We start from the raw sequence: 53,010 nt of genomic DNA on the forward strand, positions 1-53,010 counted from the left end.
CGAGACCGCGGTCACCACCGGGATCCCCGCCATCCACGCCTTCTGCACCAGCTCGAAGGAGGCCCGGCCCGACAGCGCCAGCACCGTTCCGCGCAACGGGAGAGCGCCCGTGCGCTGGGCCCAGCCGAGCACCTTGTCGACGGCGTTGTGCCGTCCGACGTCCTCGCGCACCACGAGGGCCCGCCCCTCGGTGTCGAAGAGCCCGGCCGCGTGCAGTCCGCCGGTGCGGTCGAAGACCCGCTGGGACTCGCGGAGCCGGTCGGGCAGGGAGGACAGCAGCGACGGCTCCACCTCGATGGGGTCGCCGTCCACCGGCCACTGCGCACGCGTGCGCACCGCGTCCAGGCTGGCCTTGCCGCACAGCCCGCACGAGGACGTGGTGTAGAAGTTGCGCTCCAGCGAGGTGTCCGGTGCGGGCACGTGCGCGGCCAGGGTCACGTCCACGACGTTGAAGGTGTTGCGGCCGTCCTCGTCGGTGCCGGCGCAGTAGCGCGTGGCCAGCACGTCCTCGGTCGCGGTGATCACGCCCTCGCTCACCAGGAACCCGGCGGCCATGTCGAAGTCGTGGCCCGGGGTGCGCATGGTGACCGTCAGCGGGGACCCGTCGAGCCGGATCTCCAGGGGCTCCTCCACCGCCAGGGTGTCGGGCCGTTCGTCGACCGCGCCGTCCCTGATGCGCAGGACCTTCTGCCGCACCGTGACCCGTCCCACCGAAACCACCGTCCCGTGTGCAGCGTGCTCCGTTCTGGGGACCCACGTTATCCCGGAGGAGAAGCCCGTCGGAACGCCGGGGACGTGCGGGGACCCGGCCACACGAGGGCCGGTGGGCCCTGCCCGGGCGGGCGGGGTCAGGCGCGGTCGAGGATCGCCTCGACCACCCGGCCCACACCGTCCTCTGCGTGCGACGGCGCCCGCAGGAGTCCGGCCGCCGGGTCGGTCAGGGCGGGGTGGGCGTTGGCCATCGCGTAACCCGAACCCGCCCAGGTCAGCGACGACATGTCGTTGGGCATGTCCCCGAAGGCGACGACGTCCTCGGCGGCCACCCCCCATTCCTCGCAGAGCAGCGCCAGCGTGCTGCCCTTGTTCACGCCGGTGGCGCTCAGGTGCAGCAGTGCGTCCTGCCCGGCGAAGGTGATCTCTGCGAGGTCGCCGGCCGCCTCCACCGCGGTGCGGTACATGTCGTCCACCGTGACCTGTGTGGAGCGTGCGAAGAGTTTGGCCACGGGGTCGGCGTGCGCGAGCAGGGCGCCGGGGTCGTCCAGAACGCCCCGCACGAACGCGGGGTCCATCCACGGCTCCAGCTCGTAGGCGCGCTCGCGGAAGAAGTCGCTGCCGGTCTCCACACCGAACCCGACCGAGGGCAGGGCCGCGCTCAGCCGCTCCACGATCTCCGTCCCGGTGGCGCGGTCCAGGGCACGCACCAGCGGGTCGGGGCGGCCCTCGACCCGGGTGTAGGAACCGTTGCCGCACACCACGGCCGAGCAGGGGAACTCACCCGCGTAGCCGATCGCGGTGCGCAGCGGGCGTGCGGTCACCACGACCACACGTACCCCGGCGTTCGCCGCGGTGTGCAGCGCGTGGCGGTTGCGGGCGCTGATGCGGCCCTCGGTGTCGAGGAGGGTGCCGTCCAGGTCTGTGGCGATGACACGGGGAAGGGGCATGTGTCGGATTATGTCGCCTGCCTCTGCCGTGGGGAAGGCCCGGGTGCGGGCGAAACACCGGTGGCGGAGCGCGGCGGCCGGGGGCGTCGGTGTGACAGTTGTTCCATGGCTACGCACAGTGAGCTCCGGGACTTCTGGGAACGCCGCCTCGAGGGTGACTGGACCGCGAGCGGGGTCGGGTACCGGGCGCTCGGGCGGTCCTTCAACACGTGGATGTACCGGGTGCGCCAGGAGGTCTTCCTGCGTGAGCTGTCCCAGATCGCCACCCGCGGGTGCTCGGTGCTCGACGTGGGCAGCGGGACCGGGTTCTACGTGCGCCAGTGGGAACGCCTCGGCGCCTCCGCCGTCACCGGGTGCGACGTCACCGACGCCGCGGTGCAGCGGCTGGCCGACCGGTTTCCCGAGCACCGGTTCGTGCGCCGGGACGCCGCCGACCTCGGCGGGATCGACGCCGACACCTTCGACGCCGTCTCGTGCATGGACATGCTGTTCCACATCACCGACGACGAGCGTTACGGGCGGGCCCTCGCCGAGTTCGCGCGGGTCCTGCGCCCGGGAGGCCTGCTCGTGGTCTCGGAGAACTGCCTCCAGCGCCCCGAGCGGCGCGGTGAGCACCAGGCCGACCGGACCCTGGAGTGGATCACCGCGGCCGCCGACAAGGCCGGGTTCGACGTGCTGCGCCGCGTCCCGATGCTCATGCTCATGAACGCCCAGGTGGACGCGCCGATGCTCTGGCGCAAGGTGTGGGGCGGCGCGCTGCGGGCCGCGACCGTCACCGAATCGACCGGGTGGCTGGCCGGTGCCGCCCTCTACCCGCTGGAACGCCGCCTGGTGAAGGGGCGGCGCGAGAGCCCCACGACCGAGCTCCTCCTGTGCCGGCTGCGGGCCTGAAGCACCCTCATCGCAACGGCTCTGCTCGGCCAACACGAGGAAAAACACGAGGGGCGCCGACCGTGGTCACGGTACGGTTGTCGTTCGAGTTGCCCCGGAAGTCAGGGTTGTGGGGGCCTGTCCCTTCCGGGCGGCGGACGTCTGGAGGGACCTTGCCACCACGCTCGAGGCGACAACGCTCGACCGCCGTCAGGGTCGCCAAGTGGGCCCTGGCCGGTGTACTGGCCACACAGGTGGCCGTGGCGGCCACGCTCATGGGCATCAACCGCTGGCGCCGGCGCGTACGGCCGCAGCGGGGCGTCTTCCCGCGCACGCCCGCCGAAGGGCTGCCGGTCGGCGACAACGAGGCGATGGTCTACACGTACGGCGTCGACCTCTACGACGACATGCTCGCGGCGATCCGGGGCGCGCGACACCGGGTGCTCTTCGAGTCCTACATCATCAAGGACGACCGGGTCGGCCACGAGTTCAAGCGCGCACTCATCGACGCAGCCGAACGCGGGGTCGAGGTCTACGTCATCTACGACGGCTTCGCCAACCTCGTCGTGCCGCGCTCCTTCTTCGACTTCCCCGCCAGCGTGCACGTGCTGCGCTACCCCGCGTTCCGGCCCGGTGTGCTGCTGTTCAACATCCGCAAGTCCGGGCGCGACCACCGCAAGATCCTCACCGTCGACGGCGAGGTCGGTTTCGTCGGGGGATACAACGTCGGGCTCATGTACGCGACCGAGTGGCGCGACACCCACCTCAAGGTCACCGGTCCGGCCGTGTGGGAGCTCGAGAACGCCTTCGTCGACTTCTGGAACATGAACCGCGCCGCCGAACGCCCCGAGCTCGACAACCTCGGCGACGCCGAGTGGGACGCCCGGTTCCGGGTGCACCGCAACGTTCCCGAGCTGATCATCTACCCGATCAGGGCGATGTTCCTCGAGGCGATCGACCGCGCCAAGGAACGCATCCTCATCACGCAGGCCTACTTCATCCCCGACCGGGAGCTCGTCAACGCCCTGGTCACCGCCGCCCAGCGCGGGGTGGACGTCAATGTGCTGGTCCCGGAGCGCTCCAACCACATCATCGCCGACTGGCTGGCCCGCGGGCAGTACTCGCACCTGCTGGACGGGGGTGTGCGCCTGTGGCTGTACCAGGACGCCATGGTGCACGCCAAGACCGCGACCGTCGACGGGCGCTGGAGCACGATCGGCACCGCGAACATGGACCGCCTGAGCCTCACCGGCAACTACGAGATCAACGCGGAGATCTTCGACGAGGGTGTGGCCAAGCACCTCGAGACCGTCTTCGACAACGATCTGTCCAACGCGCGTGAGCTCACCGTGTCCGAGTGGGCGGGGCGGCCGGTCGCGGCGAAGTTCAGCGAGATCGTGCTCGCCCCGTGGCGGGGGATCCTCTGAGGGAGGACGCGTGCCCCGCGCGTGGGCTCAGCGGCCCGGGTCGAGGCGGGGCCTGCGGGCGCCCGGCGGCGGGGTCAGCTTCGAGGAGAACAGCGGCTCGCGCGGGGTCTTGTGCGGGCGCGGGCCGCCCCAGTGCTGCGGTCCGGGGTGCGGGGTCCGGTGGAGCGCCCCGGCGATCGCGGACGGCGACGCCCCGCCCTTGGACCGCGCACGGTTGCCCTCGTCGGTCCCGTCCTCGTGCCGGTTGTCGTCCGCCATGGTCTCCCCCTCCTGCTTGACCTGCGCTTTCCCATGATCCTGCGCAGGCGGGGGCGTTGTCACAGCGACACGGCGCCGAGCGGGGTGGGACAACGCACCCCGAGGGGGTGGCGGCTCAGGGGCTCAGCCCTGCGGGCTGTCGCGGCTCAGGGGGCCGAAGCGGGCGGAGACCGCGCCGAGCACGAAGTGCGCGGCCTGGTGTTCGTCGAGGGGGACCACGCCCGCCGGCAGGGTTACCCGGTAGGGGTGTTCGTCCTCGTGGCGGATCTCGAAGTCGTCGATGACGCCCTGACTCAACAGCAGTGTGAGGCCCTCGCGCACCCGCGCGCCCCTGGTGTCCGATGCCCACATGACCATGGCTGCACAGTAGCCCGCCCGCACCGGTCGGCGCGGACGAACCGTTCACACCGCGTTCTGTCGCGGTGGTGAGGACGGGCCGATGCCCTGGGCGGCGGCCTGGTCGATGAGGAAGTGCATCAGTCCGGGAAACCGGGTCTCCAGGTCGTCGCACCGGAGCTGGTTGAAGCAGCGCACGCCCTCGGAACGCACGCTGATCGCGCCGGCCTCGCGGAGGACTTTCAGGTGGTGGCTCACCGTCGACTTCGCGTGCTCTCCGCGGAGTTCGTTGAGGGTGCGCTCCACCCCGTCGGAGAGGGTGACCACGATGCTGAGGCGGGTTGCGTCGCTCAGTGCGAACAAGAGTCCGGGGAGGGTGATATCGCCCGTTTCCGGGTGAATGTACTCGTGCACCGCTTCATTGTCGCACAGCATCGAATGTTCACCCGGAGCTCGTTGTCCGTCCATCGTCACGTACAGTAAGTTCGATTGGACTAAGTCCATCGAACAAAGGAAGATGCAGTGCGTTCGATACTCCTCCTGGGTCTGGGGGCCTTCGCCTTGGGCCTGGACGCGTACGTGATCGCGGGCCTGCTGCCGATCGTGGCAGCCGACTTCGACACCTCGGTCGCTGTCGCGGGGCAGATGGTCACCGCCTTCACGCTCTCCTACGGGATCGCATCACCGGTGGTCGCGACCCTGGTACCGGCTGAGCGGCAGCGCGCGGCGCTCTTCGGCGCCCTCCTGGTCTTCTCCGTGGGCAACGCAGGGACCGCCATGGCCACCTCGTTGCCGATGCTCCTGGGGATGCGTGCTCTGGCGGGGGCGAGCGCGGGTCTCTACCTCGCCCTTGCCGTCGCCGCCGCTTCCACTCTGGTCTCGAAGGAGCGGCGGGGCCAGGCACTCACGCTCGTCATTGCGGGCATGAGCAGCGGCACCGTCCTCGGTGTGCCCATCGGTGTCCTGATCGCGCAGGAGTCGGGGTGGCGGGTGACCATGTGGGTCGTCACGGGGCTCGGCGTGGTTGCATTCGTCGGGCTGCTCGCCACGCTCCCCGCGCTCCCGGCGAATTCCTCGCCGACCCTGGGGCAGCGGGCGGCGGTGCTCAAGGATCCGAGGGTCGCCTCCATCGTCGGGGTCTCGTTCCTCGCCGCGGTCGCCAGCCTGGGCCTCTACACCTACATGGCCCCGATGATGGGTAGCGCCGCCATGGGCGGGGTCGACAACATCACCCCCTACTTGTGGGTCTGGGGTGTCGGCGGAGTTCTCGGCAGTCTCATGGTCGGCCCCCTGGTGGACCGCTCGGGCCTTCGCCCCTTCACCATCGTCGTGATCATCATGGCGACCCTCTCGGCCGCACTCCTGCTGCTGCCGGGCCTCGCCTCGGTCGATCCTGTCCTGGCGCTCGCGCCGATCCTCGTCTGGGGTGCGGTCGGCTGGGCCCTCCAGGTGCCGCAGCAGCACGACCTGCTCTCGATGCGCGGGGAGAAGGGCGGGTCGGTCGCCGTGGCCCTCAACGAGTCGGCCCTGTACCTCGGGAGTGCCGTGGGGTCGACCTTGGGCGGGATCGCGCTCGCGGTCGGGTTCGGGATGTCCTCCCTCCCGCTGGCCGCCGGGGCGGTGGCCCTGCTGGGTCTGCTCCTGCAGATCACGGGTGTCCGGATCTTCATGCGCCGCGGCCCGAAGGGCTCGGAGCCGGCACCCGCGCGCGGCGTATCGGACCGCTGAAGCTCTCCCGGTAGCCGTTGACCCGCCCGCCCGCCGTGCCGGCGGGCGGGCGTTCCGGTCCGTTGCCCGGAACCGCGTTCGGTTGCAGGCCGGGCGACTCGGTTCTTCTGGTATGTCCGTAAGGGCGGGATCGAGTTCCGGGAGAAACCGCCGCGAGAATTCTCGAAAGCGACATTCCCCTCCATTTCTGTTGCCGCTCGACTTTGCGCCCCGTCGGCTCGTCATGCTCTGTCATGGTTCAGGTGGATCACGCGTTCTGCCGTGTGTGTCCGGGTCGGCCATGTGGCGCGTGTGGCGCCGCGATGCGCGGGTACGCCTGCACGAATATCCAGAACCGCGCCGCTTTCAGGGAAAATCCATTTTCGTTGCGGGTCTCCGATGCCTGTGGTCTCTTTGGTGAGGGCCGGAGTTCGGGGGGCTTATGTGTCCTTCGTCCTTTTCGGTTCCGTTGTACCCATGCACGAATCGCATTGGAAAATGGTGGTGTTCCCGGTGACGGAGACGGTCGAGTCCAACCCTGCGCAGCAGGATGCCCAGCAGCAGATGAGCCTGGACACGTCTGCGGCGCGCAACCTCGCGACCACGACGAAGTCCTCGCCCCAGATGCAGGGGATCACGTCGCGCTGGCTGCTGCGGATGGTGCCGTGGGTCCAGGCGCGCGGCGGCACCTACCGGGTGAACCGGCGCCTGGTCTACACGGTGGGCGACGGCCGTGTGACATGCGTGAACACCGGCGCGGACGTGAGCGTGGTGCCCGCCGAACTGCGCGAACTGCCCACCCTGCGCGACTTCGCGGACGACTCCGTGCTGGAGGCGCTGGCGTCGCGGTTCGAGCAGCGCGAGTTCGAACCCGGCGAGGTCATCGTCGAGGCCGGGCGCGCCCGCGACGGCGTTCACATCATCGCGCACGGCAAGGTCAACCGGATCGGGCGCGGCAAGTACGGCGACCCCGTGGTCCTCGACGTGCTCGCCGGCGGCGCCCACTTCGGCGACGAGGTCCTGTCCGGCTCCGACGAACCCTGGGACTTCACCGCCAAGGCCGTCACCCGCTGCACCGTGCTCACCCTCCCGTACCGGGCGCTGGGCGAGCTCAACGGACAGGGGGACGCGCTGCGCGAGCACGCCCGCAACGTCCGCGGGCGCCTGCACGACCCCGACGGCGGCACCGGTGAGTCCGCCATCGACCTGTCCTCCGGGCACTCGGGCGAGCCCACCCTTCCGGGCACCTTCGTCGACTACGAGCGCGCACCCCGCGAGTACGAACTGAGTGTGGCCCAGACGGTCCTGCGGGTGCACAGCCGTGTGGCCGACCTCTACAACGAGCCGATGAACCAGGTCGAGCAGCAGCTCCGGCTCACCATCGAGGCCCTGCGCGAGCGCCAGGAGCACGAGATGGTCAACAACCGCGACTTCGGGCTGCTGCACAACGCCTCCCTCGACCAGCGCATCCAGCCCCGCAGCGGTCCTCCCACCCCCGACGACCTCGATCAGCTCCTGGCCACCGTGTGGAAGGACCCCGGGTTCCTCCTGGCCCACCCCCGCACCATCGCCGCGTTCGGACGCGAGTGCAGCCGCCGCGGTATCTACCCGCAGAGCGTCGACGTGTCCGGGCACCAGGTCCCCTCGTGGCGGGGCGTGCCGATGCTGCCCTGCAACAAGATCCCCGTCACCAAGGCGCGCACCAGCTCGATCCTGCTCATGCGCACCGGCGAGGAGAACCGGGGTGTGATCGGCCTGCACCAGACCGGGATCCCCGACGAGTACCAGCCGGGCCTCTCGGTGCGGTTCATGGGCATCAACGAGCAGGCGATCATCTCCTACCTGGTCAGCACCTACTACTCCGCGGCCGTCCTCGTCCCCGACGCACTCGGGGTGCTCGAGGACGTCGAACTCGGCCGAGAGGACTGAGTAGGACCGTCGGACGATCGGCGGGGCCGGGAACGCCGCGGCGGCCCGGCCCCGCGACCCCGGGCCGAGACCCGGGACCGCCCCTCGGCCCGCACGCACAGCACGATTGGTGGCTCCAGCCATGACAGTGACCGACACCGGGACCCCGTCGACCGGCACTCAGAACCCGCCCGCCCCGCTCAGCCTCGGGACCGAGGCCGCCCGGAACCTGGCCACGACGACCAAGTCCGCCCCGCAGATGCAGGCGATCAGTCCCCGCTGGCTGCTGCGGATGCTGCCGTGGGTCGAGGCGCGCGGCGGCACCTACCGGGTGAACCGGCGCCTGGTCTGCACCATCGGCGACGGCCGGGTCACGTGTGTGAACACCGGCGCCGACGTGAGCGTGGTGCCCGCGGAACTGCACGAACTCCCGGCCCTACGGGGTTTCGGTGACGACTCCGTGCTCGAGGCGCTGGCGTCGCGGTTCGAGCAGCGTGAGTTCGAACCCGGCGAGACCATCGTCGAGGCGGGCCGCGACCGGGACGGCCTGCACGTGCTCGCCCACGGCAAGGCCGACAGCGTCGGGCGCGGCAAGTACGGCGACCCCGTGGTCCTCGACGTCCTGGCCGACGGGCAGTTCGTCGGCTCCGGCGTCTTCGGTGAGAACCCCGGGACCTGGGACTCCACACTCCGGGCCCGCACACCCTGCATCGTCATGACCCTGCCGCGGGAGGCCGCCGAACGCGCCGTCCGCGACTCCCCGGAACTCGGCGCGCACGTACGGAGTCGGCTCGCCGACCCCGCCCCGCACAACAAACACGGCGAGGCCGACATCGGGCTGGCCTCCGGGCACACCGGCGAACCCGCGCTCGAGGGCACGTTCGTCGACTACGAACGCGACCCCCGTCAGTACGAACTGGGTGTCGCCCAGACCGTGCTCCGTGTGCACACCCGGGTCGCCGACCTCTACAACGAGCCGATGGACCAGGTCGAGCAGCAGCTGAAGTTGACCGTGGAGGCCTTGCGCGAGCGCCAGGAGCACGAGATGGTCAACAACCGCGACTTCGGACTGCTCCACAACGCCGACCTGAGCCAGCGCCTCCACAGCCGCACCGGAGCGCCCGGCCCCGACGAACTCGACGAACTCCTGTCCCGGAGGCGCAAGACCCAGCTCCTGCTCGCCCACCCCCAGGCCATCGCCGCTTTCGGACGCGAGTGCAACCGCCGCGGCCTCTACCCCGAACCCGTCGAGGTGGAGGGGCGCCCGGTCACCGCGTGGCGGGGTGTGCCGCTGCTGCCCTGCGACAAGATCCCCGTCACCCCGCAACGCACCACGTCCGTCCTCGCCCTGCGCACCGGCGAGGAGGCCCACGGTGTGGTCGGGCTGCACCAGACCGGTATCCCCGACGAGTACGAGCCCGGCCTCAACGTCCGCTTCATGGGCACCAGCGCCCGGGCCGCCACCTCCTACCTGGTCAGCACCTATTTCGCTGCCGCCGTCCTCGTGCCCGACGCGCTGGGGGTCCTCGAGAACGTCGACATCACGCGCTGAGGAGGAGTCCCATGTCCGTCACCGAGGACACCGCACACGACCGCGGCACCGACGCGGTCCTGGCCCGCAACCGAGCCCTCTTCGAACCCGCCCTGCGCGCAGCCGTCGACAGCCTGTCGCCGGCCGTGCGCCCCGTCGCGGCCTACCACTTCGGATGGGTCGACCAGGACGGCAACCCCTCGCACGCCGACTCCGGCAAGGCGATCCGGCCGACGCTCGCCCTGCTGTCCGCCGAGGCCGTGGGGGCCCCGCCCGCCTCGGCCGTGCCCGCGGCGGTCGCCGTCGAGCTGGTGCACAACTTCTCCCTGCTCCACGACGACGTCATGGACGGCGACACCACCCGGCGCCACCGGCCCACCGCGTGGACGGTGTTCGGGAGCAACACCGCGATCCTCGCCGGAGACGCCCTGCTCACCCTCGCCCTGGACGTGCTCGCCGCGAGCCGGGGGGAGGCCGCCCAGGACGGGCTCCGGATGCTCAGCGCCGCGGTGCTCGACCTCATCAACGGCCAACGCGCCGACCTCGATTTCGAGGAACGCCGCGACGTCGGCCTGGAGGAGTGCGTGCGCATGGCCGAGGGCAAGACCAGCGCCCTGCTCGGGTGCGCCTGCGCGATCGGCGCCGCCTACGGGGGCGGGGGCGAGCGGGTGGAGGCGTTGCGCGAGTTCGGCAGTTCCTTCGGTACCGCGTTCCAGCACGTCGACGACCTGCTCGGGATCTGGGGCCGCCCCGAGACCACCGGCAAACCGGTCCACTCCGACCTGCGCAGCCGCAAGAAGACCCTGCCCGTGGTGGCGGCGCTGAGATCCGGAACGCCCGCCGGGAACGAACTGGCCGACCTCTACCTCGGGGAACGGGAGCTCTCCGACGCCGAGGTCGCCCGCGCCGCCGACCTGGTCGAGACCGCGGGCGGACGCCGGTGGAGCGCGGAGCAGGCCGACACCCTCCTCGACCGTGCCCTGGGCGCCCTGCGCTCGGGCGACCTGGCCCCGCGGCCCGTCGAGGAGCTCGGCGCCCTGGCCCGGTTCGCCGTCCACCGCACCCACTGACCCGGAGGGCCCATGAGCACCACGTCCCACACCGACACCGCACATACCTGCGGCCCCCTCGACCCCGGGACCGTGCGGGTGGCCGACACCCTCCTGCACGGCGACGGGATCCGGATCGCCTGCCCCGCCGCCGTCCTCGTCGAGGGCGAGGCACGGCGGCACGGCGCCATCACAGACCGCGGGACCCTCATGGCGGGCACCCCGGGGCCGGAGGCCGTCACGCCCGGCACCGGGCACGCCGCCCTCGTACCCGCCACAGGGGGAGGGGCCGGGATCGCGGCGGCCGCCACCGACGAACACGGAAGGGCCGTGGCCCGCGCGGCCGTCGACGCCTGGACCGCGGCCGCCGGGCCCCGCACGGTGCTGCTCGCCGCCCCGCGTTCGTTCTGCGCCGGGGTGGAGCGCGCCGTCGAGATCGTCGAACGCGCCCTGGCCCAGCGGGGCGCCCCCGTCCACGTACGCAAACAGATCGTGCACAACAGCCACGTGGTCGCCGAGCTCGAGGAACGGGGCGCGGTCTTCGTCGACGAGCTCGACGCCGTGCCCGACGGGGCCACCCTCGTCTTCTCCGCGCATGGGGTCTCGCCGGCGGTGCGCGAGGAGGCCGACCGCCGCGGGCTCGACGTCATCGACGCGACCTGCCCGCTGGTCACCAAGGTCCACACCGAGGCCCGACGGTTCGCCGACCGGGGCGACACCGTCGTGCTCGTGGGCCATGCCGGGCACGAGGAGGTCGAGGGCACCCTCGGCGAGGCCCCGGGGCGCACCGTGCTGGTGGAGACACCGGAGGAGGCCGCGCGGCTCGAGGTGCAGGACCCCGACCGGGTCTCCTACCTCACCCAGACCACCCTGGCCGTGGACGAGACCGAGGAGGTCGTCGACGCCCTGCGCGCCCGCTTCCCGAAGCTGCGCGGCCCCGGGTCCGACGACATCTGTTACGCCACGACCAACCGACAGGACGCGGTCCGGGCCATCGGCGAGAGCTCCGACCTCGTGCTCGTCGTGGGGTCGGCCAACTCCTCCAACTCGCTGCGCCTGGTGGAGCTCGCCGAGCGGTGCGGTACCCCCGCGCGCCTGATCGACGACGCCCGCGACATCCGCCCCGACTGGGTGCGCGGCGCCGGCACGATCGGCCTCACCGCGGGCGCCTCGGCCCCGCCCCACCTGGTCGAGGAGGTGATCGACGCGCTCGCGGGGTTGGGCCCGGTCACCGTCACCGAACGGGAGACCGCCCGCGAGACCGTCCACTTCAGCCTGCCCGTGCCGGTCCGCAGCCCCTGACGCCCGCGCGCACGCGTCCGCCACAGCCGCACACACGAACCGCCGCCCGACCAGAACAGGCGTCCCGATGGAAGCGTTCACTCTGCCCGTCTTCTACCTGCCGCATCCGTCCAGGCTCAACCCGCACCTGGAACGCACCCGCGAGCACAGCAGCGGCTGGGCCCGCCGGATGGGCATGCTCGACACCCCGGCCCCCGGCGGAGGTCTTGTCTGGGACGAGGCCGCGCTCGCCGGGATGGACTACGCGCTCATGTGCGCCTACACCCACCCCGACTGCGACGGACCCACCCTCGACCTGATCACCGACTGGTACGTGTGGGTGTTCTTCTTCGACGACCACTTCCTGGAGCAGTACAAGTACTCCCGCGACTTCGCCGGGGCGCAGACCTTCCTCGACCGCCTCGAGGAGTTCATGACCGCCGACGGCAGCCTCCCGCGCGAACCGGAGAACCCGGCCGAGGCGGGCCTGGCCGACCTGTGGCGGCGCACCGTCCCGTCGATGTCGGCCGACTGGCGGCGGCGTTTCACCACCAGCACCCACAACCTCATGGTCGAGTCGATGTGGGAGCTGGACAACATCGAGCTCGACCGGGTCGCCAACCCCATCGAGTACATCCAGATGCGGCGCCGGGTGGGCGGAGCCCCCTGGTCGGCCAACCTGGTCGAGGTCGCCGTCGGCGCGGAACTGCCCGAGGGCCTGGCGGAGTCGCGGCCGCTGCGGGTGCTGGCCGACACGTTCTCCGACGCGGTGCACTTGCGCAACGACCTGTTCTCGTACCAGCGCGAGGTGCAGGAGGAGGGCGAGAACTCCAACGCCGTCCTGGTCTTCGAGCGGTTCTTCGACCGGCCCACCCAGGAGGCGGCCGAGCTCGTCAACGACCTGCTGACCTCCCGGCTCGTGCAGTTCGAGGACACCGCCCTGACCGAGGTGCCCGCCCTTCTCGCCGAGCACGGCCTGGCCCCGCACGAGCACTCCGGCGTGGCCGCCTACGTCAAGGGGCTGCAGGACTGGCAGGCCGGCGGGCACGAGTGGCACGCACGCTCCAACCGGTACATGAACGAGGGCGCCGCCCAGCGCCCCGCCGGGGAGCTCGCCGGACCCACCGGGCTGGGGACCGCGTCGGCGCGCCCGGCCTTCACCCCGCTCGCGCCCGGGGTGCGCCGGCGGGCGCAGCAGCGCGCACACACCCTGTTCCGGCAGGTCGGCCACCTGGACCTGCCCGACCTGTACATGCCGTTCTCGATCCGCACCAACCCCCTCATCGACGACGCCCGCAGCTACGCCGTGGGCTGGGCGCGGCGCATGGGTTTCTTCGACTCCGTGCCCGGGGTGGAGGCCGGGGGCGTCTGGGACGAGCGCCAGTTCATCGGCCTCGACCTCGCCCACTGCGCGGCCATGATCCACGCCGACGCCGGCTTCGACGAGCTGTGCATCTCCTCGGACTGGCTGGCGTGGGGCACCTACGGCGACGACTACTTCCCCGTGGTCTTCGGGACCACCCGGAACGCCGCCGCGGCCAAGCTGTGCAACGAACGGTTCCCGGCCTTCATGCCGCTCGACCTCGGTCCGACCCCGGAGCCGACCAACCCGATGGAGCGCAGCCTCGCCGACCTGTGGCGCCGCACCGCCGCCCCCATGGACCCGGCGGCGCGCGCCGAGTTCCGCAGGGCCGTGGAGGACATGACCACGAGCTGGCTGTGGGAGCTCGACAACCAGACCCACCACCGGGTGCCCGACCCCGTCGACTACATGGAGATGCGGCGGCAGACCTTCGGTTCCGACATGACCCGGAGCCTGGCCAAGCTCACCCGCTCGGCCGACGTCCCGCGCGAGGTCTTCCACACCCGCACCATGCGGGAGCTGGAGACGGCGGCGCAGGACTACGCCTGTTTCCTCAACGACCTGTTCTCGTACCAGAAGGAGGTCGAGTTCGAGGGGGAGGTGCACAACCTCGTCCTCGTGGTGGAGAACTTCCTGGGCCTGGACCGCCACGCCGCACGCGACGTCGTCGCCGACCTCATGCGGGCCCGCATGGAGCAGTTCGAGCACATCCTCGCCGACGACCTGCCCCGCCTGTTCGAGGACTTCGACCTGGACGATGCGGCCCGCGAGGCCCTGCTCCGCGACGCCGACGGAATGAAGGAGTGGATGGCCGGGATCCTGGAGTGGCACCGCAAGTGCGTGCGCTACACGGACGCGGAACAGCGCCGCCTGCGCACGCCCGAGCCCCCGGGCGAGGGCGTGCCGGCCGACCACGCCTGGGGGCCCACGGGCCTCGGCACCTCCGCGGCCCGCCTGGCGTCGGCGCTCCGGGGGCGCGCCCCCGCCTGACCTGGGCAGGCACCGGCCGACCGGGGCACCTCGGGGAATTGTATGCAATGAGGATACAATCTTGGGTGTCCGTGGAACCGGGGTTCCGTCCCCGGTCGGCCGCAACCGAATGAGGTGCCATGCCTGCGAACGCCGCCGAGAACCCGTCCGTCCGCTACGACGTCGTCGTGGTGGGCGGGGGCAACGCCGCCTTCTCCGCCGCACACGCCGCACGCGAGCGCGGGGCCTCCGTGCTCGTCCTGGAGAAGGGCGAGGAGAAGGAGGCCGGCGGGAACTCCTACTACACCGCCGGCGCCTTCCGCCTCGCACACGGTGGCCTCGACGACCTGCGCTCCCTCCTGCAGGACCCCGACGACCCCCGCCTGGACCGCACCCGGCTGCCCGCCTACACCGCCGACGACTTCGCCGCCGACATGGACCGGGTCACCGGCGGTAACAACGACCCGCGGATGACCCGCGTGCTCGTCGACGACAGCGCCGACACCATCCGGTGGCTCACCTCGAAGGGGCTGCGGTGGGAGCTCCTCTACCAGCGCCAGACCTACCTCGACGAGGGCGAGTGGGTCTTCTTCGGCGGTCTCGCGCTCGGCAGCGAGGGCGGGGGCAAGGGGCTGGTCGCCCAGCACACCGATGCCGCCCGCGCCTCCGGCACCGAGATCCGCTACGGGGCGGAGGTCGTGGACCTGCGTCGCGACGGCAGTGCCGTGACCGGGGTGGTGGTGCGCGACAGTGATGGCACGGTCGAGCACATCGGCGCCGGTGCCGTGGTCCTGGCCGCGGGCGGGTTCGAGTCCAGTGAACGCATGCGCCGACTCCACCTGGGGGAGGGGTGGGAGCGCGCGATCGTGCGCGGCACCCCGCTGAACACCGGAGAGGTCCTCGAGCTCGCCATCGGCCACGGCGCCGCGGCCCACGGGGACTGGTCCTCCTGCCACAGCGTGCAGTGGGACGCCGGTGCCCCGGCCCGGGGCGGAGACCGCGAGCTCACCAACCAGCTGACCCGCCAGAGCTACCCGGTCGGGATCGTCGTCAACCGGGAGGGCGCGCGCTTCGTGGACGAGGGCGCCGACTTCCGCAACTTCACCTATGCCAAGTACGGGCGCGAGGTCCTGCGACAGCCGGGCGGCGTGGCCTTCCAGCTCTTCGACGCCACCACCCGGCCGCTCCTGCGCACCCTGGAGTACGACAGCACCCCGATCACCGGAGAGCAGGCCGACACGCTCGACGAGCTGGCGGAGCGGTTGGGCATCGACCCCGACGGCCTGTCCCGCACGGTCGCGGAGTTCAACGGTTCCATCTCCGGCGGGGACTTCAACCCGGCGGTCAAGGACGGTCGTGCGGCCCGGGTCGTCCCGCCCAAGTCCCACTGGGCCTCGGCCCTGGAACAGCCGCCCTTCTACGGGTACGCCGTGGCCTGCGGCATCACCTTCACCTTCGGCGGGCTGCGCATCGACCCCGCCACCGCCGCGGTCCTGGACGGCGACGGTGTCCCCGTGCCGGGTCTCCACGCGGCGGGAGAGATCGTCGGCGGCCTGTTCTCCGGCAACTACCCCGGCGGGTCGGGGCTGATCGCGGGGTCGGTCTTCGGTCGCAGGGCGGGCGCAGTGGCCGCCGGCTGACCTTGGCCGCGCCCGCGTGTGCGAGGGGCCGGCCCCGGTTCGACCGGTGGATCCGTCCGATGCCTGAAACATGGGGTTTACATCACATCCAGTTGTGTGCAAGATGTATGCAATGTGAATCCACCCAGCTCGGAAGGGCGGAACCATGGTCGGACTCAGCCGGCGCCGGGCCCTCGGCGCGCTCTCCGTCTCCCTGCTCGCGGCGTCCGGGTGCAGCACCCCGAACCCGCACCGGGCCGAGCAGACCGCCAGCGAAGGTGATCCGCTCCCCGAACACGTACGCATGGTCATCCCCTACGCGGAAGGCGGCGGGACCGACGTGTGGGCCCGCTTCATCGCGCCCTTCCTCACCGCGGAGATGGACCGCGACTGCCAGATCCTCCCGGAGAACCTGCCCGGAGGGGAGAGCATCATCGGGTCGAACCGCTACGCCCGCGACGGCGTCAACGACGGGACCTCGATCCTCATCTCCTCCGGCACGACCTACTTCCAGTACCTGTTGGGCCGCTCGGAGGTGGAGTTCGACTTCTCCGACATGCGGCCGCTGGTCCTCAACCCCACCGGCGGTGTCATCTACGGCGCCCCGGAACAGGGGGTCGACGACCTCGACGACCTGTTCTCCGGCGCCACCGACCTCCAGTACGGCGGCATCAGCGCCACCGGGCTCGACCTGAGCGCCCTGCTCGCCTTCAACGTCCTGGGCATGGACGTGTCGACCGTCTTCGGCCTCGAGGGGCGCGGCCCCGCCCGCCTCGCCGTCGAACGGGGCGAGCTCAACCTCGATTACCAGACCACCTCGGCCTACCTCGGCCAGGTCCAGCCCCTGGTCGAGGAGGGGCGGGCCGTGCCCCTCATGAGCTTCGGCCAGATCGACCAGGAGGGCGGGATGGGGCGCGACCCCGCCCTGCCCGACCTGCCCAGCGTCGGGGAGGTCCACCGCGAGATCCACGGTGAGGACCCCTCCGGCGTCGCCTGGGACGCCTACCTGACCTTCCTCGGCGCAGGGTTCTCCTACCAGAAGGGCATCTGGGTCACCGGCTCCACACCCGACTCGGTCACCGAACCCTTCTTCGAGGCCGCTCGAAAGCTCAGCGGCGACGAGGACTTCCTCGCCGAGGGCGAGCAGGTGCTGGGCGGTTACCCCGTCTACTCCGGCGCGGAGTCCGAGGACGAGGTGCGCGCCGCGCTCTCCATCACCGAGGAGGTCCGCTCCTACGTGCTCGACCTCCTCGAACGCGAGCACGACACCGTCGTGCACTGACCGCCTCCCCCGCGGAACCCACCGACCTTCCCGCCCCGCGCTCCCGCCGGTGCGATCCCCGTGCCCCCCGCCCCCGGGCCACAGCCACCCTCCTTCCGCGACAGACGGACACCTCCCATGCTTGATGCCGCATTGACCGCACTCAGCGGATTCCTCGATCCGTGGATGCTCGTGACCCTGTTGATCGGGGTGCTCGCCGGGCTCGTCCTCGGCCTGATCCCCGGGCTCGGAGGTACCGGGGCGGTGGCGGTGCTGCTGCCCTTCATCTTCCTCCTGGAGCCGCAACAAGCGTTGGCCCTGGTCATCGGGGCGACCGCCGTCATCCACACCGCCGACACCATCAGCACCGTCCTGCTCGGGGTCCCGGGCTCGGCCTCCTCCAGCGTCCTGCTCCTGGACGGCCACACCATGGCCAGGAAGGGGCAGGCCTCACGCGCCCTGTCGATCGCCTTCGTCTCCTCGGCGGTGGGAGGCCTGGTCGGCGCCTTCGGGCTGACGGTGTCGATCGCCGTCGCGCAGCCACTGGTCATGGCCTTCGCCTCGCCCGAGCTGTTCATGCTCACCGTGCTGGGCATAAGCCTCGCCGCGCTCATGTCGCGCGGCAACGTCACCAAGGGCCTGCTCGCCGCTTCGCTCGGGCTGCTGCTCGGGCAGGTGGGTATGGCCCCGGCCTCCGCCGAGTACCGATACACCTTCGGCTCGCTCTTCCTCGCCGAGGGGCTCGACCTCGTGGCGGTGGCGCTGGGTGTGTTCGGGCTCGCCGAGATCATGTCCCTCGTGGCACGCCGCACCAGTGTCGCCCAGCGCGTGGAACTGCGCGGCGGCTGGGGACAGGGCATCCGCGACGTGTTCCGGCACTGGACCCACGTCCTGCGCGGCTCCTTCGTCGGGATCTGGGCGGGCATCATCCCCGGGGTGGGAGCCACGGCCGGGAGCTGGCTGGCCTACGGTCAGGCCGCCGCGACCGTCAAGGACAAGAAGCGCTTCGGCAAGGGGGACCCGCGCGGCGTCGCGGCCCCGGAGGGCGCCAGCACGTCGATCTCGGCGGGCGACCTCATCCCCACCCTGCTGTTCGGTATCCCCGGGAGCGCCGCAGCGGCCCTGCTGCTCGGGGCGCTGCTGGTCTTCGGTATCGAACCCGGCCCTAGCCTGATCACCGAGGACCTCGACCTCGTCTACACGATCGTGTGGTCCTTCGCCATCGCCGCGATCATGGGTGCGGCGCTGTGTTTCCTGCTGGCGGGCCCGCTCGCCAAGCTGAGCTTCGTGCGGTTCCCGATCCTGGCGGCCGGGCTCATCGTCGTCATGTTCGTCGCCTCCTTCCAGGCCTCCCAGGAGTTCGGGGTGCTGCAGGTGATGCTGCTGCTCGGCGTCGTCGGGTGGCTCATGAAGTACTGCGACTACCCGAGGGCCCCGTTCCTCATCGGGTTCGTGCTCAGCATCCCGCTGGAGCGGTACTTCTTCCTCACCGACAGCCTCTACGGCACCGGCGAGTGGATGACGCGGCCCGCGGTCCTCGTCATGGCCGCCCTGCTGCTGAGCCCGCTGGTCTTCAAGGCGGTCCGGCGCGTGCGGTCGGGCAGCGGCGGGACGAGTGAGCCCAGCGAGCCGAGGGAGACCGTCACGGTCGGCGGGGGCACGGGCCACGGTTCCTCCGGCACGGCGGACGGCAGCGGAAGCACCGACGGTCCCGGCAGCGCGGGCGGCACCGGGGAGGCCGGCGGGCCCGAGGGGACGCCCGGTTCCCGGGAGGGCGGCGACGCGGACACCGACGACGCCCAGGGGGCGGACGAACCCGAGGGAGGTCCCCCGCAGACCGGCCCCGACCTGCGCGGCAGCTGGTGGCCCCTGGGCACGGCGCTCCTCTTCGCGGTCGTCTTCGCCGCGGCCCTGCTGACCGGCCAGACCTTCACCGAGTCCGGGAAACTCGTGCCCCAACTGGTCGGCACGGTCGGACTGGCACTGTCCCTGGCGGTCTGCGTGCAGGAGTGGCGGCGTCTGAAGGCCTCCGCCGGACCGGCGCCCGGCCTGCGCAGGGAACTCGGGTGGACGCTGTACGCCTTCGGGTGGCTGTGCCTGTTCCTCGCGCTCATCTACGTGGCGGGAACGGTGCTCGCCACGGCCGTGTTCGTCCCGGTCTTCCTCCGGGTGGTCGCGCAACTGCGCACGCGGGGCATCGTCGTCTACACGGTGGCACTCATCGCGGTTCTGCTGACGCTGCAGCTGGCGGCCGACATCGCCCTGCCCCAGGGGTGGATCATGCCGGCGTTCCTGCTGTGACACCGACGGGGCCGGCCCCACGCGGCGGAGGTGGTGCGGCCGACGGTCACATGGACATCATCGCGGAGAAACGGATCTCCCGAGCGTTGCGCATGTGCCGTTTGCCGGCCTCCTCCGCCGCGTCGGGGTCGCCCGCCTCGATGGCCCGGATGATCTCGGCGTGCTCCGCGCAGCCCGTCGACGCCCGGCCGGGGGCGGCGAAGGTCGTGGGCGCCAGACGCCGCACCGCCTGTTCGGCCTGGCCCAGGAACCGGTCCAGGTACTGGTTACCGGCCGCCTCGCGGATGAGCCGGTGGAAGGTGATGTTGAGGCGGGACAGCGCGGCCGGGTCGCCGCTGTCGACGAGCTCCTCCATCTGCGCCTGCACCTTCTGCAGGGCCGGGACCAGCCCCGCAGGTGTGTTCTTGGCGGCCAGCCGGGCGGCCAGGCCCTCCAGGTTCTCCCGGACGACGTAGAGGGCGAGGATGTCCTCGAGCGACATGGGGGAGACCGCCGTGCCGTGGTGCGCGATCTTGTGCGCCAACCCCTCGTCGGACAGGCGACGCAGGGCCTCGCGGACGGGGGTGCGGCTCACCTGCAACGACGCGGCGATCTCGTCCTCGCGCAGCCAGGTGGAGGGTGGGAGGACCCCGTCGAGGATCGCCTCGCGCAGGGCGTTGGTGACCGCTTCGGTGGTCCTGCCGCGGCTGGGGCGGTCGCTCAGGTACGCGCTGAGGTCCCGCAGCGGGCTGTCGGTGGCGTCCACGGTCGTGTCCGCCTGACCTGCGGCCTTGTTCCTCGCACTCACATGACTCCCCGTAGCAGCGTCAGTCGATCACCACCGGACGTCGGGCATTTTCCGCCACCATCCTACCGGCGGGGAACCCTGATCACGCGGGGCCTGTGCCCTCCTCCGGCGCCGCGAGGGCCCCGACGACGGCCTCCGCGGTCGCCCGCGTGCCCAGATCGGGGGAGCCCGAAGATGTGATGGTGACCGTGCCGTCGGCCAGCACCCGGGCGACCGCGTCCTCGACCGACCGCGCCGCGTCCGTGTGGCCGGCGTGGTCCAGGAGCAGGGCCCCGGCCAGGATCTGGGAGGACGGGTTGGCACGGTCGGAGCCGGCGATCCCCGGTGCGCTGCCGTGGATCGGCTCGAAGTAGGCGGAGGTGTCGCCGATGTTGCCGGACGGGCACATACCGAGCCCGCCGACGGTCCCGGCACCCACGTCGCTGAGGACGTCGCCCAGGAGGTTCTCCATCACGAGCACGTCGAAGCGGGACGGTTCGGCCACGAGGGCGTATCCGGCGGCGTCGGCGTACATGTGGTCGGCCTCGACGTCGGGGTAGGCCTCTGCCACCTCGTCGAAGATGTCGCGGAAGAACCCGAACGATCGCAGCACGTTGCTCTTGTCCACACAGGTCACACGGCTGACACCGTCGGCCGGTGCGCCCCCGCGCCGTCGGGCGAGCGCGAAGGCCGCGTGTGCGACCCGCTCGACGCCCTCCCGCGTCATCATCAGTTGGTCGGAGGCGGCGCGGGCGTTGCGCACCCCGCGTCCCCGCGACATGTAGAGCCCCTCGGTGTTCTCCCGGACGATGACGTGGTCGATCTCGCCGGCCTCGTGCCTGGTCGCGCCGCGGATCCCGGGCAGGAGCCGGATCGGGCGCACGTTGGCGTACGTGTCGAGGCCCTCCCGGAGGAGCCCGCCGAGCAGCCCGGCCTCGGTTCCGTCGGGATGGCGTACGGCGGGGTCGCCCACCGGCCCCTTGAGCAGGGCGTCGTAGCCGCGGATGCGGTCCAGGGCGCCGGGGGTGAGGGCTCGTCCGGTGCGGCGGAAGGTGTCGGCGCCGGCGTCCTCGTGCACGAACTCGATCCCGGTCCCGTGCAGGCGCAGGGCGGTTTCCATGACCGATGCGGCGGCCCGGGTCAGTTCGGGCCCGATGCCGTCGCCGGCGATGACACCGACGCGCAGTGGTCGGTCAGCGGGTTGAACATTTTGCATGCAATCAGTATGCAAAGGGGATACAGTCAGGGCAAGCCAGTGGTGCCGAACGGCCGGCACCGCGGCGGGCGGCCTACGGAGGTGCGTATGCGGGTGTCGGCGGTACTGATGCGGGGCGGGACCAGCAAGTGCTGGGTCTTCGACACTCGGGACCTGGATGCTGTCGGCGGCGACCGCGACCGGCTCCTGCTGCGTCTGTACGGCAGCCCCGACCCCCGGCAGGTGGACGGGGTGGGCGGCGCGACCTCGACCACCAGCAAGGCGGTCCTGCTGGCCCCGTCCGCGACCCCCGACGCCGACGTCGACTACACGTTCGCGCAGGTCGGCATCGCGGAGGAACGCGTCGACTGGAGCAACAACTGCGGCAACTGCTCCGCCGTGGTCGGCCTCTACGCGCTCCAACAGGGCTGGGTGCGGCCGGCCGGCGAGACCACTCGCGTCGTCGTGCGCAACACCAACACCGGCAAGACGATCCTGCAGGACGTTCCCACCCCCGGCGGTGCCCCCACCAACGAGGGCGACCTCGTCATCGAGGGCGTGCCGTTCCCGTCCCCCGGCGTGGACCTCGGCTTCACCCGGCCCGCCGGCGCGGTCACCGGTGCGCTGCTGCCGACCGGGCGCCCCCTCGACCGCTTGGACACGTCCGAAGGGCAGGTCCGGGCCTCCCTCGTCGACGCGGCCAACCCCACCGCCCTGCTGTGGGGCCCCGACCTCGGTCTGGCCGGGGACGAGACCCCTGCCCAGGTGGACGGGGACCCGCGCCTGCTCGAGGTGCTCGGCGAGGCCCGCGCCCATGCCTCGGTTCTGATGGGGATCGCCCCCTCCGCGGCCGACGCCGACCGGGTCTCCCGCGCGATCCCGAAACTGGCCTGGACCGCCCCGTCCGCCGCCGGGGACCAGGGGATCCAGGGACGCATGCTGTCCATGGGTCGCACCCACCCCGCCCTCGCGGTGACGGTGAGCGTGGCCTTCGCCGCCGCTTCGGTCACCGGGGGCACGGTCGTCCCGTCCCCGGCTGACGGCGGCCCCCTGCGCATCGCCACCCCGTCGGGGACCGTCACGGTGCGCGCGGAGCTCGACCACGCCGGCGGCCTGGAGACCGCCTACGTCACCCGCAACGCCCGGCGCCTGGCAACCGCGGAACTGGAGCTGCCCGGCGCCGGTCCACGGCTGTGCTCTCCGCGAGCTCACAGCGCACCCCGGTGAACCGCGCGTCGGCCGTTCGGGCGTGTGTCACCGTGCGGCGATGCCTCCGATGACCAGGTCGACGACCCGGCGGGCCAGCTCGCGCACCTCGTCCTCGGACTGTCCGTCGATCTTCCGGTACCAGACGTCGACCGCGTTGAGGCTGGTGAGCAGCGTCCGTGTGGCCAGGGAGACGTCCACGTCCCGCAAGGACCCGTCCTCGACACCCCGTGCGACCACCTGGCGGAACATGTGTTCGTAGTCGCGCCGGAGTTCGTTGAGGGCGAGCAGCGCGTCGCGCTGCCGGACCTTCAGGTCGGTCGACGCCTGTGCCCGGGCCCCCTGATGGACGACGTGGTGGTACGAGACGTCCTCCATCAGGTTGGTCACGTGTGCAACGGACATCGCCACCAGCCGCTCGCGGCCGGTCCCGCTGCCGTGCGAGTGCGGTTCCACGCGCTCCCGGACCCGTCGCATGCCCTCCTCGTACACCCCGATGAACACGTCGAACTTCGACCGGAAGTGGTAGTAGATCAGGCCCTTGGTCGCGCCCACCGCGGCCGCGATGTCGTCGATCGTGGTGCTGTCGACCCCTCGGTGCATGAACGCTTCGGCGGCGGCGTCGAGGATGCGGCCCTTGGCCACGGGGCCCGGTCCGGAACGCGTACCCAACGATGAGTGGTTGGCGACGGTGGAACGGGAACCGGCCGAGCGGCGGCATCTCATGGTGCACACGAACCACTGCGTCGAGCTCAACGAGGCGGACCTGGCGGCCTGGAACGCCGGAGGGCACACGAACCTGAGGGAGGTGACCATCAGCGGCACCCGGCAGGAGGTGCGGCGCAACCTGGACGGTCTGGCCGCCGAGGGGGTGACGGAGATCGTCTTCCAACCGTGCGGGCCGGACACGCGGTCCGAGCTGGAATGCTTCCTCGCGGCTGCGCGGGACTGAGTCGGGGATCGGGGCCAGGACCGAGTCCGGACCCACGCCCCGGGGGCTCCGTACGCGGAGACACCCCGGGTCGGAGTGGCGGCCCCGGCAGGATTCGAACCTGCGGCACCCGCTTTAGGAGAGCGGTGCTCTATCCCCTGAGCTACGGAGCCGGAGTGCGGAAGGTATCGGTTACCCCGTCACGAGGCCAAGCCTAACTCAGGATGGGCGTGCTCGGGGTGTCGTGTCGCTCGGGAGAGGGCACCCTGGGGGGACTCTGCGTGCTGGGCGCAGTACGCTGACCTACGATTGGTTGTCCTGGTGGCAGTGTGATGTTGTTCACTGAGCGTGTCGCATTATGGCCCCATCTGCGCCCCGGTCACTGTGGAGACCAGGCCACGATGGCCGATCGTTCCACCGTGACCAGGGATGATGTCGAGGTCCGGACGTTCGGGCCGCACCCGGTCGCAGGTGGCCCGCCCCGATGTCCATGTCGGACGGATCGGTCCCGTGTGTCCGCAAGCGGACATGGAGTAGTACGTTGCCTTGCGGCCGCGGGTACGTGTTCGAGGAAAATCAGCCGGAGGATCATTCGTGCCGTTCGAATCTGAGCAGGCGCGGCGCAGGTCCCGCGTTCCGGGTAACGGGGGGACGCCGGTCCTCACGGCGCCGCACGGTTTCCGGGGGCGCATGGCCCAAGCGCTCGTGCTGGTCCTCACCACCGCCCTGATGGTCGCCCCCATGCCGGCCACCGCCTACGCCGACGACCTGGAGGACCTGCGCGAGCAGGCCGAACAGGCCGCCACCGAGCTCGAAGAGGCCACGGACCGGCATGTGGAGCGCCAGGGCGAGCTCGAGGACGCGCAGGAGGAGCTCGTCGGCACACTCCACGAGCTCCAGCAGACCGAGGTCGAACTCGGTGAGATGCGCGAGCCGCTCGCCCGCCTGGCCAACACCCTGTACCGCCAGCCCGACGGCGGCATGCTCCAGATCCTGGTGGACGGGTCGCTCGACGACGACCTGCAGATGCAGTCCTACGCGGCCAAGCTGTCGGAGGACAACCAGGCCCTGATCCAGGACGCCACCGACCTGCGCGAGGAGCAGGCGTCGCTGGCGGTCGAGGCCCAGCAGATGCAGACCGACACCCAGTTGGAGCAGGCCGAGCTCGCGGCCGAGGTCGAGCAGTTGCGCGACCAGTCGGAGGAGAGCACCGAACTCCTCACCTCGGAGTTGGAGGACCGCGGCCTCGACCCGGGTACCTTCGAGGCGGCCGCCGACTGCGACGAGAGCGCCGCGGGGCCGGCGGAGGACTACCCGAACGGCCTGCTGCCCGACGACGCGCTCTGCCAGCTCTACGACGAGGACCAGTTCCTCAGGGCCGACGCGGCGGTGGCCTTCCTCGAGCTCAACATGGAGTACGTCGAGGAGTTCGGCGAGAACATGTGCATCACGAGCGCCTACCGCGACCTGCCGAACCAGCACCGCGTCTACGCCGAGCAGCCGCCCGGCTTCGCCGCCACGCCGGGCACCAGTAACCACGGGTACGGGCAGGCGATCGACCTCGGGTGCGGCATCCAGAACTTCCGTTCGGAACGGTGGAACTGGATGGAGGAGAACGGCGCCCGCTACGACTGGATCCACCCGGACTGGGCCAAGAACAACCCGTTCGAACCCTGGCACTGGGAGTACGAGCCGTGATCGGCCCCCGATGACACGACGAGGGCGCCGCCACCGACAGTCGGTGGCGGCGCCCTCGTCGTGTGTGCGGCGCGATCAGGAGGACGCGGCGGTGCTCCCCGTGGAGCCCGACCCGCCGGTCTCCTCGGCGGTCTCCTCCTCCGGGAGGACCTCGGGGGTAACCTCGCTGGTGCAGTTCGCGCACCGGCTGGCCTTCTTGTCGATCTCGCTGTAGCAGTAGGGGCACTCGCGGGTGGTGGCCTCCTCCTCCTTCACCAGCTTCTCCAGCAGCTTGCTGATGGGGAGGACGACGAAGAAGTACAGGATCGCCGCGGTGAGCAGGAACGAGATCACCGCGTCGACGAACTGGCCGTACATGAACCGGCTGTCGTTGATCTCGAAGTACAGCTGCCCGAACTCGGGCACCCCTCCGAAGATGCCGAGCAGCGGCGTGATGAAACCTTCGGTGAACGCGGTGATCAGGTTGGAGAAGACCGCCCCGATCACGACCGCGACCGCCAACTGCACCAGGTTCCCCTGGAGCAGGAACTTCTTGAAGCCTTCCATGGAACAGCCCTACGTGGTCGTGCTTGCCTGCATCGAACGGCCCCTGGGCGGCCACCGGGGGTGGGTGTCGCCGGGGGCGGCCAGGGGCGCCGGGACAGCTTTCCGTACCTCGGAGTGGGCGGTCAAACGCTGGATGTGATACCGAGTACCAGTCTGATCCGGTGCGTCAGTTCCGGATCGACACCGAGAGCCGGGAGCCGGCCGCCGACCCTGCCAGCGCCCGCGCCTCCTCCGGGTCGGCCGCCACGACCAGCAGCGCCCCGCCCTCGCCGCCGCGGGAATCCTCGTCCGGTACCGCCAGGACCGGACGGTCGGAGACCACCTCCACGGCCGGTCCGGAATGCGCGACGGTCGGATCGTCGCCGCCCGATGCGGCCAGGACGTCGACCCGGTCGCCGGGGGTGAGCAGGGAGACCGTCCCGGCGTCGGCCACCCGCACGGGCGCGGCCACCAGGCCCGGGCCGTACGGGCGTGTAGGAGGGTCGGCCAGGCGGGCGTCGGTGAGGACCTCGCCCTCGCGCACCGGGCCGCTGAGTCTCCGCCCGGCCGTGTCGGTGTCGGCGGCCATCGCCCCCTCGGGCAGGGCGGACTCGGGCAGGCGCCGCGGGGTGAGGTCGGCGTCGCCGAGCGGGGAGGAGGCGTCGAGGTCGCGCGCGGCCACGAGCACCTCGCGGCCGGGTTCGGGCGGGGGACGCAGGACCAGGACCGCGCTCAGCAGCGAGCACGCCGCGAGCAGGGCGGTCAGAGGCCGCCGGTGGCGGTCGAGGAACCGGTGCACCGCGCGGCGGTGCCGGTACGGGGGTAATGCATCGGCCATGGTCCGACGTTAGACCGGCCGAGGGCGCCGCGGACGGTTGTCCACAGGCCGGATGTGCCCGGAGACACGACGGTGCGCCGCCGGCCGAGTGGCGGCGGCGCATCCGGAAACCCTTGGGTCAACGGCAGGCGAGCTCAGGAACTGCTGGTGCTGCTCGTGCTGCTGGTGCTCTTGGGCCCCGAGTCGCTGCTGCCCGAACCGGACGAGTCCGAGCTCGAGGAGGACGAGGCCGAGGAGTCGGAGGAGGAAGAGGAGCTCTCCGAGGAACCGGAGTCCTTGCCGCTCTCCTTGCCGGAGCCCGACAGCACCGAGCTGTTGCTGGAGGAGCCGCTGTCGGTCTTGTAGAAGCCCGAGCCCTTGAAGACGATGCCCACCGCGGAGTACACCTTGCGCAGGCGTCCCTCGCACTCGGGGCAGACGGTGAGGGAGTCGTCGCTGAACTTCTGCACGACCTCCATCTGGGCGTCGCACTCGGTGCAGGCGTACTGGTACGTAGGCACGGTTCGGGTCCTCCTTGCTGGCACTCTCGCCCGTTGACTGCTAAATAGTACGCGTTCGCCGACGGAGGCGGTGACAGCACCTCACCGGAACGCGGCAGACAGGGGGCGCGGCGCGGAGCACGGCCCCGCGCACGGACGCAACCCACAACGCCGGGGCACCGGGGGTTAATCCCGGGGGCGCCCCTGCACCGGCGGCACCGGCCACACCGGCGACCCGGGATCGAACACCCGCAGGCCTTCGGGGGTGACCACGGCGTCCACCGGGAGGTCGTGCTCCTCGGAGGGCAGCTCCTCCACCAGCTCGCCGTCGTGCAGCGGAACCACGACGGGGGTGTGCGGGCCCTTGTGCGCCAGCGCGCGGTCGTAACAGCCGGCGCCCCGCCCGAGCCGCACGCCGCGGCGGTCCACGGCCAGCGCCGGGCACACGACGAGGTCGACCCGCGCGAGGGCGTCCACGCCGTAACGGTGCCCGGTCGGTTCCTGGAGGCCGTAGCGCGCCTCCTCCAGGGAGTCCGGGCCGTCGTAGGAGGCCCAGTCCAGTTCCCCGCCGGGAAGGAACACCGGGAGCAGCACGTACACCCCGCGTTTCCACAACGCCGTGACCAAGCGGTGGGTGTCGGGCTCCTCGCCCACCGACCAGTAACAGGCCACGGTCCCGGCGGTCGACATCCACGGCTGTTCCCACACGGCGTCGCGCAGGGCCCGCCCGGTGCGCTCGCGTTCGGGGGCCGTCGACGCCCGACGCTGCTCCAGGAAGCCCGCGCGCAGCTCTCGTTTGCCGGCCCGGTCCAGCTCGCCCACGGTCGCCTCCGGTGTCCGTTCGGCCCTCGTCCAGCCGGGAGCGTACCACCGGCCGCACAGGGGGAGCGGGCGGATGAACACCCGGTGGCGCGCACGGGTCCGGGCCCCGAAACGGCGCGTACTTCTTGGCCCGGGCGGCCGTGTGGGAGCCCCGGGCGCTCCCGCGACTGTCCTAAAGTGCCGACATGAACGCCGACACCGAGCACACTCGGCTCAACCCCGCTTCGACCCCTGTCACCAAGGCCGTCGTGCCCGCGGCCGGCCTCGGCACGCGCTTCCTCCCGGCCACCAAGGCCACGCCCAAGGAGATGCTGCCGATCGTGGACAAACCCGCGATCCAGTACGTCGTCGAGGAGGCCGTCGCCGCGCGCCTCGACGACGTCCTCATGATCACGGGACGCAACAAGCGCTCCATCGAGGACCACTTCGACCGGGCCCACGAGCTCGAGGAGACGCTCGAGGCCAAGGGGGAGCACGAGCGCCTCAAGGCCGTGCGCGAACCCGACGGCCTTGCCCAGGTGCACTACGTCCGCCAGGGCCAGCCCCGCGGCCTCGGCCACGCGGTGCTCTGCGCCGAGGCGCACGTGGGCGACAACCCCTTCGCCGTGCTGCTCGGTGACGACATCATCGACGACGCCGAACTCCTGCGCCGCATGATCGAGGTGCGCCAGCAGCGCGGCGGCAGTGTCGTCGCGCTCATGGAGGTCGACCCCGAGCAGGTGTCGCGGTACGGGTGTGCCGGCATCGAGCCCACCGACGAGGACGACGTCGTCACCGTCACCGACCTGGTCGAGAAGCCCTCGCCCGAACAGGCACCCAGCCGGTGGGCGATCATCGGGCGTTACGTGTGCGACCCCGCCGTGTTCCCGGTGCTGCGCCGTACCCCGCCGGGACGCGGGGGCGAGATCCAGCTGACCGACGCGCTCCTGGAGCTGGCGGGAAGCGGCCGCGAGCAGGGCGGGCCGGTCTACGGTGTGCTCTTCCGCGGGCGCCGCTACGACACCGGTGACAAGGGTGACTACATCCGGACCGTCGTCGAGTTCGCCTGCCGCCGCCCCGACCTGCGCGACGAGCTCCTGCCGTGGCTGCACGACTTCGTCCAGGACCGCTACCGGGGCGACGCCGGCTTCTGAGGCCGCGCACTGGAGGGGACGGGGCGCGTGCCATCACCCGCGCGAGGTGAGAAGCTCGGGCTGCACCCAGACAACCTCCGGAGGGGCCCCAGTGAAGAGCGTCGAACAGCACATCGAAGACTGCCTCGGGCTCGTCGCCGTACCGCAACCGACCGAGATCGACCTGAACCACGCCCACGGCACCGTCCTGGCCGAGCGGATCGCCTCACCGGTCTCCCTGCCCGGCTTCGACAACTCCGCCATGGACGGGTACGCGGTGCGCGCGGAGGACGTCGCGGCGGCCTCGCCGGAGGTCCCAGTCCGCCTCGCCGTGGTCGCCGACATCCCCGCGGGCGACCCCACCCCGGTCGCGGTCCGGCCCGGTATGTGCGCCCGGATCATGACCGGTGCGCCCATGCCCGACGGCGCCGACGCGGTCGTCCCGGTGGAGTGGACCGACGGCGACACCGTGCGCGTGACCATCGACCGCCCGGCCCGCCCCGGCAACGCGGTGCGCCGGGCCGGTGACGACGTCGCCGAGGGCACGGTCGTGCTCGAACCCGGATCCCGCATCGGGGCGGGGGAGATGGGTGTGCTCGCCGCCGTGGGGCGCCGCTCGGTCCCTGCCCACCCCAAACCCCGCGTCGTGGTGCTCTCGACCGGTGAGGAGCTCGTCGAGCCCGGGCGGCCCCTGGGCCCGGGGCAGATCTGGGAGTCCAACAGCTTCATGATCGCCGCGGCCGCACGAGACGCCGGCTGCGAGGTGTACCGCCACGGGTTCGTGGGCGACGACCCCAGGACCGTCATGGACACCCTGGAGGGCCTCCTGCTGCGCGCGGACGTCGTGGTCACCACCGGCGGGGTGAGCATGGGCGCCCACGACGTGGTCAAGGAGGTGCTCTCCCGTCAGGGCGTGCAGTTCACGCAGGTCGCGGTGCAGCCGGGCAAACCGCAGGGGTACGGCACGATCGGCCCGGACAAGACGCCGATCATCACTCTGCCCGGGAACCCGGTGAGCGCGTTCGTCTCGTTCCAGGTGTTCGTGCGCCCGGTCCTGCTCAAGCTCCGCGGCCTGGAGGCGGAACCGCTGCCCGAGCGCCGCGCCCGGCTCACCGGTCCCGTCACCTCCCCGCCCGGGCGCCGGTCGTACCTGCGCGCGGAGCTGAGCGGGCCCGCCGCGGACGGGCGCAGCACGGTCACCCCGGTGCGCCGCCAGGGTTCGCACCAGCTCTCCGTGCTGGCCGGGTCGAACGCGCTCGTGGTGGTGCCCGAGGACACCACCGAGCTCCCGGCGGGCACCGACGTCGAGGTGCGCGTCCTCCCCGGGACCTGATCCGGGTGCGGGGCGGCACGGGGTGGGTGCGCGGTGCCTTACGGTCGGAATGAACGGAGCGGCGGGGCGCTCGGAGCCCCGCCCCGCGGCCGGCCCCGGCCGCGGCCCCAGCACGAACGCAGGACGTGTCGACGATGAGCCAGACCCCAGCGCCGGACGAGTCCGGCCACCCCTCCGGTTTCACCCACCTGGACGACTCCGGCGCCGCACGCATGGTCGACGTGTCCGCCAAGGGTGTCAGCGCGCGCACCGCGACCGCCACGGGCCGGGTCCTGCTGTCCGCGGAGACCGTGGCCGCCCTGCGCGGGGGCGAGGTGCCCAAGGGCGATGCCCTCGCCGTCGCGCGCATCGCCGGGATCCAGGGCGCCAAGCGCACCCCGGACCTCGTCCCGCTGTGCCACCCCATCGCGGTCCACGGGGCCGACGTGGACCTCACCGTGGCCGACGACGGGGTGGACATCAGCGCCACCGTCCGCACCGCCGACCGCACGGGTGTGGAGATGGAGGCCCTGACCTGCGTCATGGCCGCCGCGCTCGGACTGGTCGACATGGTCAAGGCGATCGACCCCGAGGCCGAGGTCACGCGCGTGCGCGTGGAGGAGAAGACCGGCGGCAAGAAGGGCGACTGGAGGCGCGGTGACTGAGCAGCCCCGACACAGGGTCGCGGTCGTCACGGCCTCCAACCGCGCCGCGGCGGGGGTCTACCCCGACCGGTCGGGCCCCGTCATCGTCGAACGCCTGACCGCGCTGGGTTTCGAGGCCGTGGGCCCGTGGGTGGTTCCGGACGGAGAACCGGTCGCCGACGCGCTCGAGCGGGCCCTCGGGGAGCGCTGCGCGGCCGCGCTGACCACGGGCGGCACCGGCCTCACCCCCGGCGATCACACGCCCGAGGCCACACGCGAGCTGCTGTCCTTCGAGGTTCCCGGTATCGCGGAGGCACTGCGCGCCGCCGGGCGCGAGAAGGGCGTGCCCACGGCGATCCTCTCGCGCGGGCTGGCGGGCGTAGCCGTACGCGACGGCCACCGCATGCTCGTGGTCAACCTCCCGGGTTCGCGCGGGGGTGTCGCCGACGGTATGGACGTGCTCGCCCCGGTTCTGGGCCATGCGATCGACCAGCTCGGCGGTGGAGACCATCCCCGGTCCGAATGACGGCGGGCCATGACCGGAATCACAGGTCCCGGTCGAGGTACGCCGACCATTCCTCGACCGCGCTTTCATTTCCGGTTCGTAGGTACAGGGGTTAAGAATCGTCCGATTCGAGATCCACCTTCGTGACGCCCGCCACGGCGCGTCGGCGGGGTGGAATACTGGAAGGCCCCACCGGCGGTGTGCGTCCGCGAGTGCTGTGTCGCCCTTGTCCGGTGGTGTCGGAAGGTTCGGAAGGGGCGGCTGTGAATCGCAGACAAGGGTGGCCCGTCACCCTGCAGGACGGGGCCGTCGCGCTGCGCCCGCTGCGCCTGCGGGACGCCGCCGCGCTCCGCGACACCCGTGCGCGCAACGAGGCATGGCTGCGCCCCTGGGAGCCGACCTACCCCGACATGCCGTTGCGTACCGACGGGCTCACCCAGTACGCGGCCATGCTCCAGTCGATCCGGCGCGAGGCGCGCCAGGGCCTGTCCATGCCGTGGGCGATCACCTTCGAAGGGGTCTTCGTCGGCCAGCTCACGGTCGGCTCCATCGTGTGGGGCTCCTCCAGATCCGCACAGGTCGGGTACTGGATCGACCGGGCCTACGCAGGCCGTTCCATCACACCCGCGGCCGTGGCCCTCGCCGTGGACCACTCCTTCTTCGGTGTCGGGCTCCACCGCATCGAGGCCAACGTGCGTCCGGAGAACCGTGCGAGCAGACGGGTCATGACCAAGCTCGGTTTCCGCGACGAGGGGGTGCGCCGCCGCCAGCTGCACATCGACGGCGCCTGGCGCGACCACATCTGTTACGCGTTGACGGCCGAGGAGGTGCCCCGCGGGGTGCTGCGCCGCTGGAAGGACGATTCGTCCCCTGGTTCCGCTTTGGGGTCGCAAGGCCCGAACAGCCGGGAAGATCCGCGTGACCGTGCCCACCCCCATCACGGATCAGGGTGAAGTCAACGAGCACTGTCCACCAATCCGGACCCTAAACCTGTCTTTACCGAGATTGGTTCATTACTTTGTGTTGAATTAAAGCTACGCTCTGGGGTGAGTCTGTGGCCTGCGCTTTCGCCACGGGCCCCCGAGGTGTCCGAAACCGGGGGTCCACAATCTTGCGACACTCCGGTCAGAATGTGGCGCATTTATGGACACGGGGTCGTACCGTGCGGAACATAGACGCATTGACGATGCGGGCAACGCGTGGATATGGCGGGAGATTCACCCCCGGCCCTGCAGGGGCCAGGAACGATGACCCCACCGGAGACGTCTGTACTTCGGGGAAGGCCACAACCACGCCGCGCGGTGTCGACGACGTGTCGAGCAACGTCCAGCGGCCGTCATCGTGAGGAGGGGTGATGAGCAGCTCTCCTCTGTACCTGGCCATCGTGGTCGTCTGGCTCATCGTTCTCGTGCCCATGCTCCTGCGCAAGGACTCGATCGCCGAGGCCGCCGCGGAGGACACCCGGCGTGAGGACGAAGAGATCGAGGAGGACCTCGACGAGGAGTTCCCCGACGAGCACCCCGACGCCACCGAGACCCAGGTCATCCGCCGGAGCGACCACGGGATCCCCGAGCCCGACGCCGAGGAGCCCGAGGAGCCGGCGGTTCCGCGTGAACCCCGGGCCCGCGTCATCGCCCGCCGTCGCCGCCGCACGAGCGGGCTGGTTCTGCTCAACATCGGCACGATCGCGGCGGTCTCGTTCGGTCTGGGCCCTTGGTGGGTGCTCACCCCGCCGGTTCTGTTGCTGGCGGGGCACGTTGCGCTCCTGAGGGAGGCCGCCAAAGCCGACGCGGAACGTCGCGAGGCCGTCCGCCGGGCACGCCGCCGCGCGGCCCTCAGGGCCGAACGTGAGGCCGAGGAGCGCCGCCGCGACGCCGAGCGCGAGGCCGAGGTGATCGCGTTCCGGGAGCGCCGCAGCCAGGTCTACGACCAGTACGCCGACGCCCGCCTGAGGGCCGCCGGCGACTGATCCGCGAGAACGCGTTCGGAGCACGGCCTCAGGGCTGCTAGTCTTGGAGACGTCTTCGGGGCTGTGGCGCAGTCCGGTAGCGCATCTCGTTCGCATCGAGAGGGTCAGGGGTTCAAATCCCCTCAGCTCCACCGAAGAACGCAAGGGCCTGCCGCCCACGGGTGGCGGGCCCTTCGTCGTGTGCGGGGATCTTTCCCCGGGCCGAACCCCCGTGCCGCTCTCGCGCGTGCGGGCGTCCCCGGGCCCGGCCCGCCATGGAGAAGGCCCGCCCCGGCGAGCGGAGCGGGCCTCGTGCCGTGCGTGCACGGCGGGGCGGCCGGGAGGGGACGTGATTCCCTGTGGCGGGAGGTCCTCCGGACCGGAGCCCCGAGTCTCACCGGCGAAGCGTCCATCCCCTGGGTCGGGGAGCGCCGGGCTCGCCGCCACGATACCGCCGGGATCCCCGCCGCGACAGGGGTTCCGGCCCCGCAGCGCCGCCCCGGGGCGGGTGCCGACAATCGGGCGCGAGGGATCCCCGTGTTCCGGAATGTCCGGAACCGAGGGGCCGGGGCGGCCACGGGGGCGGGCGGAACCCCGGTCCGAGTGCGAGTGCCCCTCACGCACGGTGACACCGGCCGACCCCTGAGGTGAGGCCTCGGTGCCGATGTGGGCGGTTTCGGTGTTTTGCGAAGAACATCCACCACCTGCGCCCGGGGGGTCCGGAGGGTCCGTCCGAACGTGCGCCGTATGGACGGCCGTATCTCCGTAAACGCCGACGAATTCCCGTTTCTGTTGCGCTCCGTGATGATATCCGGGGGTGCATTTCCCGTTCCGTTCCGATGTCCTCGCAGCTCACCGCGTAAGGCTTGCAGGTGTGTGCGAATTCCGCAGTCGTGAGCTGCGAAGACAGCTCGTGTCCTGGGGATTCTCGCGAGGGTCACCCTCTTGTTGCCGGGGGTTCGGAAAACTTCTTCGATTCCCTGTCTTGTCTTCTCGCTTTCCGTGCGCCATCTTTGATGGTGGAAGGAAACGGAACCGTCCCGAGAGGTGGCAACCATGACCGAGTGCGCCGTTTCCCGCAAGAGCGGTTGGAGCTGGTACTAGACCGGCTCTTCCCCGAGGCCGAGGCCTCTCAGGGGTGACGGCCCCGGCTGCGGACGCGCTGCCGGGGCCGATTCGTGTGCGCGTCCGGTCCTGCTTTGTGGATTCCGCGCCCGGGGTAGGGGAGGGGTGCGCAGACATTTTTCCGGGCCCGAGCCGGCCCGCCGAGAAGGGGCGGAGAACACCCGTGTCCAACTCCCCTCAGTATCCGGGCGGCCACCTGCCGCCGGAAGGAGAGCCCGAACCCGAACGCAACACCGACGACCGGCGGAAACAGGACGAGCCCCCGCTCGACACCGAACGTTTCCGGCGCACGACCCCTGCCCGGCTGCGTCCGATCCCCGCGCGGCGCAGCGGTGGATACTGGCGCCTGCTGGCCGGCGCGATCACCTACGTCATGGTCGTGGGCGGCATGGCCGACTACACCGACCTCGGGGCCAGGGTCGCGGCCCACGTGCTCTTCTGGTCACTGATCGTGCTGGCGATGCTGCTCAACGCCTCCCGTGAACGCAGACACGGGTGGGAGCGCAGGCCGCGCTGGCCCTACGCCGTGGCGGCCCTCGGGGGCGCGGCGCTGGTGGAGGTGCTGGTGTTGCTGGTGGGCTCGCCGCTCATCGTCACCGGTTCCCTCATCCTGCTGGGGTTCGTCGGCTTCGTGCTGATGCTGGCCGGCTGAACCGCGCTCCGCAGGGGGGTGCGGGGACGGGCCTCAGGTGGCCTCGTCGTCGAAGGGGGGACGTTTGCCGTTGAGGCCCGCGGCCTTCTTCGGCTTCTCGTCCTCCTCGTCGTCCCAGAAGTGCTTCTGCACGAACCGCTTGGGGTTGAGGTCCTGGACGTCGAAGTCCTTGTACTCCGGGCCCAGCCCCTCCTTGATGTCGTTCGAGGCGCTGTTGGCCATCTTGCGCAGTTGGCGCAGGACACGGCCCACCTGCTGGGCCGCCTTCGGGAGCTGGTCCGGTCCGAAGATGAGCAGCGCGAGCAGGAGGAGGATGGCGAACTCGCCCCCGCTGATCCCGAACATGTGCTTCCTCGCTTCGTCTACCGACCGCTCCAAGAAGGTTAACCGGTATCGGGGGGCTTGGGTGACGGTGCCCTGGTTCGGCGCCGAGCCCCACGAGAACCGGCCCCCCGCTCCGCGGAGCAGGAGGCCGGTTCCCTCACGCCTGAAGTGCGGTCAGACCGAGCGCACGTCGGCCGCCTGCGGGCCCTTGGGGCCCTGGATGATGTCGAACTCGACCTTCTGGTCCTCTTCCAGGTTCCGGAAGCCGGTACCCGCGATCGCCGAGTAGTGCACGAACACGTCGGGCTGGCCGCCCTCGACGGCGATGAACCCGAAACCCTTTTCAGAGTTGAACCACTTCACGGTGCCCTGAGCCATCTGCTGCTCTCCCTTGGGGACTGCTTCGGAACCGCACCTTGCTGGTCCCGGGTCGCCGGGCGCCGAAGCGACGAGTCATCCCCCGACAAAGCGCCCGCGTGAAGTTCCGCGAGGCGCCTGGGGCATCCATGGAAACAACAACAGCAACCAATGCATGACGCTATCAGGGAGGGTGCGCGCTTGCCGAGGGTTTTCTCCCCCGAATCTTCCCCCGGATTGTCCTGTTTCGGCTACGCGAAACTGTTGATTTCCGGCGTTAGTGGGGCTAGGGGGTCAAAAGAAGCGGGGCGGCCGATGGCCGCCCCGCAGTTCGATCAGCGTCAGGAACCGCCGCTCCCGTAGATCCAGACGTCGAACCAGAGCCTTTCGCGCCACAGCCCCTCGTCCATCGGATACGCCGAAAGGACCGGGTAGAGATAGGCGAAGTTGGCCAGCACCAGCAGGAGCACCACACCGAAGACCACGCCGCCGAACGCACGTGTGTAGGGGGCGAACCTCGGACTCTCCTCACCGGCACCCATGACCAGGCCGAGCATGAGCACGATCGCCAGGACCAGGAACGGCAGGATCGGCAGTGCGTAGAACAGGAACATCGGGCGGTCCGGGAACGCCAGCCACGGCAGCCACCCGGCGGCCACCCCGATCAGCACGGCGCCGGCGCGCCAGTCCCGCAGCGTGACCCACCAGGCGATCATCGCCACGACCGCCACGAGGCTGAGCCACCAGATGATCGGGGTCCCGATGGAGACCACCGAGGTCACACAGTTGCCGGTGCCGCACCCGACGGCCTCGCCGTCGTAGTGGAACATCACCGGGGTGCGCATGACCAGCCACTCCCACGGCGCGGAGATGTAGGAGTGGTCGCTGCTCAGGCCGTTGTGGAAGCCCATCATCCGGTCGTGGTAGTCGACCAGCGAGGCCAGCGCCTCGTAGGGGGCGGCGAGGAACCCGGGCATCCAGTCCGGCGCCGTGCCCACCGCCTGGTCGCGGTTGTAACCGCCCGAGCTGAACAGCCAGCCCGACCAGGAGACGAGGTAGACCACGCCGGCGACCACCACGGTCTGGACGAACGCGGGCACCGCGTCGATGCCGAACCAGCGGGCGAAGGGGCGGCGCTGGCCCGCGCTGCGGCGCGCACCGTAGTCCCAGGCGACGGTGAGCAGGCCGAAGGCGGCCACGAAGAACAGGGCCGACCACTTGGTCCCGATCGCCAGACCGAAGCACAGCCCCGCGGCCACACGCCACCAGCGCATCCCGAGCCAGCCCACGGTGGTCACGTCCACCCCGGCCTCCGCGAGGCGGGCCCACCGTTCGCGGGTCTTGTCCCGGTCGATGACCAGGCTCGCGAACCCTGCCAGCACGAACAGGGTGAGGAAGATGTCGACCATGGCGATGCGGCTCAGCGTGAAGTGCAGGCCGTCCAGAGCCAGGAGGAGACCGGCCGTGCTGCCGAGCAGCAGCGAGCGGGTCAGGCGCGTGGCCAGGCGCACGAGGATCAGCACCGAGAGCATCCCGGCCAGGGCCGCCGCGAAACGCCAGCCCTCCGGCGTCATCGTCGTTCCGAAGGGCAGGAGCGACCAGAGCCAGTCGCCGAGCGCGATCATCCACTTGCCCACGGGCGGGTGGACGATGAAGTCGCCGGTGCCGGTGAAGATCTCCTGCTGGCCCTGGGCGAGCAGCTCGTCGGCGTGCTCGACCGTCTGGTGCTCGTAGCCGTGGAACCAGAGCCCGTAGGCGTCCTTGGCGTAATAGGTCTCGTCGAAGTAGATCCGTGCCGGCTCACCGAGGTTGACGAACCGCAGGGCGCCGGCGAAACCCGCCACGACGACGGCGGCCAGCCAGCCGAGCCAGAGGGGGACCGGGTTCGCCGGGAGGAACCGGGCTCGGAGGGAGCGGGCCCGGCCGGGGGGTGGTGGGGCGGCGTCGGACGTGGATGAAGTGGCGGTGGTGGTCATCGCAGCTCGTAGGTTGGGGACGGAGATGGGAGTCCGTGTTCCGGACGGTCCACGAAACCATGTTTCGGGTGGCGTGACAGAGCCAACCGTAGCGCGACAGAACGGGGATCACAGTGGTTGAGGGTGTCGGTGATGAGCGGCGCGTCGGGACGCTCACGCTCGCGGGGTTGCCCATCGGGAACCTGGAGGACGCCCCACCTCGGCTTCTGCACGCGCTGGGTTCCGCGGCGGTCGTCGCGGCCGAGGACACACGCCGTCTGAAAGCTTTTGTGAACCGCGCGGGGGTCCGGATCGGCGGCGAGGAGGGGGCCCGGGTGGTCTCCTACTACGACGCGAATGAGGCAAAACGCACCTCGGAGCTCCTGACCGGTCTGCGGGAGGGCGGCGACGTGCTCGTGGTGACCGACGCGGGCATGCCGGGCGTCTCCGACCCGGGGTACCGCCTGGCGTCGGCCTGCGCGGAGGAGGGGATCCCCGTCACCGCGATCCCGGGCCCCTCGGCCGTGACCACGGCGCTGGTCGTCTCGGGCCTGCCCACCGACCGGTTCTGCTTCGAGGGGTTCCCGCCCCGCAAGGGCCTGGCCCGGTACCTGGGGGAGATGGCGGGCGAACGCCGCACGATGGTCTTCTTCGAGAGCACCCACCGGATCGCCGCGACGCTGAGGGCGATGGCGGAGGCCTTCGGGACCGACCGGCGGGCCGCCGTGTGCCGGGAGCTCACCAAGACCCACGAGCAGGTGCGCCGCGGCACCCTGGCCGAGCTCGTGGCGTGGGCCGAGGACGGGGTGCGCGGCGAGATCTCCGTCGTCGTGGAGGGCGCCGGGAGCCCTGCCGCCGAGGCCACTGACGAGGACCTGACGGGCGCCGTGGCCGCCCTGGAGGAGGAGGGGGTGCGCCGCAAGGACGCCATCGCGCGGGTCGCGAAGGAGACCGGGGTGCGCAAGCGGTACGTGTACGACCTCGTGCACGGCATCGGCGGTTCCGGGACCGAAGCCTGAGACGGCGTCCGGTGCGGCGCAACCGGATCCGCGGCCCGCGCATCCAAACCTCGTACACCGACGCGAGGGAGACAGACGACCGTGCGCAGTGAACTGTTCCGACAGGCGCAGGAGACCGAGCAACGGGGCATGCACCTGCAGAACCGCAGGATGCTCAAGGTGGGACTGGACGGGGAGTTCCTCGCCCGCCAGGGATCCATGGTCGCCTACCAGGGCGACGTCGATTTTTCGTTCCAGGGATCGGGCAGTGTGGGGCGGTTCTTCAAGAAGGCCTTCACCGGCGAAGGGCTACCGCTCATGCGGGTCTCCGGCCGGGGTGACGTGTTCCTGGCGCGCGAGGCCTGGGACGTCCACCTGATCGACCTGGAGAACGAGTCCCTCACGGTCAACGGCGCCAACGTCCTGGCCTTCGAGCCCACCCTGGACTGGGACATCCGCCGCGTGGAGGGCGCCGGGATGATGGCCGGCGGGCTCTTCAACACCGTCTTCAGCGGGGCCGGCCGAGTCGCCGTGGTCTGCCACGGGTCGCCCGTGCTACTGCAGGTCGACCAGCCCACGTTCGTCGACACCGCGGCTGCTGTCGCCTGGTCGAGCGCGCTCAGCACCAGCGTGCGCAGCACGGTCAAGGCCGGGGCGATCATCGGCCGGGGCAGCGGGGAGGCCTTCCAGCTCGCCCTGGAGGGACAGGGCTTCGTGCTCGTGCAGGCCTCCGAGGGCGCCCAGGCCGCCCAGCAGCAGGGCTGACCCGACCCCTGAACCCGGATCGCCGGCCTCGACCCCAAGGGGTTGGTGGCGGGCGACGGGTGGGCGCGGCCGAAGCGGAGCAAGGCCAAAAAGACACAGACCCGGCCTCCCCTCGGGGAGACCGGGCCCTGCGTCTGCGGTGCACCTCGCGGGGAGGCGTCAGACCACGGCGCCGTCGTCCTGGTCGCGTGCGGCCTTGGCAGCGTTGCGCTGCTTGGCCTTGCGCTCACGCAGCACGTGCGGCGGGGCGGTCTTGTCCCACCGCTGCAACCAGATCGCCATCGGCACCGCCACGAAGACGGTCGAGACCACACCGGTGGTCAGACCGACCAGCATCGCGATGGAGAAGTCCTGGAGCGAGGACCCACCGAGGAAGGTGAGGAAGCCCAGGATGATCCATGCGCCGACCGTGGTGTTCACGGTGCGGGGCAGGGTGTTGATGATGGCCCGGTTCGCGATGACGGAGAACTTCGACTTCTCGTCCCGGGCCCATTCGTCCCTGACACGGTCGAACACCACCACTGTGTCGTTGACGGTGAAACCGATGACGCTCAGTGCCGCGGCGAGGAAGATCCCGTCGATCGGCTTGCCCAGCCACATGAACAGCCCTGTCACCAGGAGCATGTTGAAGCCGAGCGAGAGCATCGTGGACACACCGAAGGACCAGCGGAAGCGCCAGGCCAGGTAGGCCATCTGCGCGATGAGCGCCAGACCCAGGGCGATGAGCGCCTGGTTGCGCAGCTCCTCACCCATGCTCGGGCCGATGAACTCGTCCGTGGACACTTCGACGCCGCCGGTCTCTTCCGACAGCGCCTCGGTGATGTCGCCCATCTGGTCGTCGTTGATGTCGCCCGTGCGCACCGACAGGTCGGCGTCACCGGACTCCTGCACGACGGCGGTGTCCGAGCCCGGGAAGTCCACCGAGGAGACGACCTCGCGCGCCTCGTCGACGCTGATCTCCTGGTCGCCGGTGATGTCGTACTCGATGACACGTCCGCCGGTGAACTCGACACCGAGGTTGATGTCGCGGACCAGCGGTGCGGCCAGGGCGGTGACCACGATGAGCGCGGCCACGATCAGGCCGTACTTGCGGAACTTCATCAGGTCCGGGTTCTTGCGGACCAGCCACTCGCGCACCTTGCCGATGCGGTCGATACCGGTGATCGACGGGTGCTTCTTGATCACGGCGCGGCGCACCGCGAACTCGACGAAGACCCGGGCGATGACCAGCGCCGAGATCATCGACGCGATGGTACCGATGCTCAGGGTGACACCGAAGCCCTGGACGGTGCCGGAGGCGAAGAAGAACAGCAGGCCGGCGGCGAGGAACGTCGTGATGTTGGTGTCCAACACCGCGCTCCAGGCCTTCCTGGTGCCCTCGACGAAGCCCTTCTCGAGGTTGGGCGGGATCGCACGGCGCCTGCGCCGCTTGAGGACCCCGGCCTCTGCGTCCTCGGCCTCCTCGTCGGTGGCGTCCTTGAGCCCCGCCGACTTGTTGGCCTCGTAGTTGTTGCGTTGTCGCTGGTACTCCTCACGCGCTCGTTCGAAGATCAGCACGTTGGCGTCGATGGCCATACCGATCGCCAACACGAAACCTGCGAGGCCGGGCAGGGTGAGTGTCGCCCCGATCCCGACGAGCATGCCGTAGGCGATGAGGGTGTAGAAGGCCAGCGCCACGGACGCCAGGAAACCGACGAGGCGGTAGACGACCGTGATGTAGAGCGCGGTGAACGCGATGCCCAGCAGGGCGGCGATCGCGCTCGCGTTGATGGCCTCGGCGCCCAGGGTCGGGCCGACCGTCTGGCGCTGGACCTCGGTGACCGGCAGCGGCAGCGAACCGCCCTCGATCAGCACCGCCAGCTCCTCGGAGGTCTCCGCGGTGAAGTCCTGGCTGGTGATGGTCGTGGAACCGCCGGGCATGCCGACGTCGCAGCCGATGTCCTCGTTGACCTGCGGCGCCGAGATGATCTGGTCGTCCAGCACGATCGCGACACGGCGCTGCGGATCGCCGACGCCGTGGCAGGCGGCGTCACCGGTCAGGCTGGCCCACTGGTCGCGGCCCTCGCCCTGGAACTCGACGTTGACCTGCCACTGCTGGCGGTTCTCCGGGTTGAGCAGGGCCTCCGCGCTGGAGACCTGGTCGCCCTGGATCTGGGCCTCGCCGAGCTGCAGCGGGGTGCCCTCGTCGTCCGGGAGCGTGGTGACGACGTCCTCGGGGTTCTCGGCGGGCTGGCCGCCACCGCCGCCGTCGGGCGGCATCATGCCCTCGAGGTCGCCCATGCCCTCGGGCATGCCCTCCATGCCTTCGGGGAGCTCGCCCTCGGGCGGGGCCTCCTCGCCGCCGCCGTCGGAAGGCGCGCGGGCCTCGTCGGCCTGGTCGGACTGGTCGTCCGGCGCCTGGGCGAAGTCGCCCCCGCCGCCGGGCATACCGCCGCCCTCGGGCATGCCGCCGCCACCGGGCGGCTGGACACCCTGGCCGCCCTGCTCACCCACGCCGAGGACGGGGTGGAAGGTCAGCTGGGCGGTCTGGCCGACGATCTCGGCGGCCTCGGCCGGGTCCTGGACACCGGGGAGCTCGACGATGATCCGGTTCTCACCGGAACGCGACATCTCCGCCTCGGCCACACCCAGGCGGTCGATGCGCTGTCGCAGCACCTCGATGACCTGGTCGGTGGCGTCGGAGTCGGCCTCGGTGCCGTCGGCCCCGTCCTGTGTCTCCAGGACGATCTGTGTGCCGCCGCTCAGGTCGAGCCCGAGCCGTGGCGGAATGAACCACGCCGCGCCGAACGCGACGACGATGACGAGTAGGGACACGAGGGCGCGCGCCCAGCGCGCCCCCGATCCCGTTTGACTGGACAAGGGGTGAACCTCTCACTGCGGGTACGGGTGGGCCGCCCCCGAGCCGGATCGAACCGGGTCGGGGCGACGGCCGGATGGTCAGGTGGCGGTGGACGCGGTGAGAGGCGGGCCCCGGGTCGGTGGCAGATCCTCCGGGACACCCAGTTCGGGAACGGGGTCGACGCGCGGGGGTTCGATCGGCCACCAGGGCTGGTCCCACACCGCCAGCCGCAGAGCGCAACTGGGGAGCGCGTCAGGGAGGTCGCGCACGCCCGAACGCGGATCGCAGACCGACGCGGGCGGCGTGAACGTGAACCGTTCGCCGGCCTCCTCGCCGCGGTCGGACGAAGCCTTCGCGATCTGCGCCTCGCGGTCGTGCGGGTCGTCCAGCACACTGGCCACACCGTAGGAGGGGACGGCCCCCTCCGCCGGACGCACCTGGAGCCACGAGGCCGTGGGTGTGGTCAGGACGACGAGCAGCACCACGCTCGCGACCAGAGCCGTGGTGCTTCGGGCAGGACGGGGCACAGCACGGGTAACCGTGATGACCACCGCCTCGCGTGAAAGGCCGGGGCTGCCATGGTCGTGACGCCACGCGCCCCGGCGGCACGTGCCGTCGTGCAGCCGAGCATAAGGGCAACACCCGTCCTGACAGGAACCACCGTCCCACTCGTCTCCCGCGCCCCCGCGCGCAGGGGGAGGGTGAAGGTCCCGCACAGGGCGCCCCGGCGGGGGTGATGCGCCTGGCCGCGGGTACTGAGACGTGTCCCGGCGCCTTTAGTCTTGGGGCATGTCGTCGAAACGCCACATCCTGACCGCGGTCGCCTGGCCCTACGCCAACGGACCGCGCCACATCGGCCACGTGTCCGGCTTCGGGGTCCCCTCCGACGTCTTCTCCCGCTTCCAGCGAATGTCGGGGAACCACGTGCTGATGGTCAGCGGCACCGACGAACACGGCACCCCCATCCAGGTCCTGGCCGACCAGGAGGGTGTCACCCCGCGGGAGCTCGCCGACCGCTACAACCAGGTCATCGCCGAGGACCTGGTCGGGCTCGGGCTGTCCTACGACCTGTTCACCCGCACCACCACCGGCAACCACTACGCCGTCGTCCAGCAGCTCTTCACCGCGCTCCACGACAACGGTTACGTCTTCACCCACACCACCAAGGGCGCGGTGTCGCCCTCCACCGGCCGCACGCTGCCCGACCGCTACATCGAGGGCACCTGCCCGATCTGCGGTTACGACGGCGCGCGCGGCGACCAGTGCGACAACTGCGGCAACCAGCTCGACCCGATCGACCTCATCGGCCCGCGCTCGCGCATCAACGGCGAGACGCCCGAGTTCATCGACACCGAGCACTTCATGCTCGACCTGCCCGCGTTCGCCGACGTGCTGGGCCGGTGGCTCGAGGGCAAGGACGGCGCATGGCGCCCCAACGTGCTCAAGTTCTCGATGAACCTGCTCGAGGACCTGCAGCCGCGCGCGGTCACCCGCGACCTCAACTGGGGTGTGCCGATCCCGCTCGAGGGCTGGGACGAGAACCCCAACAAGCGCCTGTACGTGTGGTTCGACGCGGTCATCGGGTACCTGTCCGCCTCCATCGAGTGGGCCAAGCGCACCGGCGACCCGGAGGCCTGGCGCCTGTGGTGGCAGGGCGACGACGCCGAGTCCTTCTACTTCATGGGCAAGGACAACATCGTCTTCCACTCGGTGATCTGGCCGGCGATCCTGCTGGGTGCGAGCGGCCGCGGTGACCGGGGCGGCGAGCCCGGTCCGCTGGGTGAGCTGGACGTGCCCTCCGAGGTCGTCTCCAGCGAGTTCCTCACGATGGAGGGGCAGAAGTTCTCCTCCTCGCGCCGCGTCGTCATCTACGTGCGCGACTTCCTGCAGCGCTACTCCGCCGACGCGCTGCGGTACTACATCATGGCCGCCGGGCCGGAGACGCAGGACACCGACTTCACCTGGTCGGAGTTTGTCCGCCGCAACAACGACGAGCTCGTCGCCGCCTGGGGCAACCTGGTCAACCGTTCCATCTCGATGGCCGCCAAGAACATCGGGCACGTGCCCGAGGCCGGGGAGCTCACCGAGGAGGACGAGAAGGTCCTGGCCGCCTCCCGCGCCGCCTTCGACGCCGTCGGTGCGCGTCTTGAGCGCTCGCAGTTCAAGGCCGCCCTCCAGGAGGCCATGCGCACCGTCGCCGAGGCCAACAAGTACATCTCCGACCAGACCCCGTGGGCGCTCAAGAAGACCGACCCCGAGCGCATGGCCAGCGTCCTGCACGTGGCCCTGCAGCTGGTCAAGGACGCCAACACCCTGCTCACGCCGTTCCTGCCGGAGTCGGCCAACAAGGTGCACGCCATGCTCGGCGGCGAGGGGCAGTGGAGCGGGATGCCGCGCCTGGAGACCGGCCACGACACCATCGGCGGTTCCGAGGAGGCCGTGGACTACACGGTCATCACCGGTGACTACGCCGCGGACGTCGCACGTTGGAGCTCGGAGCCGATCACGCCGGGCACGCCGCTGGAGCGCCCGAAGCCGCTCTTCGCCAAGCTCGACCAGTCCGTCGTGGACGAGGAGCTGGCGCGCCTGCGCGGCGAGATCGACTGAGCTGACCAGCAGCATCACCGGATCCGCGCCGGTGGGCGGGCGCCCCGAGCGCACCGCCCGCCGGCGCCCTTCGTGGAGGGACGAGACGACATGGGAAAGCGCAGCGGCAAGGCGGTCGACGAGCGCAACAGGCAGACGCCGCCGCCGGTCCCCGAGCCCCTGCGTGTGCCGGTGGCCGACAGCCACACCCACATGGACATGCAGACACCCGGCGTCGAGGAGATCATCGCGACCGCCGCGGGCGTGGGTGTGACCCCGCTCGTCCAGGTGGGCGTCGACCTGCCGTCGTCGCGGTGGGCCGTCGAGGTCGCCGAGGCACACCCCGGTCAGGTGTGGGCGGCCGTGGCGCTGCACCCCAACGAGGCCCCGCGCATCGTGCACGGCGACGGCGCCGACGGTGTGGAGGTCGACGACACCGACTGGGCCGGCAAGGCGCGCGCCGGTGTGGGGATCGAGGGCTTGGAGCACGAGATCGAGCAGATCGCCGAGCTGGCCGCGCTCCCGCAGGTGGTGGCCGTCGGCGAGACCGGCATGGACACCTTCCGCACCGGGCCCGAGGGCAAGCGGGCGCAGGAGGCGTCGTTCCGCCGCCACATCGCCATCGCCAAGCGCACCGGCAAGGCGCTCATGATCCACGACCGCGAGGCGCACGAGGACGTGCTGCGGGTCCTGGAGGAGGAGGGCGCACCGCAGACGGTGGTCTTCCACTGCTTCTCCGGCGACGCCGACATGGCCAAGATCTGCGCCGAGCACGGGTACTACATGAGCTTCGCCGGCAACGTCACCTTCGCCAGCGCCGAGCAGCTGCGCGAGGCCGCCAAGGCGGCGCCGGCCGACCGGATCCTGGTCGAGACCGATGCCCCGTTCCTCACCCCGAAGCCGTACCGGGGCCGTCCCAACGCGCCGTACCTGGTGCCCCACACGCTCCGTGCGCTGGCCGAGGCCAAGGGCATGGACGAGGACGAACTCGCCGGGGCCGTGGCCGACAACGCCCGGCGCGCCTTCGCCTTCCCCGGCGCGTGAGGCCCTGACCCACCGCGGCGGTGGGCCCTGCTGTCACCGCCGGGGGCTCCAGAAGTCCTCGGCCCGGGTCTCGTCGCGTGCGTACCGGGGGCGATAGGGCTCCCGTCCCGTGGGCACACGCTGCTCCGGTGACCCGTGGGCGGCCCGCTCACGGGGCCGGGGCCGGTCGTCCGCGTCGCCCAGCAGCAGGAACAGGCTGCAGATGAGCATGAGCACGAAGAGCCCCACCACGAGCGGCAGGAGCAGTTCGTAGGACGTGGCGCCGTCGGGGCTGTTGTGGGGCGCGTGCTCGGCCTGTTCGACGTGCATGCCGACCATGCCCGTGTAGTGCATGAGGCTCACGGCCGCGCCCATGAGCAGCGACGCCGAGACGATGGCGGCCTGGCCGTCCAGCCTGGAGGCGCACCACAGCGCCACCGTGGCGGCCACGAGCGCGATGAGGATCGCCACGGCGACCCAGAACAGGTCGTGGTGCATGCTGCCGTGCACGTTCATCGAGGCCATGCCGGTGTAGTGCATCGCCACCACCCCTGTCCCGGCGACGGTGCCGCTCAGCAGGAGGCGCCCGGTGTTCGGGTTGAACAGGGTGAGGGCGAGCGCGGCACCCATGACCACGACGGCGGTCAGGCCGCTGACGACGGTCAGGAAGGTGTCGTAGCGGATCGCCATGCCGGGCACCGTGAAGCCCATCATCGCGATGAAGTGCATCGACCACACGGCGACGCCGCCGAGCGCGACGGCGGCCAGCACCAGCCACTGCCACCGGAAGAGCCCGGACGTGGCGCGGGCGCGCGCGGCGAACGACAGCCCCAGGTAGGAGCCGATCACCGACACGAGGTAGGCGAGGGCAGGGGTGGTCCATCCCTGGCCGAAGAGGTCGAGCACAGTATCCACATCCGACGACTTATTTCACATTGGTCTTGGAAATGGATGGTAGAGACCTTTTTGGTCGGGAAGCCAGGGGGTGAACGTGAATCCGGATGGCCTGATGTGGCCAGTGGTCCCATGAATTGTGGGTCCGAAAAGAATCGTCACAACAATGGGCCGGAACCGGTCACGAAAAAAGGGCAGAAAGACTCTTGTGGCCCCTCTGCCCGGTGTGTACCGCTCGGCGGCGGTCAGGAATGCAGGCCCCGGAACGCGATCGCGCTCAACGCGTCGGCGACCTCTTCGGCGGTGAGTCCGCGGTCCGGCTTGTACCACTCGACGATCGAGTTGACCATGCCGAACAGCAGCCTGGAGGCGATGGCCGGGTCGATGTCGCTGCGGATGTCGCCGTCCACGATGCCCTCGCGGACCAGGTCGGCGATGTGGTGGTCGAACTCGCGGCGGCGCTCCAGCGCACGCTTTTCCACCTCGGTGTTGCCGCGCACCCGCAGGAGCAGGGTCACGTGCGGCAGTTCCTCCACCAGCACGCGCACGCTCCCGCGCAGGACGTGGTCGAGGCGGTCGGCCGCGGGGCCCCGGGTGGCCCCTTCCTCCCGGGTCACGGCGAAGAGCGCGTCCATGGCCAGGTCCAGGGACTGGCGCAGGAGCTCGGTCTTGCCGGACACGTGGTGGTAGATGGCCGACTTGGTCACGCCCAGGGCGCGGGCGAGGTCCTCCATGGACGTGCCGTCGTAGCCGCGTTCGTTGAACACGCGCGCGGCGATGCGGAGGACGGAGTCGGCGTCGTGGCCGGGGCGGCCGGACCGGCGCTTTCCGGTGCGTTCTGCGGGAGGAGATGTACGAGCCACGGTTGTCGAATCTACCTTCTGGCGATGCCGGCCGGGTCGCGCGCACCTGACCGGAGGGCGTGTCGTTCGGCATGGTCTGATAACTTAACGAACGGTCAGTAAGTTGATACACCATGGGGCGGTACCCCGTACACCCCGAGGTGGCCGGACCCCGACGAGAGGTGACCACGTGCCCACCTACCCCGCTGCCCTGCAGGAACGACACCGGGCCGCACTCGAGGCCGCGGTCGGGGCCATCCGGGAACGCGGCCACCACACGGCCTACCCCGAGTCGCCCAGCCGCTCGGTCTACGGCGAGGACGCCGCCCCCGCGGGCGAGGCCGCCTTCAAGGCGCTCCTGGGTACCGACTTCCCCCTCGACGGGCCCGGGGGCCGCGGACGTGTGGCCACCGAACGCTCCCCCTACGGTATCGAGCTCGGTGTGGCCTACCCCCGCGCCGACGCGGACGCCCTGCTCACCGCCTCCGGGCGCGCGCTCGGGCCCTGGCGCCGCGTCGACCCGCTGACCCGTGCCGCCGTGGCCGTGGAGATCCTCGACCGCCTCAACCGGCGCAGCTTCGAGATGGCCCACGCCGTCCAGCACACCAGCGGGCAGTCCTACGTCATGGCGTTCCAGGCCGACGGCCCGCACGCCCAGGACCGCGGGCTCGAGGCCGTCGCCTACGCCTACGACCTGGTCACGCGTTACGCGGGCGAGGCGCGGTGGGACAAACCCCAGCGCAAGGGCGAGGACCTGTCCATGGACAAGCGCTTCACCGCCCGGGGCAAGGGCATCGGCCTGGTCATCGGCTGCAACACCTTCCCCACCTGGAACTCCTACCCGGCGCTGTTCGCCAACCTCGTCACCGGCAACACCACGATCGTCAAACCGCACCCGGGCGCCGTGCTGCCGCTCGCCCTGACCGTGTCGGTGGCCCGCGACGTGCTCTCCGAGGCCGGGTTCGACCCCGACACCGTGCTGCTGGCCGCCGAGGACCCCGACGACCGCATCGCCGCCGACCTGGCCCTGCGGCCCGAGGTGCGCCTGGTCGACTTCACCGGTTCCAACGAGTTCGGCGACTGGCTGGAGGCCCACGCCCGCCAGGCCTTCGTCAGCACCGAGAAGGCCGGCGTCAACACCGTCGTCATCGATTCCACGGACGCCTACCGGTCGATGCTCGGCAACCTCGCGCACTCCCTGTCGCTCTACAGCGGGCAGATGTGCACGACCCCGCAGAACCTCTACGTGCCCGGGTCCGGCATCGACACCGACGAGGGGCACAAGAGCGCCGAGGAGGTCGCCGCCGACCTGGCCGAGGCCGTCACCGAGCTGGTCTCCCACCCGGGGCGCCTGGCCGGCGTGCTCGGCGCCCTGGCCAACGACGCGGTGCTCGCCCGGGTGGACGCCGCCGACGAGCTGGGTGAGACCGTGCTGGCCCCGACCGCGCCGGAGCACCCCGAGTTCCCCGGCGCCCGCGTGCGCACGCCCGCGATCGTGCGCCTGCGTGCGGAGAACCGTTCCACCTACGGCAGCGAGCACTTCGGGCCGGTCTCCTTCGTGGTCACCACGTCCGGGACCGAGGAGTCGCTGCGGCTGCTGCGCGAGACCATCACCGCCCGCGGGGCGATCACCGCGGCCGTGCACACCACCGACGACAAGGTCGTGGAACTGGCCGAGGAGGCCGCCTTCGACGCGGGGGTCAACCTGTCGGTCAACCTGACCAAGGGTGTGTTCGTGAACCAGTCCGCGGCCTTCAGCGACTACCACGGCTCCGGCGCCAACCCCGCCGCGACGTCCTCGCTGACCGACGCCTCCTTCGTGGCCGGGCGGTTCGACATGGTGCAGTCCCGCCGCCACGTCTGATCCGCCGCGCGACCCGGCGCCCGACCCGGCGCCCCCTGCCGTGTGCCCCGCGACCTCGGCCGGCGCGGGGGCACACCCGTGCGCGGGGCCGGGGCGCGTGCAGGGCTCGGAACAGGGCCCGGGCCACGCCACGCTTGGTGCAAGCATTGCCGACGTTGGATTGTCCACCGCCCCGACCAGGCGTAGCTTCGGTCGCACCGTCGGCGGCGCGGTCGTCGGCGCCACGCGCCCGAGTGCAACGGAGGCAGTATGGCGATCGCTCAGAGGGCCGCACCCGAGCGGGCGGCGCTCACCAGGGGACACACCGCCGACCGGATCCGGGTCCTGTTGGACGAGGGCAACGCCAGGTGGCGCACCTTCACACCCCGGTACCCGCACCAGGACTCGGGGCGCAGGCGTGCGCTGTGGGAGGCCGACGCCGAACACCCCTTCGCCTCGGTGCTGGGCTGCGCCGACTCCCGGGTCCCGCCGGAGATGCTCTTCGACCGGGGCCTCGGCGACCTGTACACCGTGCGCGCCTACGGGCAGGTCCCGGACTCGTCCGTGGCGGGCAGCCTCGTGCACGGGGTCCGCGACCTGGCCACCCCGCTGCTCGTCGTGCTCGGCCACTCCCGCTGCTCGGCCGTTCGTGAAGCCGTGACGGCGCTCCGCACCGGGCGCGTGCCCGAGGGGCACATGGGGTTCCTGGTGGAGGGGATCCTCGACGCGATCGAGGACGTGCCCGACGACGGGGCGCGGGACTTCCTGGACGCGTGCGTGCGGGCCAACACCGTGCACGTGGCCGACCAGCTCCGGCACGAACCCGGGTTGCGCGAGCTCGTGCACAGCGGCGAGCTACGAATCGAACCCGCGCTCTACAGCATCAAGCGTTCCCGGGTGGAGTGGTTGGGGGACCGGCCGGAGTACCGCCCGGGTCCCGATTCGGCCGTTCCTTCGCAGAGGCCGTCGGACACACCTTGAGGTGCGCGGTGGGATTCCGAGGGGTTCACAGGGGTTCCGGGGCGATCATCCGGCAGAACGGATGATCGCCCCTTTTTCTGTGCAGATCAGAAACGTTGCACGGGGTTCCCGCGTTCCGCGCGTTTTTCTTTTTCCGGACTGAGCTGGAGATACACGGTTCTGTGCGGAAAAAGCCTGCGCATTCCGGGCCGCCCTCCTACGCTCGTCCGTGGAAGGTGTCGGGGGTCACCGGACCGCCGGCCGCCCACAGCCGCAGCCCATGTTCACGAAGGAACGCCGTGCCCGCCATCGACCAGCAGATGCGGGAGCTGCTCCGGACACCGGGGGTGCGCAGCGTCTGCCTCGTCGACCGCAGCACCGGGCAGACCCTGACCACCGCCGGGGAGGCCGACCGCACGGCCGACGCCGTGGCACTCCTCGCCGCCGCCACCGAAGGGCCCCTGCGCCACGCGGGCGTGGTCGAGGACCTCGTCGTCACCGACCACACCCACCACCTGTTGTTCGCGCCGCTGCACCGCTCCGACCTGTGCCTGCGCGTGCGCATGGACCGGCGGGGCAACCTCGCCCTGGCCCTGCGCGGGCTTCGTGCACTCGCGCGCACCGCCCAGGTGCCCCCTTCCCCGCCGCGACGCCCCGGACTGCCCCACCGGGGGGACCACGAGGACACACCCCGGCCCCGGCCGCGCGTGGCCGCGGGGGTCGACCGCGGGGTCCTGGAACGGGTCCTGGCCGCCCTCCGCAACCTCGCCGCCCCGACCCCGTGCACCGGGTCCCTCGGGAACCCCGGGAACCCCGGGCGGGCGGCCGCGTGAGCGCCGGGTCATCCCGTGCCAGGACGCTGTTCCCCGGCCTGCGCCGCTGGGTGCGGCGAAGGACCACCACAGCACATCCCACTCCGACTCCGACTGCGACTCCCAGGAGAGAAGACATGGCCAACATCGAGACCGGCCTCAAGGACATGATGGAGATCGAGGGGGCCGTCGGCGCCGCCGTGGTCGACTACAGCAGCGGCATGGCGCTGGGCACCCTGAGCTCCACGAAGAGCCTCGACCTCGAGGTGGCGGCCGCCGGCAACACCGAGGTCGTGCGCGCCAAGATGCGCACCATGGACCAGCTCGGCCTCAACGACGCGATCGAGGACATCCTCATCACGCTCTCCGGCCAGTACCACGTGATCCGCCCGCTCACCAGCCGCAAGGGCCAGGGGCTGTTCCTCTACCTGGCGCTCGACCGGGCCCGCGGGAACCTCGCGCTGGCCCGGCACCGCCTCAAGACCATCGACGGCGCCCTGGAGGTCTGAGCCAGGAGCTGTTCTGCATGAGTGCCCCGGCCATCGGGTTCACGAGCGGCGGGCGACAGCGGTGTCGGTGTCGCCCGCCGTGCTGTGTGCGGATCAGTTGGTGGAGTGGCCCTCGCGGAGGGAGTCGAGGAGGGAACCAAGTCGGAGTTGGGAGGGAGGGGAGGTGGGGTGGGCCAGGTCGCGGTTCTGGGGTGTTCTGTGGTGTTGCCTCGGGGGTGGTGGTTCGTCGGGGTCGGGATCGTAGCCCGGCCGGGCCTGCACGCAACCCACGTCGGCGCCACCCCCTGACCCTTTCTCTGGGCGGTGATGGTGGCGGGTGGGGTGGTGGGTGGAGCACGGCGCCTCGGGGTGTGCGTTCCGGCCCTGTTCGCCGGGCTGACCCGACCCGCATCGACGAACCACCCTCACCCCCGAGGCCCCCGCCAGCCCAAAGGAACGGTGGGCACAACAATCCCCCTGTGGTGACCCCATTGCGACCAACGCTTCAGGCGTGGGCATGGTGGCTCGCTCCTGCGACGGCACAAGCAACGGCAACGGCACAGGCAGGCCCCGCGCACTCCCGGTAGGGCATTGAGTGTCGGGGAGTGGCGGGTGTGCGGGCGGCCTCCGGGCCCCGCGCGCTCCCGGCAGGGCATTGAGTGTCGGGGAGTGGCGGGGGTGCGGGGGGCCTCCGGGCCCCGCGCGCTCCCGGCAGGGCATTGAGTGTCGGGGAGTGGCGGGGGTGCGGGGGGCCTCCGGGCCCCGCGCGCTCCCGGCAGGGCATTGAGTGTCGGGGAGTGGCGGGGGTGCGGGGGGCCTCCGGGCCCCGCGCGCTCCCGGCAGGGCATTGAGTGTCGGGGAGTGGCGGGGGTGCGGGGGGCCTCCGGGCCCCGCGCGCTCCCGGCAGGGCATTGAGTGTCGGGGGTGTCAGGTGTGCGGTGACCGGGCTGGAGATTCTCCGAAGGCCGGCCGGGTTTTCAAGCGCACCTTCCCCCGCTCCAGGATATCCGATAAAAAGCCCCTCG

Annotated in this window: 49 protein-coding genes and 2 tRNA genes (1 of these 51 cut by a window edge); 31 read left to right on the plus strand and 20 right to left on the minus strand. The window is 71.1% G+C overall.

The window, feature by feature from the left end; all coding sequences use genetic code 11:
• Positions 1–711, minus strand: partial view of a formate dehydrogenase accessory sulfurtransferase FdhD gene (fdhD, locus tag IDM40_RS21035; RefSeq protein WP_193123756.1) — the 5' portion only. 138 nt of this gene lie to the left of the window's left edge; only the first 711 of its 849 coding nucleotides appear in the window; the start codon lies at positions 709–711; the stop codon falls past the left edge of the window.
• 137 nt (positions 712–848) lie between these two features.
• Positions 849–1,661: an HAD family hydrolase gene (locus tag IDM40_RS21040; protein ID WP_193123757.1), complete on the minus strand. Its 813-nt coding sequence runs from the start codon at positions 1,659–1,661 to the stop codon at positions 849–851.
• Between the two features lie 105 nt (positions 1,662–1,766).
• On the opposite strand from IDM40_RS21040, the gene IDM40_RS21045 reads away from it, so the two are divergent.
• The gene (locus tag IDM40_RS21045; protein ID WP_193123758.1) at positions 1,767–2,552 is read left to right on the plus strand and encodes a class I SAM-dependent methyltransferase; all 786 of its coding nucleotides are present in this window, start codon (positions 1,767–1,769) and stop codon (positions 2,550–2,552) included.
• 239 nt (positions 2,553–2,791) lie between these two features.
• The gene (locus IDM40_RS21050) at positions 2,792–3,958 is read left to right on the plus strand and encodes a phospholipase D-like domain-containing protein (protein ID WP_407940031.1); all 1,167 of its coding nucleotides are present in this window, start codon (positions 2,792–2,794) and stop codon (positions 3,956–3,958) included.
• Positions 3,959–3,985: 27 nt separating this feature from the next.
• On the opposite strand, the gene IDM40_RS21055 is transcribed toward IDM40_RS21050, so the two are convergent.
• The 3 genes from IDM40_RS21055 to IDM40_RS21065 all read right to left on the minus strand — a co-directional run bounded on the left by IDM40_RS21055 (position 3,986) and on the right by IDM40_RS21065 (position 4,915).
• Positions 3,986–4,216, minus strand: a complete 231-nt coding sequence (locus IDM40_RS21055; RefSeq protein ID WP_193123760.1) for a hypothetical protein — start codon at positions 4,214–4,216, stop codon at positions 3,986–3,988.
• A gap of 123 nt (positions 4,217–4,339) precedes the next feature.
• Positions 4,340–4,573 (minus strand): hypothetical protein, encoded by a 234-nt coding sequence (locus IDM40_RS21060; protein WP_193123761.1) that lies wholly within the window; start codon positions 4,571–4,573, stop codon positions 4,340–4,342.
• A gap of 45 nt (positions 4,574–4,618) precedes the next feature.
• Positions 4,619–4,915: an ArsR/SmtB family transcription factor gene (locus tag IDM40_RS21065; RefSeq protein WP_235997802.1), complete on the minus strand. Its 297-nt coding sequence runs from the start codon at positions 4,913–4,915 to the stop codon at positions 4,619–4,621.
• Between the two features lie 159 nt (positions 4,916–5,074).
• On the opposite strand from IDM40_RS21065, the gene IDM40_RS21070 reads away from it, so the two are divergent.
• From IDM40_RS21070 to IDM40_RS21110, 9 genes are all read left to right on the plus strand, one after another.
• Complete coding sequence (locus tag IDM40_RS21070; RefSeq protein ID WP_193123762.1) at positions 5,075–6,280, plus strand: MFS transporter; 1,206 nt, start codon at positions 5,075–5,077, stop codon at positions 6,278–6,280.
• A 456-nt stretch (positions 6,281–6,736) separates the two neighbouring features.
• On the plus strand, positions 6,737–8,188 hold the full coding sequence (locus IDM40_RS21075; protein ID WP_407940030.1) for a family 2B encapsulin nanocompartment shell protein: 1,452 nt from the start codon (positions 6,737–6,739) through the stop codon (positions 8,186–8,188).
• Positions 8,189–8,309: 121 nt separating this feature from the next.
• The gene (locus IDM40_RS21080) at positions 8,310–9,719 is read left to right on the plus strand and encodes a family 2B encapsulin nanocompartment shell protein (protein WP_193123763.1); all 1,410 of its coding nucleotides are present in this window, start codon (positions 8,310–8,312) and stop codon (positions 9,717–9,719) included.
• 11 nt (positions 9,720–9,730) lie between these two features.
• Entirely contained in the window at positions 9,731–10,768 is a 1,038-nt protein-coding gene (locus tag IDM40_RS21085; protein WP_193123764.1) for a family 2 encapsulin nanocompartment cargo protein polyprenyl transferase, read from the plus strand.
• Between the two features lie 12 nt (positions 10,769–10,780).
• Positions 10,781–12,049, plus strand: coding sequence for a 4-hydroxy-3-methylbut-2-enyl diphosphate reductase (locus IDM40_RS21090; protein ID WP_193123765.1), 1,269 nt, complete (start codon positions 10,781–10,783; stop codon positions 12,047–12,049).
• Positions 12,050–12,116: 67 nt separating this feature from the next.
• A complete protein-coding gene (locus IDM40_RS21095; RefSeq protein ID WP_193123766.1) occupies positions 12,117–14,381 on the plus strand; it encodes a terpene synthase family protein in 2,265 nt (754 codons plus the stop codon).
• Positions 14,382–14,500: 119 nt separating this feature from the next.
• Entirely contained in the window at positions 14,501–16,000 is a 1,500-nt protein-coding gene (gene tcuA / locus IDM40_RS21100) for an FAD-dependent tricarballylate dehydrogenase TcuA (RefSeq protein WP_193123767.1), read from the plus strand.
• A gap of 145 nt (positions 16,001–16,145) precedes the next feature.
• A complete protein-coding gene (locus IDM40_RS21105; protein ID WP_193123768.1) occupies positions 16,146–17,261 on the plus strand; it encodes a type 2 periplasmic-binding domain-containing protein in 1,116 nt (371 codons plus the stop codon).
• A 117-nt stretch (positions 17,262–17,378) separates the two neighbouring features.
• A complete protein-coding gene (locus IDM40_RS21110) occupies positions 17,379–19,541 on the plus strand; it encodes a tripartite tricarboxylate transporter permease (protein WP_193123769.1) in 2,163 nt (720 codons plus the stop codon).
• A gap of 46 nt (positions 19,542–19,587) precedes the next feature.
• Here the strand turns inward: IDM40_RS21110 and IDM40_RS21115 are convergent, their stop codons facing one another.
• Both IDM40_RS21115 and IDM40_RS21120 read right to left on the minus strand, forming a co-directional pair.
• Positions 19,588–20,328 carry a GntR family transcriptional regulator gene (locus IDM40_RS21115; RefSeq protein ID WP_216631101.1) on the minus strand — a complete coding sequence of 247 codons (741 nt, stop codon included), beginning with the start codon at positions 20,326–20,328 and terminating at the stop codon, positions 19,588–19,590.
• Between the two features lie 82 nt (positions 20,329–20,410).
• Entirely contained in the window at positions 20,411–21,523 is a 1,113-nt protein-coding gene (locus tag IDM40_RS21120; protein WP_193123770.1) for an isocitrate/isopropylmalate dehydrogenase family protein, read from the minus strand.
• A 93-nt stretch (positions 21,524–21,616) separates the two neighbouring features.
• On the opposite strand from IDM40_RS21120, the gene IDM40_RS21125 reads away from it, so the two are divergent.
• Entirely contained in the window at positions 21,617–22,729 is a 1,113-nt protein-coding gene (locus tag IDM40_RS21125) for a PrpF domain-containing protein (protein WP_216631102.1), read from the plus strand.
• Between the two features lie 27 nt (positions 22,730–22,756).
• Here IDM40_RS21125 and IDM40_RS21130 read toward each other — a convergent pair whose 3' ends face one another.
• Positions 22,757–23,380: a TetR/AcrR family transcriptional regulator gene (locus tag IDM40_RS21130; RefSeq protein ID WP_193123772.1), complete on the minus strand. Its 624-nt coding sequence runs from the start codon at positions 23,378–23,380 to the stop codon at positions 22,757–22,759.
• A gap of 10 nt (positions 23,381–23,390) precedes the next feature.
• On the opposite strand from IDM40_RS21130, the gene IDM40_RS21135 reads away from it, so the two are divergent.
• A complete protein-coding gene (locus IDM40_RS21135; RefSeq protein ID WP_193123773.1) occupies positions 23,391–23,660 on the plus strand; it encodes a hypothetical protein in 270 nt (89 codons plus the stop codon).
• A 76-nt stretch (positions 23,661–23,736) separates the two neighbouring features.
• Here the strand turns inward: IDM40_RS21135 and IDM40_RS21140 are convergent.
• Positions 23,737–23,812: transfer RNA gene (locus tag IDM40_RS21140), tRNA-Arg, on the minus strand.
• A gap of 421 nt (positions 23,813–24,233) precedes the next feature.
• Here IDM40_RS21140 and IDM40_RS21145 point away from each other — a divergent pair.
• Complete coding sequence (locus IDM40_RS21145; RefSeq protein ID WP_328807083.1) at positions 24,234–25,337, plus strand: D-alanyl-D-alanine carboxypeptidase family protein; 1,104 nt, start codon at positions 24,234–24,236, stop codon at positions 25,335–25,337.
• A 75-nt stretch (positions 25,338–25,412) separates the two neighbouring features.
• Here the strand turns inward: IDM40_RS21145 and mscL are convergent, their stop codons facing one another.
• Entirely contained in the window at positions 25,413–25,883 is a 471-nt protein-coding gene (gene mscL, locus IDM40_RS21150) for a large conductance mechanosensitive channel protein MscL (protein ID WP_193123774.1), read from the minus strand.
• Between mscL and IDM40_RS21155 the strand changes: the two genes are divergently transcribed.
• The gene (locus IDM40_RS21155) at positions 25,882–26,022 is read left to right on the plus strand and encodes a hypothetical protein (protein WP_193123775.1); all 141 of its coding nucleotides are present in this window, start codon (positions 25,882–25,884) and stop codon (positions 26,020–26,022) included. The two genes, mscL and IDM40_RS21155, sit on opposite strands and share 2 nt — an antisense overlap.
• Before the next feature lie 27 nt (positions 26,023–26,049).
• Here the strand turns inward: IDM40_RS21155 and cpaB are convergent, their stop codons facing one another.
• The 3 genes from cpaB to IDM40_RS21170 form a co-directional block, all read right to left on the minus strand.
• Positions 26,050–26,700, minus strand: a complete 651-nt coding sequence (cpaB, locus tag IDM40_RS21160) for a Flp pilus assembly protein CpaB (RefSeq protein WP_193123776.1) — start codon at positions 26,698–26,700, stop codon at positions 26,050–26,052.
• A 134-nt stretch (positions 26,701–26,834) separates the two neighbouring features.
• Positions 26,835–27,200 carry an FmdB family zinc ribbon protein gene (locus IDM40_RS21165; protein ID WP_193123777.1) on the minus strand — a complete coding sequence of 122 codons (366 nt, stop codon included), beginning with the start codon at positions 27,198–27,200 and terminating at the stop codon, positions 26,835–26,837.
• Between the two features lie 165 nt (positions 27,201–27,365).
• Positions 27,366–28,001 (minus strand): 5-formyltetrahydrofolate cyclo-ligase, encoded by a 636-nt coding sequence (locus tag IDM40_RS21170; protein ID WP_193123778.1) that lies wholly within the window; start codon positions 27,999–28,001, stop codon positions 27,366–27,368.
• Between the two features lie 185 nt (positions 28,002–28,186).
• Here IDM40_RS21170 and galU point away from each other — a divergent pair, with 185 nt between their 5' ends.
• From galU to IDM40_RS21210, 8 genes are all read left to right on the plus strand, one after another.
• On the plus strand, positions 28,187–29,134 hold the full coding sequence (gene galU, locus IDM40_RS21175) for a UTP--glucose-1-phosphate uridylyltransferase GalU (protein WP_193123779.1): 948 nt from the start codon (positions 28,187–28,189) through the stop codon (positions 29,132–29,134).
• A gap of 91 nt (positions 29,135–29,225) precedes the next feature.
• Positions 29,226–30,446 (plus strand): molybdotransferase-like divisome protein Glp, encoded by a 1,221-nt coding sequence (gene glp / locus IDM40_RS21180; RefSeq protein ID WP_193123780.1) that lies wholly within the window; start codon positions 29,226–29,228, stop codon positions 30,444–30,446.
• Between the two features lie 134 nt (positions 30,447–30,580).
• Positions 30,581–31,090, plus strand: a complete 510-nt coding sequence (gene moaC, locus IDM40_RS21185) for a cyclic pyranopterin monophosphate synthase MoaC (protein ID WP_193123781.1) — start codon at positions 30,581–30,583, stop codon at positions 31,088–31,090.
• On the plus strand, positions 31,083–31,595 hold the full coding sequence (locus tag IDM40_RS21190; protein ID WP_193123782.1) for a MogA/MoaB family molybdenum cofactor biosynthesis protein: 513 nt from the start codon (positions 31,083–31,085) through the stop codon (positions 31,593–31,595). Before moaC ends, IDM40_RS21190 begins: the two co-directional genes overlap by 8 nt.
• Positions 31,596–31,837: 242 nt before the next feature.
• Complete coding sequence (locus IDM40_RS21195; protein WP_193123783.1) at positions 31,838–32,527, plus strand: GNAT family N-acetyltransferase; 690 nt, start codon at positions 31,838–31,840, stop codon at positions 32,525–32,527.
• Between the two features lie 401 nt (positions 32,528–32,928).
• Positions 32,929–33,543: a divisome protein SepX/GlpR gene (sepX, locus tag IDM40_RS21200; protein WP_193123784.1), complete on the plus strand. Its 615-nt coding sequence runs from the start codon at positions 32,929–32,931 to the stop codon at positions 33,541–33,543.
• 57 nt (positions 33,544–33,600) lie between these two features.
• Positions 33,601–33,674 (plus strand) — tRNA-Ala (locus IDM40_RS21205).
• Positions 33,675–34,810: 1,136 nt separating this feature from the next.
• The gene (locus IDM40_RS21210) at positions 34,811–35,299 is read left to right on the plus strand and encodes a hypothetical protein (protein WP_193123785.1); all 489 of its coding nucleotides are present in this window, start codon (positions 34,811–34,813) and stop codon (positions 35,297–35,299) included.
• Between the two features lie 33 nt (positions 35,300–35,332).
• Here the strand turns inward: IDM40_RS21210 and IDM40_RS21215 are convergent, their stop codons facing one another.
• From IDM40_RS21215 to IDM40_RS21225, 3 genes are all read right to left on the minus strand, one after another.
• Complete coding sequence (locus IDM40_RS21215) at positions 35,333–35,644, minus strand: sec-independent translocase (protein WP_193123786.1); 312 nt, start codon at positions 35,642–35,644, stop codon at positions 35,333–35,335.
• Positions 35,645–35,797: 153 nt separating this feature from the next.
• A complete protein-coding gene (locus tag IDM40_RS21220) occupies positions 35,798–36,001 on the minus strand; it encodes a cold-shock protein (RefSeq protein WP_017574366.1) in 204 nt (67 codons plus the stop codon).
• Between the two features lie 320 nt (positions 36,002–36,321).
• On the minus strand, positions 36,322–37,956 hold the full coding sequence (locus IDM40_RS21225) for a dolichyl-phosphate-mannose--protein mannosyltransferase (protein ID WP_193123787.1): 1,635 nt from the start codon (positions 37,954–37,956) through the stop codon (positions 36,322–36,324).
• Between the two features lie 113 nt (positions 37,957–38,069).
• On the opposite strand from IDM40_RS21225, the gene rsmI reads away from it, so the two are divergent.
• Together rsmI and IDM40_RS21235 are read left to right on the plus strand one after the other, a co-directional pair.
• Positions 38,070–38,954, plus strand: a complete 885-nt coding sequence (gene rsmI, locus IDM40_RS21230; RefSeq protein WP_193123788.1) for a 16S rRNA (cytidine(1402)-2'-O)-methyltransferase — start codon at positions 38,070–38,072, stop codon at positions 38,952–38,954.
• 81 nt (positions 38,955–39,035) lie between these two features.
• Complete coding sequence (locus IDM40_RS21235; protein ID WP_193123789.1) at positions 39,036–39,698, plus strand: AIM24 family protein; 663 nt, start codon at positions 39,036–39,038, stop codon at positions 39,696–39,698.
• 159 nt (positions 39,699–39,857) lie between these two features.
• On the opposite strand, the gene secD is transcribed toward IDM40_RS21235, so the two are convergent.
• Both secD and IDM40_RS21245 read right to left on the minus strand, forming a co-directional pair.
• Positions 39,858–42,557 (minus strand): protein translocase subunit SecD, encoded by a 2,700-nt coding sequence (gene secD, locus IDM40_RS21240; RefSeq protein ID WP_193123790.1) that lies wholly within the window; start codon positions 42,555–42,557, stop codon positions 39,858–39,860.
• A 78-nt stretch (positions 42,558–42,635) separates the two neighbouring features.
• Positions 42,636–43,064: a hypothetical protein gene (locus IDM40_RS21245; RefSeq protein WP_328807084.1), complete on the minus strand. Its 429-nt coding sequence runs from the start codon at positions 43,062–43,064 to the stop codon at positions 42,636–42,638.
• Between the two features lie 262 nt (positions 43,065–43,326).
• Between IDM40_RS21245 and metG the strand changes: the two genes are divergently transcribed.
• Both metG and IDM40_RS21255 read left to right on the plus strand, forming a co-directional pair.
• On the plus strand, positions 43,327–45,144 hold the full coding sequence (metG, locus tag IDM40_RS21250; RefSeq protein WP_193123791.1) for a methionine--tRNA ligase: 1,818 nt from the start codon (positions 43,327–43,329) through the stop codon (positions 45,142–45,144).
• Positions 45,145–45,234: 90 nt separating this feature from the next.
• Positions 45,235–46,167 (plus strand): TatD family hydrolase, encoded by a 933-nt coding sequence (locus IDM40_RS21255; RefSeq protein ID WP_193123792.1) that lies wholly within the window; start codon positions 45,235–45,237, stop codon positions 46,165–46,167.
• Between the two features lie 33 nt (positions 46,168–46,200).
• On the opposite strand, the gene IDM40_RS21260 is transcribed toward IDM40_RS21255, so the two are convergent.
• Both IDM40_RS21260 and IDM40_RS21265 read right to left on the minus strand, forming a co-directional pair.
• Complete coding sequence (locus tag IDM40_RS21260; protein WP_193123807.1) at positions 46,201–47,052, minus strand: MHYT domain-containing protein; 852 nt, start codon at positions 47,050–47,052, stop codon at positions 46,201–46,203.
• A 233-nt stretch (positions 47,053–47,285) separates the two neighbouring features.
• The gene (locus IDM40_RS21265) at positions 47,286–47,819 is read right to left on the minus strand and encodes a TetR/AcrR family transcriptional regulator (protein WP_328807087.1); all 534 of its coding nucleotides are present in this window, start codon (positions 47,817–47,819) and stop codon (positions 47,286–47,288) included.
• Positions 47,820–48,072: 253 nt separating this feature from the next.
• On the opposite strand from IDM40_RS21265, the gene paaN reads away from it, so the two are divergent.
• From paaN to IDM40_RS21285, 4 genes are all read left to right on the plus strand, one after another.
• The gene (paaN, locus tag IDM40_RS21270) at positions 48,073–49,746 is read left to right on the plus strand and encodes a phenylacetic acid degradation protein PaaN (protein ID WP_193123794.1); all 1,674 of its coding nucleotides are present in this window, start codon (positions 48,073–48,075) and stop codon (positions 49,744–49,746) included.
• 249 nt (positions 49,747–49,995) lie between these two features.
• A complete protein-coding gene (locus IDM40_RS21275) occupies positions 49,996–50,706 on the plus strand; it encodes a carbonic anhydrase (RefSeq protein WP_193123795.1) in 711 nt (236 codons plus the stop codon).
• A 278-nt stretch (positions 50,707–50,984) separates the two neighbouring features.
• Positions 50,985–51,518: a hypothetical protein gene (locus IDM40_RS21280; RefSeq protein WP_193123796.1), complete on the plus strand. Its 534-nt coding sequence runs from the start codon at positions 50,985–50,987 to the stop codon at positions 51,516–51,518.
• 116 nt (positions 51,519–51,634) lie between these two features.
• Entirely contained in the window at positions 51,635–52,006 is a 372-nt protein-coding gene (locus tag IDM40_RS21285) for a hypothetical protein (protein ID WP_193123797.1), read from the plus strand.
• Positions 52,007–53,010: the final 1,004 nt, after the last annotated feature.

Origin of the sequence: Nocardiopsis coralli, assembly GCF_014892575.1 — a bacterium.
In the GTDB taxonomy this organism is placed as follows: domain Bacteria; phylum Actinomycetota; class Actinomycetes; order Streptosporangiales; family Streptosporangiaceae; genus Nocardiopsis; species Nocardiopsis coralli.

Excerpts from the sequence above, each read along its gene's own strand:
- IDM40_RS21275 (WP_193123795.1), top strand. The coding sequence starts at position 49,996 with ATGGCGATCGCTCAGAGGGCCGCACCCGAGCGGGCGGCGCTCACCAGG.
- IDM40_RS21225 (WP_193123787.1), bottom strand. The coding sequence starts at position 37,956 with ATGACCACCACCGCCACTTCATCCACGTCCGACGCCGCCCCACCACCC.
- IDM40_RS21040 (WP_193123757.1), bottom strand. The coding sequence starts at position 1,661 with ATGCCCCTTCCCCGTGTCATCGCCACAGACCTGGACGGCACCCTCCTC.
- IDM40_RS21255 (WP_193123792.1), top strand. The coding sequence starts at position 45,235 with ATGGGAAAGCGCAGCGGCAAGGCGGTCGACGAGCGCAACAGGCAGACG.
- IDM40_RS21055 (WP_193123760.1), bottom strand. The coding sequence starts at position 4,216 with ATGGCGGACGACAACCGGCACGAGGACGGGACCGACGAGGGCAACCGT.
- mscL (WP_193123774.1), bottom strand. The coding sequence starts at position 25,883 with ATGGAAGGCTTCAAGAAGTTCCTGCTCCAGGGGAACCTGGTGCAGTTG.
- moaC (WP_193123781.1), top strand. The coding sequence starts at position 30,581 with ATGAGCCAGACCCCAGCGCCGGACGAGTCCGGCCACCCCTCCGGTTTC.
- metG (WP_193123791.1), top strand. The coding sequence starts at position 43,327 with ATGTCGTCGAAACGCCACATCCTGACCGCGGTCGCCTGGCCCTACGCC.
- galU (WP_193123779.1), top strand. The coding sequence starts at position 28,187 with ATGAACGCCGACACCGAGCACACTCGGCTCAACCCCGCTTCGACCCCT.
- IDM40_RS21120 (WP_193123770.1), bottom strand. The coding sequence starts at position 21,523 with ATGCAAAATGTTCAACCCGCTGACCGACCACTGCGCGTCGGTGTCATC.
- IDM40_RS21080 (WP_193123763.1), top strand. The coding sequence starts at position 8,310 with ATGACAGTGACCGACACCGGGACCCCGTCGACCGGCACTCAGAACCCG.
- tcuA (WP_193123767.1), top strand. The coding sequence starts at position 14,501 with ATGCCTGCGAACGCCGCCGAGAACCCGTCCGTCCGCTACGACGTCGTC.
- IDM40_RS21285 (WP_193123797.1), top strand. The coding sequence starts at position 51,635 with ATGGCCAACATCGAGACCGGCCTCAAGGACATGATGGAGATCGAGGGG.
- IDM40_RS21215 (WP_193123786.1), bottom strand. The coding sequence starts at position 35,644 with ATGTTCGGGATCAGCGGGGGCGAGTTCGCCATCCTCCTCCTGCTCGCG.
- cpaB (WP_193123776.1), bottom strand. The coding sequence starts at position 26,700 with ATGGCCGATGCATTACCCCCGTACCGGCACCGCCGCGCGGTGCACCGG.
- IDM40_RS21075 (WP_407940030.1), top strand. The coding sequence starts at position 6,737 with ATGCACGAATCGCATTGGAAAATGGTGGTGTTCCCGGTGACGGAGACG.
- IDM40_RS21110 (WP_193123769.1), top strand. The coding sequence starts at position 17,379 with ATGCTTGATGCCGCATTGACCGCACTCAGCGGATTCCTCGATCCGTGG.
- IDM40_RS21085 (WP_193123764.1), top strand. The coding sequence starts at position 9,731 with ATGTCCGTCACCGAGGACACCGCACACGACCGCGGCACCGACGCGGTC.
- sepX (WP_193123784.1), top strand. The coding sequence starts at position 32,929 with ATGAGCAGCTCTCCTCTGTACCTGGCCATCGTGGTCGTCTGGCTCATC.
- IDM40_RS21155 (WP_193123775.1), top strand. The coding sequence starts at position 25,882 with ATGGAACAGCCCTACGTGGTCGTGCTTGCCTGCATCGAACGGCCCCTG.
- IDM40_RS21045 (WP_193123758.1), top strand. The coding sequence starts at position 1,767 with ATGGCTACGCACAGTGAGCTCCGGGACTTCTGGGAACGCCGCCTCGAG.
- IDM40_RS21060 (WP_193123761.1), bottom strand. The coding sequence starts at position 4,573 with ATGGTCATGTGGGCATCGGACACCAGGGGCGCGCGGGTGCGCGAGGGC.
- IDM40_RS21220 (WP_017574366.1), bottom strand. The coding sequence starts at position 36,001 with ATGGCTCAGGGCACCGTGAAGTGGTTCAACTCTGAAAAGGGTTTCGGG.
- IDM40_RS21105 (WP_193123768.1), top strand. The coding sequence starts at position 16,146 with ATGGTCGGACTCAGCCGGCGCCGGGCCCTCGGCGCGCTCTCCGTCTCC.
- IDM40_RS21090 (WP_193123765.1), top strand. The coding sequence starts at position 10,781 with ATGAGCACCACGTCCCACACCGACACCGCACATACCTGCGGCCCCCTC.
- IDM40_RS21095 (WP_193123766.1), top strand. The coding sequence starts at position 12,117 with ATGGAAGCGTTCACTCTGCCCGTCTTCTACCTGCCGCATCCGTCCAGG.